Here is a 46,761-nt window from a genome sequence, read left to right as displayed (position 1 = left end):
ACTCGAACCCCCACACCTCGCGGCACATGGACCTGAACCATGCGCGTCTACCAATTCCGCCACGTGGGCTGCGCTGTAAAGCGAAGAACGTAATTATAGAGGGTATTCGCTGGCTGTCAATACTTTTCTTGATCTCCTAGGTGTTTTTTCGTTGTAATACGAAAGCTTGACCCCCTTCTTCCTCCGTATTGCGGTTAGGTAAATGGCAGCAACTCCGTTACACTAGGGGCTTCCATCGGTCCGGGCGATGCTTGCCCCGGCATTTATAACAATTGCGCGAAACGAAACTTTTGAGCCAATTTCCCTATTCCATTCCCAGCCGGGAAGAGATCCTCGGCATCCTGCGCACTTCGTCCGGCGCGCAAAACGCTGCCGCACTGGCAGCCGCGCTCGGCGTCAAGCCTGAAGAAATGGATGGCCTGACGCGCCGCCTCAACGCCATGGAGCGTGACGGCCAGATCAAGCCGGATCGCGCCGGTCATTACAAACTGACCCATTCACCCGACTTCATCCTGGGCCGCGTTTCCAGCCACCGTGATGGCTTCGGTTTCCTGCTGCCCGATGATGGCAGCGCTGACCTGTTCCTGCCCGAGAAGGAAATGCAGAAGGTCATGCACGGGGACCGCGTCCAGGCCCGCATCGTCGGCACCGACCGTCGCGGCCGTCCGGAAGGGACCATCGTCGAAGTGGTGGAGCGCGCCAACAGCCACGTGATCGGTCGTCTGCTCAACGAGAACGGCGTCTGGGTGGTCGCCCCCGAAGACAAGCGCATCGGCCATGACGTGCTGTTGGCCGGCTCGCCAGGCAAGGCCAAGGCCGGGCAGGTGGTCAGCGTCGAACTGACCGAGCACCCGTCACGCTATACCCAGCCGGTGGGCAAGATCGTCGAAATCCTCGGCGACATCGACGACCCCGGCATGGAAATCGAAATCGCCGTGCGCAAGTACGGCGTACCGCACGAATTCTCCGAAGCGGCCAAGAAGCTCTCGGCCAAGCTGCCCAGCGAAGTCAAGGCGGCCGACCTGAAGGATAGGGTCGATCTGCGTGATGTCCCGCTGGTCACCATCGACGGTGAAGATGCCCGCGACTTCGATGACGCGGTCTATTGCGAACCGGTCAAGATCGGTCGCACCAAGGGTTACCGCCTGATCGTGGCGATCGCCGACGTCAGCCACTACGTCAAGCCCAACGATGCCCTGGATACCGATGCGCTGGAGCGCAGCACTTCGGTCTATTTCCCGCGCCGGGTCATCCCGATGCTGCCGGAAAAGCTCTCCAACGGCCTGTGCTCGCTGAACCCCGATGTCGATCGCCTGACCCTGGTCTGCGACGCCGTGATCACCGCCAAGGGCGAGATCAAGGCCTATCAGTTCTATCCCGCCGTGATCCACTCGGCGGCCCGCCTGACCTACACCGAAGTGGCCTCGATCCTGGGCAATACCAAGGGTCCGGAGGCGGCGCGCCGGATCGGTCTGGTGCCGCACCTGACGCACCTCTACGAAGTCTTCCAGGCGCTGCTGACGGCGCGCCAGGCGCGTGGCGCCATCGACTTCGAGACCACCGAGACCTACATCGTCTGCAATGCCGCCGGCAAGATCGAGAAGATCCTGCCGCGCACCCGCAACGATGCGCACCGCCTGATCGAAGAGTGCATGCTGGCGGCCAACGTCTGCGCGGCCGACCTGTTGAAGCGTCACGATCATCCGGCGCTGTACCGTATCCACGCCGGCCCGACCAAGGAAAAGCTGACCCAGCTGCGGACCTTCCTCAAGCAGGTAGGCCTCACCCTGGGTGGGGGCGACACCCCCAGCGCGTCCGACTATGCGGAACTGATGCCCAAGGTCAAGGCGCGTCCGGATGCGGTCCTGATCCAGACCATGCTGCTGCGCTCCATGCAGCAGGCGGTCTACAGCCCCGACAACATCGGTCACTTCGGCCTGTCCTACGAGTCCTACGCGCACTTCACCAGCCCGATCCGTCGCTATCCCGACCTGCTGACCCATCGTGCCATCAAGGCCGTGCTGCAGGGCAAGCGCTACGAGCCCAAGGGCATCGACAGCAGCGCGCTCAATACCTCGATCTCGCCGGCCGCCCGCAAGGCGCAGGCACTGCAGCGCGCCACCGACAAGGCCGCCGGCAAGAAGCCGCGCGGCGAAAGCGCCCTGGCGATCTGGGAAGCGCTGGGCCTGCACTGTTCGGCCAATGAACGTCGCGCCGACGAGGCCTCACGTGACGTGGAAGCATGGCTGAAGTGCTACTTCATCCGCGACAAGCTGGGCGAGGAATTCACCGGCACCATCGCCGGCGTGGCCACCTTCGGTATCTTCGTGCAGCTCGATGCGCTCTATATCGAAGGCCTGGTGCACGTCACCGAATTGGGGGCCGACTACTTCCAGTACGACGAAGCGCGCCACGAACTGCGCGGCGAACGCACCGGCATCCGCTACCAGCTGACCGATCGTGTGACCGTGCAGGTCAGCCGGGTCGACCTGGATGCACGCAAGATCGATCTGTCGCTGGTCAACGAACCGGGCATCCGCACCCTGATCAAGAATGAAGCCAAGCGCGCCGAAAGCGCCGCGCGCGGCAAGTCAGGGTCGGCCAGGAATGCGGCCGGGAGCGGCGCCGGCGGTGACGCCGGTCAACCGGCACCCCGCGCCAAGAAGGGCGCCGCGCCCAAGCCGGCCGCCGTGGCCGCCAAGGGCAAGGGGGCCAAGGGTGGCGCCCAGGCCAAGACCGGCGCCAGCCACGCCCGCGCCGGCGAAGCCGACCGCAAGCGCGCCGCCGCCAAGGGTTTCAACAAGGGCGGCAAGAAGAAGCGATGAGCATGTCCCCGGCCGCCAGCTGCCCAGGCAGCCTGCGACCGGGTTTGATGGAATGATTTGACCGCAAGACGAAAGACACAAGCAGGATTTATGAAGAGCAAAATGATTTTCGGCTTCCATGCCGTGACCTCCCGCATCCGCCACGAGGCTTCCTCGGTGGACGAGATCTACGTGGATGCCGAGCGCCGCGACCGCCGCATGCTGGACATGCTGCATGCCGCCAAGGAAGCCAACGTGCGCATCATCCAGGCCGACGACCAGCGTCTGTCGGCCATGGTCGGTACGCGCCGTCACCAGGGCGTGGTCGCCAAGGCTGCCACACTGTCGCTGGCGCGCACCCTGGATGAACTGCTGGACGCCGTGGTCGGTCCGCCGCTGCTGCTGATCCTGGACGGCATCACCGATCCGCACAACCTGGGCGCCTGCCTGCGCGTGGCCGACGGTGCCGGCGCGCACGCCGTGATCGCCCCCAAGGATCGCGCCGTTGGCCTCAACGCCACGGCCATGAAGGTCTCCAGTGGCGCCTCCGATACCGTGCCCTACATCACCGTCACCAACCTGGCGCGCACCATGCGCGACCTGAAGGAGCGCGGCGTCTGGATCATCGGTACCTCCGACGACGCCGAGAAGGGGCTCTACGAGGGCGACTTCACCGGCCCCACCGCGCTGGTCATGGGTTCCGAAGGCGAGGGCATGCGTCGCCTGACCCGCGAGACCTGCGACGTGCTGGTCAACATCCCCATGTTCGGTTCGGTCGAGAGCCTGAACGTGTCGGTGGCATCGGGCGTGTGTCTGTACGAGGCGCGACGTCAGCGCTTGCCCAGGTAAGTCCGGTCATCCCCGCATGACAACATCGCCGGACTTTGTGTCCGGCGATTTTTTTTGTCGTTCCACCCCGCAGTTCGTTCAACGTTTCAGGAAACCATCATGTTCAGCCGACTCAGAGAAGACATCGCCAGCATCCGTGAGCGCGACCCCGCCGCACGCAATAGCTGGGAGGTGCTGACCTGTTATCCCGGCCTGCATGCGGTGATCCTGCACCGCTGGGCCAAGGCCTGCTGGCACGCCGACCTGAAGTGGCTGGGGCGCTTCATCTCGCAACTGGGGCGCACGCTGACCGGTATCGAGATCCATCCCGGCGCCACCATCGGTCGCCGTGTCTTCATCGACCACGGCATGGGCGTGGTCATCGGCGAGACCGCTGTGGTCGGTGACGATTCCACCATCTACCAGGGCGTGACCCTGGGCGGTACCTCGCTGTCCAAGGGCGCCAAGCGCCATCCCACCCTGGGACGCGGCGTCATCATCGGTGCCGGTGCCAAGGTCCTGGGCGGATTTACGGTGGGCGACGGCGCCAAGGTCGGCTCCAATGCGGTGGTGACCAAGGAAGTACCGGCCGGCGCCACGGCGGTCGGCAACCCGGCGCGCATCGTTGAGCGTAATCCAGGGCCGGTCGAGCGCGACCAGGCGACAGCCCGGCTGTTTGCGGCCTATGGCGTCATGCCCAATGGCGACGACCCGCTCTCCAAGGCGCTGCATGGCCTGATCAACCAGGTGGCGGCGCAGGAGCAGCAGCTCGAGGTGGTGCTGGCCGCCTTGAAGAGTGCGGGGATAGGGTGTCGACGACTGGAAGAAACAACGCACTTCGACGCCGCCCAGTTGAACCGGTTGGTGGATTGAATCGAAGTCGCAGTCCGCAGCCGGGATCATGTCGGCTGCGGTGGGAGGCTGGGCAGGGGAGCGGTGATTCAGGCGATCTCGTCGCCCTGGGCATCATGCCGGTGCAGCACGCCGTCGGCGCTCAGGCTGATCCAGCCACCGCGCGGCGTCTCGACGTCGTATTCCCAGTCCGGCAGGACGTAGCGCAGCCTGGGGGCCTCACCGTCCTCCAGGCGATGCAGGGCAGGGCGGTGGGTGTGGCCGTGGATGAGCACGTCGCTGCCGGTCTGCGCGAAGAGCGCGGCGATGGCATCGGCATTCACATCCATGATGGCCATTTCCTTGCTCTGGTTGGCGTCCTGGCTGTTCTTGCGGATGCCTTCGATGATGGCCTTGCGCTGCGCCAGCGGCATCGCCAGGAACTGCTGCTGGTAGGCCGGCTGCCGCACCTGGGCGCGGAAGGCCATGTAGGCCAGGTCGTCCGTACACTGGGCGTCGCCGTGCGCCAGCGCCAGGCGGCGACCGGCCAGGGTGACCACCGTCGGGTCGTCCAGCAGCGTCATCCCTGCGGCTTCCGCAAAGCCCTGGCCCACCAGGAAATCACGGTTGCCGGCCATCCAGAACAGCTGGACGCCTTGCGCCTGCACGGCCTTGAGGGCATCGGCGATCTGCCGGTTGTAGGGCGTGACCAGGTCATCGTCGCCGGCCCAGTATTCGAAGATGTCGCCCAGCAGGTAGAGCTGCTGCGTGCGCGTCGCCTGGTGCTGCAGGAAGGACAGGAAGGCCGCCGTGGTACGCGGCAGGGAAGCTTGCAGATGGAGATCGGAAACAAAAAGCGCAACCGTCGGTTGCGCTTTTTGCATGAACTGGAAATCAGTCATGGTCGGGGTGAAGAGGGTCTGGCTCAGACCACTTCGGCCTTCTCGATCACCACGTCTTCCGCCGGGACGTCGGCGAACATGCCGGAGCGGGTGGTCTTGACGCCCTTGATCTTGTCGACCACTTCAGTGCCTTCGACGACCTTGCCGAAGACGCAGTAGCCCCAACCGTCCTGGCCCGGGAAATCCAGGAAGCTGTTGTTCTTGACGTTGATGAAGAACTGCGCCGAGGCCGAGTGCGGGGCGGCGGTGCGGGCCATGGCCAGGGTGTAGGGCTCGTTCTTGAGGCCATTCTTGGCTTCGTTCTCGATGGGTTCTTTGGTTTCCTTCTGCTTCATGCCGGGTTCGAAGCCGCCGCCCTGGATCATGAAACCGTCGATGACGCGGTGGAAGATGGTGCCGTTGTAGTGACCTGCATTGACATAAGCCAGGAAGTTTTCAACGGTCTTCGGCGCTTTTTCCGCGTCCAGTTCGATTCGGATGTTGCCGTGGTTGGTGGTGAGCAGAACTGCCATGTTGAATCCTTTGCTTGAGGGTGAAAATAAAAAAAACGAGGCGGGCAACGCTGGCCCGCCTGGCATGCCGGTGCGGCTCAGACCTACTTGACGATGCTGGCCGATTCGATCACCACCGGAGTGGTCGGGACATCACCGCCGCCGGTGCGCACCTGCTTGATCTTGTCGACCACGTCGGTGCCGGCGATCACCTTGCCGAACACCGCATAACCCCAACCATCCTGGCCCGGATAGTCCAGGAAGCGGTTGTTGGCGACGTTGATGAAGAATTGCGCGGTGGCCGAGTGCGGTGCCGAGGTGCGCGCCATGGCGATAGTATAAACCTCGTTCTTCAAACCGTTATTGGCCTCGTTCTTGATGGGCGCGTCGGTGGGCTTTTCGCGCAGGTTCTGGTCCATGCCGCCGCCCTGGATCATGAAGCCGTTGATGACGCGGTGAAACACCGTGCCGTTGTACTGGCCCTTCTTGACGTACTTCAGGAAGTTGTCGACCGAGACCGGGGCTTTTTCCGGGCTCAGCTCGACGGTGATGTCGCCCATGCTGGTTTTCAGCAGCACGCGGGGCGCGTCAGCGGCCAGCACGGGGGAGGCCAGCGTAGCCGACAGGGACAGGGCTGCTGCCATGCGCAGCAGGTGACGACGAGAAATGATCATGCGTTGCCTTCGTAAATGATTTTCCATTGCGATCCTTCACGCACCCAGTACTGGCGCTTGCGGATCGCGTTCTTGCTCTTGCCGACGGCACTCTCCTGGGTGAAGGTGCTGACGATCATGTCTTCCGGTGTGCCGGGATAGCGGAACAGGCTGACATCGCGCAGTTTGACACTGGTATAGCGCGCGCCGTTCAGGCTCTTCTGCTGGCGGCCGAACCAGGTGCTCAGGTTTTCGCCCTGGGCCGAGCGGAATTCGGGGGAATAGTACGACAGGACCTTGTCGGCATCCGCATTTTCCAGCGACTGGCCCCAGTCTTCCAGCATGGCGCTGGCGGCGTCACGCTGCCTGGCCCATTCGCTCTTGTCCACGAACTGCACGTGCTGGCTGATCACCACCACCGTCCGGCCGACCTCGGCCGTGGAATACAGGCTCTGCAGGTCGGGATTGGCCAGCACCACGCAGCCGTCGGAGGACAGCGGCGGGCGACTGAAATTGTCCGAGGGCGTGCCGTGCAGCCAGATGCCATAGCCGCTGCGGCCATTGCGCTTATCCCATTCGTTGGGGTAGGACAGGGGCAGGGCGCCAGTGCCATAGAAATCGGGCAGCTTGGGGCCGGGGATGCGGTTGTTGACGTAGTACACGCCGATGGGGGTGCGCTGGTCGCCGGACTTGGTCTTGTTGGCGCCGAAGCGACCCTGGGAGACGTAGTAGTCGGTCAGGTATTTCAGTTCACCGCCCTGGTTCTCATAGACGTACAGGCGCGAGCGGGTGGTGTCGACCACCAGCACGTTCTTCTGGTCGTCGCCGACCTGCAGCACGGCCTTGGGAATGAGGTGTGGATCCGGCTTTTCCTGCAGCGAGCGGATGCGCACCATGGCCTCGTCGCGCAGTTCCTTGAGCTTGTCGGCCGGGCCGTCAGCCATGGCGCCGAAGTTGCGTACCGGTCGCGCATGCATCAGCAGCAGGTCGCCCCGTACCAGATGGCCCAGGCGGAAAGTGGGATAGGCCGCCACCAGGGCATCGGCCTTGACCTGGGCCTCGCGCAGGCGATTGGCGCCGAGATCCTTGTAGATATCGATCAGCAAGGCCTCCGGATCAGGCTTGGCCTCGGCCGCGCCGGCCGGACTGCTCTGCGGCGGAATGGAAGAAGAAGAGGCCACGCTGCCCATCGAAGGCAGAGCTGCCAGACACAACATCAGCAGGCGTCCCAGCATGCGCATGGAACGCCCTTGCAAAGCGCTAGCCACCAATTACCCTCCCGATCGTTCCTGTTTGATCAGCCATCGATTGCCCTGTTTGACGAATATCAGGGTCTTGCGGCTGTCCACCGTCAGCCGATCCGAATTATATATCTGGCGATAGCGCACGGTGGCGGTGTTGCCGCTGATGCTGACCGTGGCATTGCTGACCTTGACGCTGATGCGGCCCTTGTCCTCGATGCGGGCGCGGCGTTCTTCGGCCCATTCCTTGCGGGATGCGCCCTTGGGGGTGTCGAAGTCGCTGGCGTAGTGGCCCAGGTAGCCGCGCACATCCTTGTCGCTCCAGGATTTGGCCCAGCCGTTGAGGGCCGCCAGTACCGCTGACTTTTCCTGTTCGGCGCTGGCTTCCGCCTTGGCCTTGTCCTTGTCGGCGCGGGCCTTGTCGGCCTTTGCCTTCTCGGCGGCGGCCAGCTTGTCGGCACGCGCCTTCTCGGCGGCTGCCTGGGCGGCTTTTTCCTTCTCGGCGCGGGCGGCCTGTTCCTTGGCCAGCTTGTCGGCCTTGTCCTTTTCCTTCTGGGCCAGCAGTTCGGCCTGCTTCTGCTCGGCGGCAGCCTTGTCGGCGGCGGCCTTTTGTGCGCGGGCCTGCTCGGCGGCCAGTTGCTCGGAGCGTGCCTTGTCGGCGCGGGCCTTGTCGGCGCGGGCCTTGTCGGCAGCGGCCTTGTCCGCCTTTTCCTTGTCGGCCTGCGCCTTTTCCTTGTCGGCGGTGGCCTTGGCAATGGCAGTCTTTTCCGCTTCGGCCTTGTCGGCGGCGGCCTGCTGGGCTGCCTTTTCGGCCGCCAGAGCCTTGGCGCGCTGCTGCTGTTCGGCGGCGCTGGCGTCGGCCTTGGCCTTGGCGTCACGCTGGGCGCTGGCCGCGGAGGCCAGGCGCGGCACGGTGCCGCCGGTGGTATTGCCGTTCAGGGAGCGCAGCAGGGTCAGCTTGGGTTGCGGCACGTTGGCACCCGGGTCGATCTGCAGCGCCTTGTCATAGGCCTGGCTGGCCAGCTTGGCATAGACGTCGCCCAGGTTTTCCAGCGCCGTGGCATAGGTCGGGTTGGTGCGCATGGCCATGTCCAGCGCCGCACGGGCCTTGTCGTACTGGCCGTCAGCCGCGTACAGCACAGCCAGGTTGTTGTAGGGCTCGGGCAGGTCGGGGAAATCCTCGGTCAGCTTGCCGAACACCGCGATGGCCTCGGCAGAACGGTTTTGTTCTGCTAAGATCAGCCCCTTCGTGAAACGCAGTTGCGCATCGCGCGGGTGTTTCGCCAGTACGGCATCGGTCTTGGTCAGCGCTTCGGCATACTGTCCTGCCCGCATCAGCTTGTTGATGTCAGACATTTCACTGGCATGCGCGAGCCCGGCAGGCACCCCGAACAGGGCGGCCACCAGGCTGGACAACACTGCTGTCTTGTGGGCAGTCTTGCTGATCAAACCGCGCAAACCATGAATGGATGTCTGTTCTTGTGATTCTGGGGCCATGGTTTTATCGATGCTATACTCGAAGAAATTCGAAGAAAGCTGGCATTTTATAACAAACAAGTAAGACAAAAAGAGGTTTGGCTACCGTGACCCGTTCATGTTGCAACTGCTGTTAGAACAATGATCCCAGGCAGGGGCATGCCAGCGCCAGAACGCTTTCCGGCGCGGCCCCACGCAATCGCATGAATCCGGCGCCCCCTGCGGTAACGCCAATCCAAGAATTCCCATCCCATGAGCGAGCTCAAGATTTACAACACGCTAGCGCGTGATAAGCAGACCTTTTCCCCGATCGAACCCGGCAAGGTGCGCTTGTACGTGTGCGGCATGACCGTCTATGACTATTGCCATATCGGCCATGCACGGGTGCTGGTGGTGTTCGACATGGTGCAGCGCTGGCTGCGCGCCTCCGGTTACGACGTGACCTATGTGCGCAACATCACCGACATCGATGACAAGATCATCAAGCGCGCCCTGGAAAACGGCGAGACCATCAGCCAGCTGACTCGTCGCTTCATCGACGCCATGAACGAGGATGCCGGCGCCCTGGGCGTGCAGCGCCCCGATCACGAGCCGCGCGCCACCCAGTACGTGCCACAGATGCTGGACCTGATCGGCAAGCTGGAAAAGAACGGCCTGGCCTACAAGGCCAGCGATGGCGACGTCAATTACTCGGTGCGCGACTTCCCCGGCTACGGCAAGCTCTCCGGCAAGTCGCTGGACGATCTGCGCGCCGGCGAGCGCGTCGATGTCAACACCGGCAAGCGTGACCCGCTGGACTTCGTCCTCTGGAAGGCGGCCAAGCCGACCGAGCCCGACGAGGCCAAGTGGGATTCGCCCTGGGGCTGTGGCCGTCCGGGCTGGCACATCGAGTGCTCGGCCATGTCCAGCGACCTGCTGGGCGACCATTTCGACATCCACGGCGGCGGCCAGGACCTGCAGTTCCCCCACCACGAAAATGAAATCGCCCAGTCCGAAGGGGCGCACCAGCACACCTTCGTCAATTACTGGATGCATAACGGCTTCGTGCGCATCGACAACGAAAAGATGTCGAAGTCGCTCGGCAATTTCTTCACCATCCGTGACGTCCTGAAGCAATACGACCCGGAAGTGCTGCGCTTCTTCATCCTGCGCGCGCACTATCGCAGCCCGCTCAATTATTCGGATGCGCACCTGGACGACGCCCGCCAGGCCTTGACCCGTCTGTATACCGCCTTGAAGGATGTGCCCCCCGAGGCCGGCGGCCTGGTCGCCGACGAAGCCCACGCCCAGCGCTTCGCCGATGCCCTCAACGACGACTTCAACACCCCGGTGGCGATCTCGGTGCTGTTCGAGCTGGCCAACGAGGTCAATCGCAGCCGCTCGCCGGCGCAGGCGCGCCAGTTGAAGGCACTGGCCGGCATCCTGGGCCTGCTGCAGCGCGCGCCGGGCGAATACCTCAAGGGCGGTGTCAGCGCAGCCGGTGGCCTGGACGAAGCAGCCATCGCAGCCCTGATCGACGCCCGCAAGGCGGCCAAGGCCGGCAAGAACTTTGCCGAAGCCGACCGCATCCGTGCCGAGCTGACCGACGCCGGCATCATTCTGGAAGACAAACCGGGCGGCCTGACCGAATGGCGGAGAGCTTGATTTGAATACCAACCGAAAAGCCAGCGAGCTCGATCCCAGCCTGATCGTCCCGGCCTACTGGGAAGAGGCCAAGGCCGAGCTGATGAAGCGCGACCGCATCATGCGCAAGCTCATCCCGCAGTTCGGGGACCTGCAATTGACAGTGCGGGGCGACGCCTTCACCACGCTGGCACGTTCGGTGATCGGCCAGCAGATTTCGACCAAGGCCGCCAATGCGGTCTGGCAGCGCTTCCTGGAAGCCTGCCCGCGCTGCACGCCGGGCCAGGTGATCCGTACCGGCCCCGAGGCGCTCGCTGCCTGCGGCCTGTCCAAGCGCAAGGCCGAATATATTCTCGATCTGGCGGCCCACTTCAAGGCCAAGACGGTACATCCCGACAAATGGGCGGAGATGGAAGACGAAGCCGTCATTGCCGAGATGATCCAGATCCGCGGGATTGGCCGCTGGACAGCCGAGATGTTTTTGATATTTAATCTGCTGCGCCCGAACGTGCTGCCGCTGGATGACCTGGGATTGCTCAAGGGCATCAGCGTCAGTTATTTCTCGGGCGAGCCTGTCTCGCGCAGCGATGCGCGCGAAGTCGCCGCGAACTGGGAACCGTGGCGCACCGTGGCCACCTGGTATCTGTGGCGCAGCCTGGATCCGCTGCCATCCGATTATTGATCCAAGGGGAAGAGGGCGCGGAGGCCTCTGGTGTATACTCCGCTCCTCTCAAGATTTAAGGCAAACCGATCCATCCGGGACCATCGCGCCGCAACCCGCACCGGGGCGGCCTCCCGCCGATGATCGGACTTGTTGAAAAGGAACACAATGAGTAAATCGACAACGACTTTTCTGGGCTTCGAGCAGGCCATCGCCGAGCTGGATGCCAAGATCGAAGAGTTGCGTTTTGTGCAGGACGACTCGGCCGTCGACATCTCCGAAGAGATCGAACGCCTGGTCAAGAAAAGCCAGCAACTGACCAAGGACATCTACGCCAAGCTGACCCCCTGGCAGGTGTCGCAGATCGCGCGCCATCCGCAACGTCCCTACACCATGGACTACGTGCGCGAAATCTTCACCGACTTCCACGAACTGCACGGCGACCGCACCTTCGCTGACGACCAGTCCATCGTTGGCGGTCTGGCCCGTTTCAATGGCCAGGCCTGCATGGTGATCGGCCACCAGAAGGGGCGCGACACCAAGGAACGCGCCATGCGCAACTTCGGCATGCCCAAGCCCGAAGGCTATCGCAAGGCCATGCGCCTGATGAAGGTCGCCGAAAAGTTCGGCCTGCCCATCTTCACCTTCGTCGATACCCCCGGTGCCTTCCCCGGCATCGATGCCGAAGAGCGCGGCCAGTCCGAAGCCATCGGCCACAACCTGTATGTCATGGCCGAGCTGAAGGTGCCGCTGATCGCCACCATCATCGGTGAAGGTGGTTCCGGCGGCGCGCTGGCCATCGCCGTGGGCGACCAGGTGCTGATGCTGCAATATGCGACCTATTCGGTGATCTCGCCGGAAGGCTGCGCTTCCATCCTGTGGAAGACCGCCGACCGCGCTGCCGACGCCGCCGAGGCACTGGGCCTGACCGCCCATCGCCTCAAGGCCATCGGCCTGATCGACAAGATCGTCAACGAACCGCTGGGCGGCGCCCATCGCGACCCCAAGCAGATGGCCGGCCTGCTCAAGCGTGCCCTGTCGGATTCGCTGCGCCAGTTTCAGGGCATGAAGACCAAGGACCTGCTGGCCGCCCGTCACGAAAAGCTGATGGCCTACGGCAAGTTCAAGGAATTGAATTCGGCGGAATAATTTCCCCACCGTTTCCGCTTCCCACGTTCAGGCGCCAGCGATTGCTTCGCTGGCGTTTGTCTTTTCAGCCGCCGCGTTTCCCATGTCCGATCATCCTTCCGCCTCCCACGACAAGACCCTGGCCAGCCTGATGCAGGCCCTGCAGGCCACGCTGGCGCTGGCCGGCTTCGACGCCCGTCGCGACACCCTGGCCGTGGCCTACAGCGCAGGGCTGGATTCCACCGTGCTGCTGGAGGTGGCCGCGCATTGGGCGCAGCAGGCGGGTGGCAGGCTGGTGGCCTTGCACGTCCATCATGGGCTCAGCCTCCATGCGGACGCCTGGCTGGCGCATGCACAGGGCTTTTGCGACGTGCGCGGTCTGGCCTTCCAGGCCGAGCGGGTACAACTGCAGCAGGTTGCCGACAGCGGCGTGGAAGAGGCGGCGCGCCTGGCGCGCTATGCCGCTCTGGGGCGCCTGTGTCGCCAGCAGGGCGCGCGCCTGCTGCTGACCGCGCATCACCTCGACGACCAGGCCGAAACCGTGCTGCTGCAACTGCTGCGCGGCAGCGGCCTGGCCGGTCTGTCCGGCATGGATCGCTGCAATGCTGCGCCAGCCTTGCTGGGCGATGCGGATACCCAGATGGCGCGGCCGTTGCTGGGGGTGACGCGCGCGCAACTGGAGAGCGTCGCGCAGGCGCTGTCGCTGACCTGGATCGAGGATGAATCCAACCGTGATCCGCGCTACGCCCGCAATGCCTTGCGTCATCAGGTGATGCCGGCGCTGGGGCAGGTCTTTCCCGGCTACCAGCAGCGACTGGCGCGGGCTGCGGGCCATGCCCAGGGCGCGCAGGAATTGCTGCGTGAAGTGGCTCAGGCCGACCTGGAGCAATGTCGGCAGGACGATCACTTGCGCATGCCGGCGCTGCGCCAGTTGAGCGAGCAGCGCTTCCTCAATCTGATGCGCCACTGGTTTGCGCTGCGCGGCATGCGCATGCCCTCGGCGGCCTGGATGCAGGAGATGCGCAGTCAACTGCTGCAGGCCGACGTCGAGGCGCAACTGTGTGTCTCGCATCCCGATGGCGAGGTGCACCGCTATCGCGACCGCGTCTTCCTGGCCCCGCGCCGCAGGCCGCCGGAAGAGGGCGAATCCCTGCAATTGCGCTGGCAAGGCCAGGCCCAGGTGCATGTGCCGGCCTTCTACGGCACGCTGCATTTCGAGCCTGTTTCAGGTACCGAGGTTGACGCCGGTGGCCGGGGCGGCTTTGATCCGGCCTGGCTGCAGTCGCAATCCCTGCTGGTCTGCGGTCGCAGCGGTGGCGAGCGTGTCAGGCTGGCACACAACCGGCCGGCGCGCAGTCTCAAGCAGCAATACCAGAGCGCCGATGTCCCTGCCTGGGAGCGACCTTACCTGCCGCTGGTGTGGGCCGGCGACACCTTGCTCCTGGCCGCCGGCATCGGCATGGACTGCAGTCGTTTCGTCACGCAGGGCGAACGTATCACCTTGCGCTGGCAGCCTGACTGAATTCTTGGCTCCAATGATCTAAACAATATAAAAAAATACCGCACCCTGGCCTTTGGCGAGGGTGCGGCATCCCTGTCATCCCTGACATGGGTGGGCGTGGCTGAAGATCAACCGCGCCCGGTCCTGCTCCTTGCGGACGGCTTACTTCTTGGCGCCGTCGGTGGCCGGCTTTGCTTGCTCGCCGGTGGCTTCCTTCTTGTCAGTCTTGGCTTCGGCCTTCTTCTCCGACTTCTTGTGCTTGACGTGATGCTTGGCCTTGGGCGCAGCCTCGGTCTTGGCGGCTTCGGTCTTGGCCGGGGCGGCGGCCGGTGCTGCTGCGGCGCCGGTCTGGGCGAACACGGGCAGGGTCAGGGCCGACAACAGGGAGGCAACGATGATGGTCTTGGTGTTCATGATGGTGTCCTTTCAAGGAGACGAAAATCGGTTCGGATGGGGTGTGTCAGTGTTCGGTCGTACGGTGTACTGCAGGATTACTTGGTCTTGGCAGCAGCTGGTGCGGCGGCCGGTGCAGCCTCGGCTGCGGGCTTGGCTTCGCTGCCGGCGGCCTTCTTTTCGGCCTTCTTGTGCTTGGCGTGATGTTCGGACTTGGTCTTGGCCTTGGTCGTCGCCTCGGTCTTGCCTGCTTCCGCCTTGGCCGGTGCGGCCGTGGTCGCGGCTGGCGCGACAGTGGCAGGTGCGGTGGCGCCGGTCTGGGCAAACACCGGCAGGGCCAGCGCGGTCAGCAGGGAAGCGACGATGACGGATTGGGTTTTCATGGCAATTTCCTTTAGAAAGTGGTTGTTACGCTCGGCGCTTGATTTTGCGTAATCGCTTCATCATTTCCTTGCGCCTTGCTTCCTATAACGAGCCGCCGACGTGCAGGACGACGTCAAAGTGTTTCAATTCATCGTGGATTTGTAAGCAATCGTTGCGGCTTTGCTTATAATGAGCATCTTCACTTTTTGCCTCACCGAGCGCCTCATGGACTACCAGACCTGGTTCACTTTCTTCGCCGCTGCATGCGTCATCGCCATCTCGCCCGGTTCGGGCGCGGTCCTGTCCATGAGCCACGGTCTCAATTACGGCGTGCGCCGCACCAGCGCCACCATCCTCGGGCTGGAGATCGCGCTGGTGGTGATCCTGGTCATCGCCGGGGCTGGCGTCGGTTCGCTGCTGGTGGCCTCCGAAACCGCCTTCAACGTCATCAAGGTGGCCGGTGCGCTGTATCTGATCTATCTCGGTTTTTCGCAATGGCGCGCGCCGGTGCCGACCGAGCAGCAGGGCGAAGCGCTGGACGCGGCCAATGCCGCCGCCCGCGCCAATCGTGGCCAGCTCTGGTGGCAACGTTGCATGACCGGTTTCCTGACCAATGCCACCAATCCCAAGGGCATCGTCTTCATGGTGGCCGTGCTGCCGCAGTTCATCGACCACCAGCGTCCGCTGTGGCTGCAACTGCTGGTGCTGGCGGTGACCATGGTGGTGGTGGACCTGGTGGTGATGCATGGCTACGCGTTCGCGGCCAGCCGCCTGCAGCGCTTCTTCCGCAGCCAGAAGGCGATCAAGGCGCAGAACCGTTTCTTCGGCGGCGTGCTGATGCTGGTGGGCGCGGGACTGTTCTTCTTCAAGCGCACCCAGCACTGAATCACGGGCGCAGGCCCACGCGCCCAACAAAAAACCCGCAAGTCACAAACTTGCGGGTTTTTTTCATCCGGGCAGGCCGGTGAGGCCGATGGAATGGCCTGCGCCTGCCTTTTCCTTCACTTCAGCTTCATTTGTCCTTTTTCAAACACGACGACATGAAGGCCTTGCGCTCGTCGCCCTTCTTGCCGGCGGCGTCGGCGTTGCACTGCTTCATCTTGTCCTGCTGGGTGGCCGGCTTGGGCTGTTCCTTCTTCAGGCAGGACGACATGAAGGCCTTGCGGTCGTCCCCTTTCTTGCCGGCAGCGGTGGCGTCCGCATTACATTGCTTCATCTTGTTCTGCTGGGCGTTTTCCGCCATGGCGGGACTTGCCACCAGCAGCGGGGCGGCCAGTGCGAAAGAGGTGATGGCGATGAGCAATTTTTTCATTGAATACTCCCTGGGCAGTGTGGATTCGTCTGTCTGAAAATTCAGACGGGAGCATTACAGCATGAAAGTTTGCGACTGCCTAGCGTACGCAGTTCAGGTCACCCTCCTGGCAACCGGCCAGGGCCTTGAGCTCATCGGCGCGCTGCCGGGTCTTGTCGGCCAGGCAGGTCTGCAGGGCCAGCGTGGCCGCCGAGCCGCCGGCGCTGGCGGAGCTCTCGAACCGGCAGGACAGGTCGCGGTATTTCAGCCAGGCCAGTTGCACTTCGCGCAGCTGGTTCTGCTGGGCCTTGCTCAGCTTCTCGCGATAGGCCAGATAGGTGGCATTGAGGTCGCTGTCGTTCTGGGTCAGGGTCTGCGAGGCGCAGGCATTCATTTCGGCCTGGGTGGCGGCCTTGCTGCAATCGGCGGCGTAGCTGGCGCCGGCGCACAGGAACAGCAAGGCGCCCAGCAGGGGCAGGGGGGCTTTCATCGTCAGGAAACTCCGTCATGGTTACCGGATGCTCGGGATAGAATTGCATTTTGCCTGTCTTAGAAGACAGTGCGGGGTCACGGTTCTCCCAGGCGTGCAACGAAATTGCAACAAGCCGTATCCGACCCTGCCGACAAAGGAGAAACACATGGGATTGAGCTGGTTGTCTGCCATCAAGTTGATTCCCTGGGGCGATGTGGTCCAGGCCACCCCGGGCATCGTCAAGGGCGCACGTGACCTGTGGTCGCGCACCCGCAAGGCCAAGTCGGCGGTGGAGGCGCAGGAGGCCATGCCGGCGGCCAGCGATGCCGAACTGTTCGCCCAGCGCATCCGGCAGCTGGAGGCCGAACAGCTGGAAGCCAGCCAGTTGATCAACACCCTGGCCGAGCAGAATGCGCAACTGGTCGCCACCATGGACCGCATGCGCTCGCGCCTGCGCATGTTGACCGCCGGTTGCGTGCTGCTGGCCGTGGGGCTGGTGGCGCTCTGGTTGCGTTGAGCCTGCAGGCGGCGTGGAATCGGTATTGCCGCGATGGTGCAGGTATGGCCTGCGCATTTTCTGCTTCCTTTCTTGTTTCTTTTTTATTCCTGGCGACTGAATGTTCCAACAAGCATTGCGCATGACCCTGCGCGACTGGCGTACCGGTGAACTCCGCTTCCTGCTGATCGCCCTGATCGTGGCGGTGGCGGCCCTGTCGTCGGTGGGTTTCTTCGTCGACCGCATGCGCGCCGGCATGGCCCGCGACGCCCACCAGCTGCTGGGGGCCGACCTGCTGGTGGCCGCCGACCAGCCGCTGCCGCCGCAATGGGTGCAGCAGGCCAGCCAGCAGGGGCTGCTGCAGGCCCAGACCCAGGTCTTTCCCAGCATGGCGCTGGCGGGCGAGGGCGATGCGGCACGTTCGGTACTCTCTTCCATCAAGGCCGTCACGCCGGGCTATCCGCTGCGCGGCCAGCTCAGGCTGCGCGCCGCCGATGGTAGCGACCGGCCGGCCGAAGGCATTCCACAGCCGGGGACGGTGTGGGTGGACCCGCAGATCCTGTCGCAACTGGACGTGAAGCTGGGCGATACCATCAAGCTGGGCGACTTGCCCCTGAAGATCGCCGCCATCATCTCGGTGGAACCGGACCGCGGCAGCGCCTTCGTCAACTTCGCCCCCCGCGTGATGCTGGGCCAAGCCGATCTGGCCGCCACCCATCTGGTGCAGCTCGGCTCACGGGTGACCTACCGGCTGCTGATCGCCGGCCCGGCCGGGGAGGTCCAGCGCTACCAGAAGCAGATCGAGCGCCAGATCGACGCCGAGAAGCTGCGCGGCGTGCGCCTGGAGTCATTGGAAAACGGTCGTCCCGAGATGCGCGCCACGCTGGACCGGGCCGAACAGTTCCTCTCGCTGGTGGGCCTGCTCTCGGCCATGCTGGCGGCGCTGGCGGTGGCCATGGCGGCGCGCCGCTTCATGCTGCGCCATCTGGATGCCTGCGCCATGCTGCGTTGTTTCGGCATGACCCAGGCGCAGGTGACGCGGCTGTATCTGACCGAATTCATCGTCATCGGCCTGGCCGCCAGCGTGATTGGCATGCTGGTCGGCTTTGCCGCGCATTTTGCGCTGCTGCAGTGGCTGGGCAGCTTCATGCCGACCGCCTTGCCGGCGCCGGGCTGGGCACCGGCGGTGCAGGGCGTGGCCACTGGCCTGCTGTTGCTGCTCGGCTTTGCGCTGCCGCCCATCCTGCAGTTGCGCAATGTGCCGCATAACCGGGTGATCCGGCGCGACCAGGGCGCACCGCAGGCGATGACGGTGCTCACCTATGTGTTGGGGACGCTGGTGTTTTCGGGCTTGCTGCTGTGGCAGGCCGGCGACCTCAAGCTGGGCTTGCTGACCATTGCCGGCTTCCTCGGCGGCTTCGGCCTGTTCGCGCTGGTGGCCTGGCTTTGCCTGCGGGCGCTACGCTCCATGCGCGGCCTGGTGGATCGCCAGAGCTGGCGCTTTGCCATCGATGGCCTGCAGCGTCGACCGGCAGCCGCCGTGATGCAGGTGGTGGCGCTCGGGCTGGGCCTGATGGCGCTGCTGCTGCTGACCGTCATCCGTGGCGACCTGGTAGGTGCCTGGCGCCAGGCCACCCCGGCGGATGCGCCCAATCGTTTCATCATCAACATCCAGCCCGACCAGCGCCAGGCGGTGCAGCAGGTGCTGCAGCAGGGCGGGGTGAAGGACGCTGCCCTGTATCCGATGATTCGGGGCCGTCTGGTGCAGATCAACGGGCGCCCGGTGAACCCGGCGGATTATCAGGAAGATCGCGCCAAGCGCCTGGTCGACCGTGAATTCAACCTCTCCACCATGGCCGAGATCCCGCCCGGCAACGGCATCGTCGCTGGCCGCTGGTACGACGATCGCCAGCCGGAAGCCTCGGTGGAGCGCGGCCTGGCGCAGACCCTGGGCATCCAGTTGGGTGATCGCCTGCAATTCGACATCGCCGGCCAGTTGGTGGAGGCGCCGGTGACCAGCCTGCGCAAGCTGGAGTGGGGTTCCTTGCGGGTCAATTTCTTCGTGATCCTGAACCCGACCCTGATGCGCGATACCCCCCAGAGCTGGATCACGGCGGTGCATCTGGACCCGCAGCAGGAAGCCCTGGGCAATCGCCTGACGCGCGACTTCCCCAATCTCACCGTGGTCGATATCGGCAGCGTGCTGCGCCAGATCCAGGAGGTGGTGGGGCAGGTGATTTCGGCGGTGGAGTTCCTGTTCCTCTTCACGCTCTGCTCGGGCGTGCTGGTGCTGTATGCGGCCCTGGCCGGTTCGCAGGACGAGCGGGTGCGCGAGGCCGGCCTGTTGCGCGCCCTGGGCGCCACGCGCCAGGAGCTGTCGCGGGCGCAGCGCATCGAAGTGCTGCTGGTGGGTTCGCTGGCCGGACTGCTGGCGGCCAGCGGTGCGGCTGGCATCGGCTGGGCACTGGCGCATTACGTCTTCAATTTCGACTGGAGCTTCAGCCCGCTGGTGTGGGTGGCCGGCATGGGCTTGGGCGCTGCCTGCTCGGCGTTGGGCGGCTGGGCTGGACTGCATCACGTGCTGCGTCGTCCGCCCCTGCAGACCTTGCGCGAAGCCTGAGCCGAGGCAGGTCAAACGCCCTGCAGATCGCAGCCGGCCGGCCCGACGATGGCAGGGCGGCTGCGGTATCATGGCGGTCTTATGCAAATCGAAGATCCCAACCAACCCACCACGTTCGAACTCATCGGCGGCGCTGAAAAACTGCGCGAGATGGTCGACCGTTTCTACGACCTGATGGACCTGGAGCCGGAGTTCGCCGGCATTCGCGCGCTGCATCCGCCTTCGCTGGAGGGCTCGCGCGAGAAGACCTACATGTTCCTCTCCGGCTGGACCGGCGGTCCCAGCCTGTACATGGAAAAGTTCGGCCATCCGCGCCTGCGCGCACGTCACCTGCCTTTCCCCATCGGCATCTCCGAGCGCGACCAGTGGCTGCGCTGCATGACCTGGGCCATGCAGGACGTGGGCCTGCCCGACGAGCTGATGAAACGCCTGCTGACGGCGCTCTATCAGACCGCCGACTGGATGCGCAACAAGCCCGAGTAATTGCATTCCATGAACACATTCGAAATGATCCTGGCCGGCCTGGTGGTGGTCGGCATCGTCTTGCAGGTACTGGTGCTGCTGCTGCTGCTGCGTGGTGGCTCGCGCGACGACCCGGGGGCTGCCATCGAGGACATGCTGCTGCAACTGCAGCAGGAGCTGCAACGCCACCAGCAGGACACCGGCGAGCGCATCGAGCGCGAATTGCGCAGCCAGGTCCAGGCCAGCGCCCAGAGCACGCGCCAGGAGCTGGGCAGCAACTTCGCCCAATTGCAGCAGACGCTGGCCACGCAGATGTCCAGCGTGGCCGGCCTGCAGAACCAGCAGATCGACGGCTTCGCACGGCAACTGGTGAAACTGAACGAAACCAACGCCCAGCAACTGGACAGCATGCGCCAGTCCATGACGCTGCAGGCACAGGTCAACCGCGAAGAGCAGGCGGTTTCGCTCAAGCGCTTCGGCGATACCCTGAACCAGCAACTGTCGGCACTGACCGAATCCAATGCCCAACGCATGGGCGAAGTGCGGGCCACGCTGGAAGCCCGCATCAAGGATCTGCAGAACGACAACGCGCTCAAGCTGGAAGAGATGCGCAAGACCGTGGACGAGAAGCTGCACGCCACGCTGGAGCAGCGCCTGGGTGAATCCTTCAAGCTGGTCTCGGACCGCCTGGACAAGGTGCATCAGGGCCTGGGCGAGATGCAGCAGCTGGCCACCGGCGTGGGCGATCTCAAGCGCGTGCTGACCAACGTCAAGACCCGTGGCACCTGGGGTGAAGTGCAGCTGGAAATCCTGCTGGAACAGATGCTCACGCCCGAGCAGTACGCCAAGAACGTCGAGACCGTGCGCGGCACCGGCGAGCGCGTGGAATTCGCCATCCGCCTGCCGGGAGCGAAGGAAGAGGGCGAGCCGGTGTGGATGCCCATCGACGCCAAATTCCCCAAGGAACAGTACGAACGCCTGGTCGATGCGGCCGAGCGTGCCGACGCCGATGGCGTGGCCAGCGCCGGCAAGGAGCTGGAGCGCGCCGTGCGCAACGAGGCCAAGACCATCGCCGAGAAATACCTCTCGCCCCCGCTGACGACCGATTTCGCGATCCTGTTCCTGCCCACCGAAGGCCTGTATGCCGAGGTGATGCGCCGACCGGGCCTGTCCGACGATCTGCAGCGTACCTGCCGGGTGACCATCGCCGGGCCGTCGACGCTGTCGGCACTGTTGAACAGCCTGCAGATGGGCTTCCGCACGCTGGCGCTGGAGAAGCGGTCCTCCGAAGTGTGGCAGGTGCTGGGCGCGGTCAAGACCGAGTTCGGCAAGTTCGGCGAAGTGCTGGCCTCGACCAAGGCGGCGCTGGAACGCGCTGCCCGCAATATCGATCAGGCCGAGACCCGTACGCGCCAGATGAACCGCAAGCTCAAGTCGGTGGAGGCGCTGCCGGCGGAAAGTGCGCAGAAGCTGCTGGGGACGGCAGAGCTGGACCTGGGCGATACGGACGATGCGGTCTGAGCGGCTGATGCTTCGGCCAGAAAACGAAAAAGCGCGGCCAAGGCCGTAATGCCGTTCAGTTAAGCTTGTTACCAGCCCGAAAACCTGCTCAGACTTTGCTTGCGCCACCGCTGACCGTTCGTCCTGAGTAGCGGCGTAGCCGCGTATCGAAGGCCCGCCACAAGCTGAGCAGCGCCTTCGATACGGCCCTAAAGGGCCTACTCAGTCCGAACGGTTTCAAATGGCTTGAAGAGAACCAAGCAAAATCGCCGCGCCAAAGTCAGCTGGCGCGGCGATTTTTTCTTAACTGAACGTTATTACGGCCTTGGCCGCGCTTTTTTCATGCCGGGGCGGTTTCAGACCAGCCCGTCGAACAGCACCACCGAGACCTCTTCGCCGGCAGCCACGTCGCCGCGCTCATGCTCCAGTTCGAGGATGCAGTTGGCGTCCGACATCGAGCGCAGGATGCCCGAGCCCTGCATGCCGGTCAGGCGCACGCTCCAGCGGCCATCGGCGTCGGGTGCCAGGATGCCGCGCTGGTATTCGGTGCGACCGGCTTTCTTGCGAATGGGTGTGGCGGTCGTCACCCGCAGGCGTGGCAAGGGCCGGGACTCGGCACCGGCCAGCCGCAGCAGGGCGTCGCGCACGAAGAAGGAAAAACTGACGGTCACCGCCACCGGGTTGCCGGGCAGGCCGAACAGGTAGGCATCGCGCCCACGCGAGCTGATGCGGCCAAAGGCCAGTGGCCGGCCGGGACGCATGGCGATCTTCCAGAACGTCATTTCACCCAGGCTGGCCATGATCTGCCTGGTGTAGTCGGCGGCACCCACCGACACGCCACCGGAGGTGATGACGGCGTCGGCCTCTTCACAGGCACTGCGAAAGGCTGCCTCCAGCGCCACCGGATCGTCCGGCACCACGCCCATGTCCAGCACCTCGCAACCCAGGCGGGTCAGCATGCCGTGCAGGGTGTAGCGGTTGGAGTCATAGACGCAGCCAGCGTCCAGCGGCTCGCCCACCGAGCGCAGTTCGTCGCCGGTGGAGAAGAAGGCCACGCGCAGGCGGCGCTGCACCGGAACCTCGGCGATGCCCAGCGAGGCCAGCAGGCCGATGTCGGAGGGCCGCAGGATACGCCCGCTCGGCAGCGCCACGCTGCCTTGCATCAGGTCTTCGCCGCGTAGGCGGCGGTTGTCGCCGGGCCGTACGCGCCCGGCCGGCAGGGTTACGCCCTGGTCGTCGGCGTCGGTGGTCAGTTCCTGCGGGATGACGGTGTCGCATCCGTCCGGCATGGGGGCGCCGGTCATGATGCGCACGCACTGGCCGCGTTGCACGCTGCCCTCGAAGCGCTGCCCGGCATGGACCGGGCCGACGATCTGCAGGCGCTGCGCCTGGCCGTCGGCGATGTCTTCGCCGCGCAGGGCGTAGCCATCCATGGCCGAGTTGTCATGGGCCGGCACATCGATGCGGGAGATGATGTCCTGCGCCAGCACCCGCGAGAGCGCGCTGCGGATGGCCAGCTTTTCCACCGTCTCGATGGGGGTGATGAAGTCCTGGATCACGGCCTGGGCACGGGCCACGGTCATGGCGTGAGGGTCATAGCCGCTGATGCAGCTGACGATGTCGTTCAGGGAAGGATGGGTCATTGTTCTTCTTCGAGCCGTTGCAACTCCGGCGCGGTGTTGATGTTGCTGAAGGCGTGTTCTTCGGGGAATTCCACTTCCACGCAATGGAGGGTGGCGAACCAGCGGTCCATCTTGCGTTCACCCGTGGCCAGGAAGGCGTCCAGGGTGTCGCGGGTGCTCCTGGAGAGCAGGGCGCAGACCGGATGGCGTTGCCGGCCCTGCGCGCCGGTGGTGACGGCGATGGCGGCCTCGGCGCCAGCCTCGGCAACGGCATCGGCCAGGTGCGCCACCAGGTCATAGGGGATCAGCGGTGCATCGCAGGGGGCGCAGGCCAGCCAGGGGGTGGTGCAGTGGGCCAGACCACTCTGCAGGCCCGCCAGCGGGCCGGGGAAGCCGGCTTGCAAATCGCTCCAGACCGGATAGCCGAAGCTGGCGTAATGCAGTTGCGAGCGGTTGGCATTGACGGCCAGGGTGCCGACCTGCGGCGCCAGCCGCTCCAGCACGTGCTGGACCAGGGGCTTGCCATGCAGCGGTTGCAGGCCCTTGTCCACCCCGCCCATGCGCGTGCCGCGGCCGCCGGCCAGTACCAAGCCGGTGATGTGGCTGGCGCTCAGGGTGTTGGCGGTGGAGGAGGCCATGGCGGGTGAGGACTGGGGGCAGGGCGGCGGGAGGCGGAACTGAATGTCTAGCCGCCGATATAGGACATCTCGACCTTGCGTGCCGGTGCGGCTTGCATGGCGCTGCGCAATTCGGAATAGCGGTCGCCCCGTTGGCCCCACAATGCGGCGATGGCGCCGGCCATCTCGGCGTCGCTGGCTCCATTGCGCAGGAGGCTGCGCAGATCGTGGCCTTCGCTGGCGAACAGGCAGGTGTAGACCTTGCCCTCGGTAGAGAGCCGGGCGCGCGAGCAATCCTGGCAGAAGGCCTGGGTCACGCTGGAGATGACACCGATCTCGCCGCTGCCATCGACATAGCGCCAGCGCTCGGCGGTCTCGCCGGTGTAGTTGGGGTCGGCCACCTGGAGCGGCATCTCGGCCGAGATGCGCCGCACCACTTCGCTGGAGGGCAGTACCTCGTCCATGCGCCAGCCGTTCGAACTGCCCACGTCCATGTATTCGATGAAGCGCAGGATGGCCGGCGTCCCCTTGAAGTGGCGCGCCATAGGCAGGATCTGGTCGTCGTTGACGCCTTTCTTGACCACCATGTTGATCTTGACCGGACCCAGGCCGGCGGCGTGGGCGGCATCAATGCCTTCCAGCACGCGTGCCACCGGGAAGTCGACATCGTTCATGCGGCGGAAGCTCTCGTCATCCAGCGAATCCAGCGAGACCGTCACGCGCCGCAGGCCGGCAGCCTTGAGCGCCTGCGCCTTCTGCTTGAGCAGGGTGCCATTGGTGGTCAGGGTGAGATCCACCGGCTCGCCATCGGGCGTGCGCAAGGCGGCCAGCATGGCGATCAGGGTCTCGATGTTCTTGCGCAGCAGCGGTTCGCCGCCGGTAAGGCGGATCTTGCGCACGCCATGCGCCACGAACTGGGCGGCCACGCGGGTCAGCTCTTCGAAGGTCAGCAGGTCGGAGTGCGGCAGAAACTGGTATTGCTTGTCGAAGACATCCTTGGGCATGCAGTAGACGCAGCGAAAATTGCAGCGGTCGGTGACCGAGATGCGCAGGTCGTGCAGGGGGCGGCCCAGGGAATCGGTCAGCCAGCCGGTCGGCACCACCGCCACGGGCGCAATCACGCCTGCCGTACTGGCCGACGGCGCTTGCCGGTGATCGAGGATGGGAATGACGCGCTTGTTCATACGGGCTGGCAAAAATGGGTGTGTAAAGATAGCACGGCTAGCGCTGCGACGTTGCGGTCGGTTCATGCATATTCAGTATGCCGCAAGTGCAGGTATTGAGCGCAATGCCGCGCCGGATCTGGACTTGGGATATCCGCAGCTGGACCGCAGCGCTGCGCGGCCGGCACTGTATCGCTGCCAGGGCGGGCCAACTGTCACCAGATAGGGGACAAGCGGCGGATGACAAGAGGCGCGAGAGCGATAGTTGCCGGGCTGCGGCGACAGACTGGCCAGGAAAATTGGCGAAAACAGCAGGCCGGCGTACAGGCAGGCGAGCAGGCAAGAGCGCGGACAAGAAAAAAGGGAGCCGAAGCTCCCTTTTTCCTGGTGATCACCGGTGCGCTTGCACCCTGGCGATCAGCGACGCGTTTCCACCTGGACCAGCGGTTCGCTGGACTGCGGCGGCAGCGGCTTGCGCTCGCGCGGTACACGCGGTGCCGGCACGAAGGCGGCGGCCGCTTCCTGCGCTGCACGCAGCTTGACCGGATCGGTCGTGGCCAGCGTCAGGCCGGCTTGCGACAGCATCTGCTGCAGCGACTCCGGCTGGGCGCCATTGCCGGCATGTGCTGCAGGTGCGGCAGGTGCCGCAGTTGCTGCAGGTGCAGCAGCAACAGGTGCAGCCACTTCCACAGGAGCCGGGGCCGGATTGGCTTCGACCGCATCCAGCAGGCTGATCTGCTGCGGCAGGCTGGCTGCCGGCGCGGCTTGCTGCACGACCTCGACCTGGACCGGTGCTTCCGATGCCGCCGGGGCGGCGACAGGGGCTTGCACTGGCGCCGGGGCAGGTTCAAAGCTCGGTGCCGGGGCGAAGCTGGCGTCGATGGACGGCGCCGGCGGTTCGATGGCCTGCTGTTGCGAGAACACGGCTTCGGTCGCTTCGGCAGCGGCGGCAGCCACGGCTTCCACCGAGTTCACGCCGCTTTCCACGGCGACGGCTTCGGTATGGAGGGCAGCAGGCGCGGACACGTCGGCTGCTTCAGCAGCTTGCGCCGGAACCGGCGAGGCTGCGAAGGAAGCCTGGGCCACGGCGGCCTGGGCGACTTCCACCGGTGCTGCGGGGGCTGCAGGGGCTGCTGCGGTCACGGCTTCGCCGTTTTCGCTGCGTTCACCGGCTTCGCCAGCTTCAGCCGCATCGGCATCGGCGTTTTCGATCAGGTTGCCGTTCTCGTCACGTTCGCGACGATGACGGTTGCGACCGCCACGACGACGGCGACGGCGCGGTTCGGTGCCGCCTTCGGCGTTTTCCGAGGCTTCGACGCCTTCGCCACCTTCGCCACGTTCAACTTGCGCCAGATCCAGTTGCGCAGCCTGCTCGTCATTGGACAGGGCTACGGCACCAGCGGCCACGGCCACGCCGGCGGTTGCAGCGCCGGCTGCCAGAGCGGCTTCCAGCGGCAGACCTTCCTCGCTGCGGGCTTCCTTGCGGTCGCCACGGGGGGCGCGAGGTTCACGCGGTTGACGCGGTTCGCGGGGTTCACGACCTTCGCGACCTTCACGCGGTTCGCGTGGCTCACGGGGCTCGTTGCGACGGGCTTCCTTGGGCTCCTGGCCTTCACGGACCTGGCCTTCACGGCCCTCGCGACCTTCACGCGGCTCACGGCCTTCGCGTGGTTCACGCGCTTCCTTGGGCTCGCGCGGGCCACGCGGCGGACGCGCCTGCTTGGCATCGGCCAGTTCTCCCGCCTTTAACTCGACGGCAGCGGCGCCACGGGCATTGCGCTGTTCGCCATTGGCGTTGCGTTCGCCACGTTCGGCACGATCACCACGGTCGCTGCGGTCATTGCGATTGCGGCCACGACCGTTGCGGTCGCCGCCACGGCCATTGCGGTCGCCTTCACGCTTGGCGGGGGCCTTGGCTTCGACTGGGGCCGGTGCTTCCACCGGGGCCACGGGCTTCTTGCGGAAGAAGGCGAAGATCTTGCCCAGCAGGCCCGATTCCGGTGCCAGGGTCGGCGGCGGTACGGGGGCAGCCACTGGTTCCGGAGCCTTGCGTTCGACGATGGGGGCCGGCTGGTCGGGGGTGATGCCCTTGACCACGGCTTCCTGGCGCGGACGCACTTCTTCCTTCTGGCGCTTGCTGTAGCCGATGTCGGTATCGGCCTGCTCGGCCATGTTGTAGCTGGCTTGGGCGTCGTCCAGGCGCGGATCGTCGTGCTTGATCCGTTCCATCTTGTAGTGCGGGGTTTCCAGGTGCTTGTTGGGGATCATGATGACCGTGACGCGATGGCGCGTCTCGATCTTCAGGATTTCACCGCGCTTCTCGTTCAACAGGAAGGCGGCGACGTCCACCGGCGCCTGCACATGGATGGCGGCCGAGTTTTCCTTCATCGCCTCTTCCTGGATGATGCGCAGCACCTGCAGGGCGGAGGATTCGGTATCGCGGATGTGGCCGGTGCCGTTGCAGCGCGGGCAGGTCACGTGGCTGCCTTCGGACAGCGACGGGCGCAGGCGCTGGCGCGACAGTTCCATGAGGCCAAAGCGGGAGATTTTGCCCATCTGGACGCGGGCACGGTCGTGGTGCAGGGCGTCTTTCAGGCGACCTTCGACTTCGCGCTGGTTCTTGGAATTCTCCATGTCGATGAAGTCGATCACGATCAGGCCACCCAGGTCGCGCAGGCGCAACTGGCGGGCCACTTCATCAGCCGCTTCGAGGTTGGTGTTGAAGGCGGTGGTCTCGATGTCGCTGCCACGGGTGGCACGCGCCGAGTTCACGTCCACCGACACCAGGGCTTCGGTGTGGTCGATCACGATGGCGCCGCCGGACGGCAGCGGGACCGTACGCGAGTAGGCGGTCTCGATCTGGTGTTCGATCTGGAAGCGGGAGAACAGCGGTACGTCGTCGCGGTAGCGCTTGACGCGGTGGACCATGTCCGGCATCACGTGGGCCATGAACTGCTGGGCCTGGTCGTGGATGTCGTCGGTGTCGATCAGGATTTCGCCGATGTCGGGCTGGAAGTAGTCGCGGATGGCGCGGATGACCAGTGACGATTCCTGGTAGATCAGGAAGGCGCCCGAGGCGGACTGGCCGGCGCCTTCGATGGCGCGCCACAGTTGCATCAGGTAGTTCAGGTCCCACTGCAGTTCATCGACGTTGCGGCCGATGCCGGCGGTGCGGGCGATGACGGACATGCCGTTGGGCAGGTCCAGCTTGTCCATGGTTTCGCGCAGTTCCTGGCGGTCTTCGCCTTCGACGCGGCGGGAGACGCCACCACCACGCGGGTTGTTGGGCATCAGGACCAGGTAGCGGCCGGCCAGCGAGATGAAGGAGGTCAGGGCCGCGCCCTTGTTGCCGCGCTCTTCCTTTTCGACCTGGACGATGATTTCCTGGCCTTCGCGCAGCGCTTCCTTGATGCTGGCGTTACGGACGTCGATGCCTTCCTTGAAGTAGGACCGGGCCACTTCCTTGAAGGGCAGGAAGCCGTGGCGTTCCTCGCCGTAGTTGACGAAGCAGGCTTCCAGCGAGGGCTCGATGCGGGTGATCACGCCCTTGTAGATGTTGGACTTGCGCTGCTCGCGTCCGGTGGTTTCGATGTCGATGTCGATCAGCTTCTGACCGTCAACGATCGCTACGCGCAGTTCTTCCTGCTGCGTTGCGTTGAACAACATACGTTTCATGTTTTCACTCCGGGATCCGAAGATCCTTCAAATGGCCCGTCCGTATGTGGTAGCGGGCCAAAAGTACAGGGGATGTACGCGAGAACGAAGTGATTGGGGAGGGAATTGCCTTGATTGTGTGAGTGCGCCTTAGCGGGCGCTCCAGCACAAGGGGGCGCGGATGCAGTGGACCGGGACGCCGGGCAGCACCGTATCCGCGCCGCGCGCTCCGCCATAGGCGGTCGCGCAGGCAACTGCGGACGGTAAGCTGGTCTGTGGAGCCAAACGTAACATAGTGAGGTTGGCGACGGCGATCGGGTTCTACTGCATCAACCGGCAAGCTTCGCGATGGCCCGGCCCGAATTGCGGCATGGCCCGAGCGATGCGCTGCAAGGGGGCGGGCTGATGAGCCTGCCATGCTTGCGCTGCTGGTCGCCGGGGGGCTGTGCACTGCTGTCCTGGGTCGGGTCACCGGATGCGAGTCTTGCCAGACTTTTATCCTGATGATCCAAACAAATCTGTTCCACTTCCAAGTGCGCTGTCCGATTGCAACTGCGGTGCAAACTGGACTCGCAAAGGGAAGGTGCGTACTCGTTTCGAGGCCTTTACGTGGACCAGGCAAGCGACATGATCGGCTGTATTGTCAACCGTTGCAGCGCTTTTATTGCGTCTGCGATGCCGCGCGTCGTGGTTTTCGGGGCCCCCTTCGTCAATTTTGCAAATGAGCGAGGCTGACGAAGACTCCTCTTGTGTAGAATGTTCCTTTTTTATTCTACTAACGCCGTTTTTTGATCGGCGTCAATCGATTATATATTCAAAATGAAGGACTTAGCGAGATTTTCTAGGGGGGCTTCTGAAAGCGCCGACGCGGCGCCGGCCTCCCGGAACGCAACAGCCTCGCAGAGCGTCCCTCAGGTGCAGTTGCTGACCATTTCCGACGAAGAGGCGGGCCAGCGGATTGACAATTTCCTGCTGCGGGTTTGCAAAGGCGTTCCCAAGAGCCATATCTATCGTGTCCTGCGTTCGGGCGAGGTGCGCGTCAACAAGGGCCGTATCGACCAGACCTATCGCCTGGTCGAGGGCGATGTCGTGCGCGTGCCGCCAATACGAGTTGCAGAGAAGCAAGAAACTGTAGTCCCGGGTGCGGAATTCCGCATCCTGCTGGAAGACAGCCACATGCTGGTCATCGACAAGCCGGCCGGTGTGGCCGTGCATGGCGGGTCCGGCGTGAGCTACGGGGTCATCGAGCAGTTGCGGGCGGCACGGCCCCAGGCCAAGTTCCTGGAGCTGGTGCACCGGCTGGACCGCGACACCTCGGGCGTGCTGCTGATCGCCAAGAAGCGTTCGGCGCTGACCAACCTGCATGAACAGATGCGCGAGGGCCAGACCGACAAGCGCTACCTGACCCTGGTCCAGGGCGACTGGAAGAATGCCCGCCAGCACGTGAAGTTGCCGCTGTTCAAGTACAGCACGCCTGACGGCGAGCGCCGGGTGCGGGTGCAGGCCGATGGCCAGCCGTCCCATACGGTGTTCTCGCTCTTGCGTCGCTTCGGTGAATTTGCCCTGCTGGAAGCTGAACTGAAGACCGGTCGCACCCATCAGATCCGGGTGCACCTGTCTTCCAGCGGTTTTCCCATCGTCGGCGACGACAAGTACGGCGACTTCCCCTTGAACAAGGCGCTGCAGAAGGCCGATGGCAAGCGTATCGCTTTCAAGCGCATGTTCCTGCATGCCTGGCGCATCAGCTTCCTGCATCCGGAAACCGGCCAGACCGTCACCCTGAAGGCCGGCCTGCCCGATGAATGCGCAAAATTCCTGCGCAGCCTGGAAGGCGGGGCCGAGGGCGATCTCCTGCCCTACAACATGCTGGCTGGCGCGGAGGACTGAAGGACAGTGCACGTAGTCGGCCGGGATATGATACTTTCTGCCCGGCATTAACAAAATCGCATGTTTCGCTGCTGCCTTGTCGCGCTGGCAAGCCGGCGGCGGACATGCCCGCAGAAAGAGCATCAGACATGGCAAGAAAGCAATTCGACCTGATCGTCTTCGACTGGGATGGCACCCTGATGGACAGCACGTCCACCATCGTGCGCTGCATCCAGGCCGCAGCGCGTGACCTGGGCCTGCCGATTCCTGACAAGAGCGCAGCCTCCTATGTCATCGGCCTGGGCCTGCAGGACGCGATGCAGGCCGCCATTCCCGATGTCGACCCCAAGTACTATCCGCGCATCGTGGAGCGTTACCGCCACCATTACCTGGGCCAGGACAAGGACCTCACGCTCTTCGAGGGCGTGCCCGAAATGCTGACCGACCTGTCGCAGCAGGGCTATTTCCTGGCAGTGGCCACCGGCAAGAGCCGGGTCGGGCTGAACCGGGCCATGAACACCACCGGCCTGCTGTCCATGTTCGACGCCACCCGCTGCGCCGACGAGACCTTCTCCAAGCCGCATCCGGCCATGTTGCAGGAGCTGACCCGCGAGCTGGGCCAGGACATGCACCGCACCCTGATGATCGGCGACACCACCCACGACCTGCAGATGGCCATCAACGCCGGCGCCGCAGGCGTGGCGGTGGAGTTCGGCGCGCATCCGCCGCAGCAGTTGCAGACGCTCTCGCCGCTGTATTCGGCGCGCTCCATCCGCGAGCTGCACCAGTGGCTCAACGAGCAGGCCTGAGGACGGTTCCGTGAACGCTTCCGGCGACATCCTCATCTGCGCCTCCGGCGATCTGGCCGAAGGCGGCCTGGGCAAGCGCTTCCCGGTGCAGGTGCATGGCGACGAGACCACCGGTTTCGTGGTGCGCTACGGCGGGGTGGTCTATGGCTACCTGAACCGCTGCGCCCATGTCCCCATCGAACTGGACTGGGCCGAGGGCGAGTTCTTCGAATCCAGCGGTCTGTATCTCATGTGTGCAACACATGGCGCCGTTTACGCGCCCGATACCGGAAAATGCGAGGGCGGTCCTTGTACCGGCGCCCACTTGCGTAAGATCATGGCGGTGGAACGCGATGGCCAGGTCTACTGGCGTCCGGACGACATCGTCAAGCCCGTCGAGGCATGAGCTTCGGGGAAACCGGCGCAGGCTGCTGCGCTGCTTAGAGTGAGCCTATGAGCAACAACGAATCTGAAAACCAGCAAGACAAGCCGCCAGTCCCTCCACAAACGCCGCCATCGCCACCATCGCCCTCCATCCCCGCCAGCGTGCGCGAGGACAAGAAGAGCGGCTGGGAGCGCGACGTACTGGAAAAACTGGCCCTGTTCGCCGTCAAGGAACAGCGCGCCCGGCGCCGCTGGGGCATCTTCTTCCGCATCGCCATCCTGGTGGTGATCGTGCTGGGGGCCTGGCTGGCCTTCACCTATAACAAGACCGAGAGCGAGCCGCTGGGCACCCATACCGCCTTGGTCGAGATCAAGGGCGCCATCGATTCCGAAGGGCAGGGCTCGGCAGGGGTGGTGATCCCGGCGCTGGACAAGGCCTTTGCCGCCTCCGACTCGGTCGGCGTGATCCTCAAGATCAACAGCCCCGGCGGCAGCCCGGTACAGGCCGGCATGATCAATGACGAGATCACCCGCCTGCGCAAGGCCTATCCCAAGAAGCCGATCTACGTGGTGGTGGAGGAAGTGTGCGCCTCCGGCGGCTATTACATCGCCGCGGCGGCCGACAAGATCTACGTCAACAAGGCCAGCCTGATCGGTTCGGTGGGCGTGCTCATGGACGGCTTCGGCTTCACCGGTCTGATGGACAAGCTGGGCGTGGAACGCCGCCTGCTGACCGCGGGCGAGAACAAGAGCTTCCTCGACCCCTTCAGCCCGCAAAGCCCGAAGCAGCGTGAATACGCGCAATCGATGCTGCAGGAGATCCACCAGCAGTTCATCGAGGTGGTGCGCCAGGGTCGTGGCGCGCGCCTGAAGGAAACGCCGGATACCTTCTCTGGGCTGGTATGGACCGGTTCTAAGGCGATCGAGCTGGGTCTGGCCGATGGCTATGGCACGGTCGATAGCGTGGCCCGTGACGTACTCAAGGCCGAGGATGTGGTGGATTACACCCAGACCGAAAACCTCTCCGAACGGGTGCTCAAGAAATTCGGCGTGGCCTTCGGTGCAGGCTTTGCCAAGACGCTGATGTCGACGCCGCTTTCCACCCTGCGCTGACGCCTGGGGACGGAGCATGCAAAAAGGCCGGTTGTGTATCACAACCGGCCTTAGTCATTGGGGCGCCGCGTCTCTCGCGTTGGGGCGACGCTATTCGGCCAGCAGCAGGAAGACGGTCGGTTTCTTGTGGAAGTCCGGTGCCTTGCCGGCAGCCAGGGCGGCCTTCCACTGCGCGGCCGTCTGCGTGCGTACCGACTCGCTGGACAGCGACAGGTCGGTGGCCACGCAGATCAGCGTGCCGGGCTGGCAGGATTGCACCAGCGCCTCCAGCATGGCGGTGTTGCGATAGGGCGTTTCGATCAGCAGCTGGGTCTGCTTTTCCTTGCGGGCGCGATCTTCCAGCTGGCGGATGCGCTTGGCGCGCGCCTCGGCATCGGTAGGCAGGTAGCCGTTGAAGGCGAAGCTCTGGCCATTGAGACCACTGGCCATGACCGCCAGCAGCAAGGAAGAGGGGCCCACCAGCGGGCGCACCTGGATGCCATGCTGGTGCGCCAGCCGGACCAGGTTGGCGCCGGGGTCGGCCACCGCCGGCACGCCTGCTTCCGAGATCAGGCCACCATCACGGCCTTCCAGCAGGGGAGCCAGCAGCGAGGGCAGGGCGGCCGGCGGTGTGTTGACGTTGAGCTCGGCGATCTGGATTTCCTGGATGGGCTTGGCCAGGGCTTGGCTGCTTCCCAGGAGTTTCAGGAAGGCGCGCGTGGTCTTGGCGTTCTCGGCGACGAAATAATCCAGGCGTGCTGCGATGGCCTGCACCTGGCGCGGGATGATGCTTTCCAGCGGATGCGTCACGCTGGCGTCGGCGGGAGGCTCGGTGGGGCCCAGTGTGTTGGGAACCAGGTAAAGAATGCCGGGCATGGAAGGGAAATGGGATAAATTGTATAAAATAATATGTGCGACGCAGCATGGCAGCGCCGAGCCGCCATTCTACAGGGTGCCGGCTGTCATCAAAGTGTAATGCGCGCCGATTATCTTGTCGGGATGGAGACAAGGTGAGGTTTAAATTATTTAGCAATTGGCTTCTAGTGCGATTGCGAAAGGACATGCATGTTTGCTGCGGTAGATCTCGGTTCCAACAGTTTTCGCTTGCATATCGGCAAGTACGAGGACGACGGCATACGCGTCATCAAGAGCGCGCGCGACCCCATCCGCCTGGCGGCGGGCATCGACAAGAGCGGCAACCTGACCCAGCAGGCCTGTCAGAGCGCCATCGATTCGCTCACCCGCTTTCGCGCCATCCTGCGTGACTATCCGCTGACCGCGGTGCGGGTGGTGGCCACCAATACCTTGCGCGTGGCCAAGAACGCAGCCGACCTGCTGCCGGAACTGGAGCGGGCCATCGGTTATCCGGTGGAGATCATTTCCGGTGAGGAAGAGGGCCGCCTGATCTACATGGGCGTGGCCGGCGTGCTGGCCGATGCCGGTGAAGAACGCATGGTCATCGACATCGGCGGCGGTTCCACCGAGGTCATCCGTGGCCTGGGCGAGCATATCCGTCACGTCGAATCCTTCGGCATCGGCACCGTCAATCAAAGCCTGGCCTTCTTCCCCGATGGTGCCATCACCACGGCGGCCTTCGAACGCGCCATCATCTCGGCCCGCTCGCATGTCGAAGATGCGGTACACCTGTTCAGCTTCGACCCGGCCGAGGTGAATGTCTATGGCTCTTCCGGCACCATGCGCGCCATTGCTGACACCATCCGTCGCAACGGCATGGGCGATGGCCGCGTGAGCCTGCCCAGCCTGGCCGACCTGATGCAGCGCCTGATCGATTTCGGCCATGTCAGCCAGATCGCGCTGGACGGCATGAAACCCGACCGTGCCGGTGTGATCATGGGCGGCCTGGCGGTGTTGATCGGCTTCATGCAGGAATTCCGCATCGAGGTCATCACCCCGGTGGAAGCCGGCCTGCGCATGGGCGTGATGTGGGACCTGCAACTGCGCGCCACCAAGGCCGACCGCCGCGATCGTTCGGTCGAAGAGTTTGCCCGCCGCTTCCACGTCGATGCCGCCCGCGCCCATGGCGTGGCCGATACCGCGCGAGGTTTCTTCGATCTGCTGAAGCCGGCCACCGACTCCTACGCCCGCTATCTCTACTGGAGCGCCTTGCTGCACGAGACCGGGCTGGTGGTGTCGCCCACCGGTTACCACAAGCATTCGGCCTACATGATCGCCAATGCCGACCTGCCGGGCTTTACCACTCGCGAGCAGCGTCTGATGAGTACCCTGATCCTCGGTCAGAAGGGCAACCTGAAGAAGATCAGCGAGATGCTGGCAGACGTCGATTTCGCCAAGGCAGTGCTGGCACTGCGGCTGGCGGTGATGTTCCGCCACGCGCACATCACGCTGGACCTGGACAAGGTAAGGGTCAAGCTCAAGAGCCGCATCGACCTCGAGATCCGTCGCGACTACATCAAGGAGCATCCCAGCATTTCCTTCTGGTTCCAGAAGGAGCAGGAGTGGTGGGCCGGCATCGGCGTCGATTTCGCCGTCAAGGTGATCTGAGCGCGCTTCGTCCGCCTTCGCTGTCTTTGTCGCTTTCTCTGCTTTCGCTGCATTTACAGCACGTCATCACGCCCTTGCCACATCAGTCGGCAAGGGCGTTTTTACGTTCACTGCATGGCTTTTCGATATGTCCTTTAGAAGATGATAATGCTTCTTATTTGTGATATATTCGCCTGCGCTTTACCTCTCACCTCTCGCGTATGCACACGCACACGCACACGCATACCCATAACGAGGCAGCCATCAGGCCGCCCGCTGCGACAGCCAAGTCCATCCTGGAGCCCGCTCCCCGGACCGCCTTCCGCGCCAAAAGAAAACGCCGTTTCGCCACGGCGGTCGTTCACTCTTTTTGAAAAGGATGGTCCATGTTCTCCCGTCAATTCGCCGTCGGCGCCGTACTGGCTGCCATTGCCGCCTCCAGCTTCGCGCAGGAAAAAGTCCTGAACCTGTACTCGGCACGCCACTACCAGACCGACGAAGCGCTCTACGCCGACTTCACCAAGGCCACCGGCATCAAGATCAACCGCGTTGATGGCGATGATGCCGGCATCCTGGCACGCCTCAAGAGCGAGGGTGCTTCCAGTCCCGCCGACGTGATCCTGCTGGTGGATGCGGCGCGCCTGTGGAAGGCCCAGAGTGATGGCCTGTTCCAGCCGGTCAAGTCCAGGCTGCTGGACGAACGCATCCCCGCCAACCTGCACAGCAAGGAAGGCAGCGACGGCACCCAGTGGTTCGGTTTTTCCACCCGCGCTCGCGTGATCGTCTACAACAAGACCAGCGTCAAGCCGGAAGACGTGGACACCTACGAAGCCCTGGGCGACCCGAAGAACAAGGGCAAGCTCTGCACCCGCAGCGGCTCGCACCCCTACAACGTCTCGCTGTTCGGCGCGCTGCTGGAGCATGATGGTGCGGCCAAGACCGAAGCCATCTTGAAGGGCATGGTCGCCAACCAGGCGCGCCAGCCGGTGGGTGGCGATACCGACCAGATCAAGGCCGTGGGTTCGGGCGAATGTGGCGTGGCCATTTCCAACTCCTACTATGTGGCCCGCCTGCTGCGTTCCACCAAGCCGGAAGACGTGGCCCTGATGGAAAAGGTCGGCATCGTCTGGCCCAACCAGAAGAGCTATGGCGCGCACGTCAACATCGCCGGTGGTGGCGTGGCCAAGCATGCCCCGCACAAGGCCGAAGCCGTGCAGTTCCTGGAATACCTGGCCAGCGATGCGGCCCAGCGCTACTTCGCCGAAGGCAATAACGAATGGCCGGCCGTCAAGAGCGTGAAGACCGAGAACCCGGCGCTGGTCAAGATGGGTCCGTTCAAGGCTGAAGTGATCAACATCGGCGCCGTCGGTGCCAACCAGCAGAAGGTGTTGCAGATGCTGGATCGCGTCGGTTACAAGTAATCCGGATGTCTGGCCCGGCCCGCAGCATTGCTGCGGGCCGGTTTTTTTTTACGCCGCCTCAGCGGGACGGATCGCGGAAGGGATTGCGCTCGTTGAGCTCGTTGATATAACCATCGATGCCGCCGACTTCGCGGGCCAGGAAGTGCTCCACGGCATCGTAGAACCCCGGATGCGCCAGCCAGTGTGCCGACCAGGTCTTCTGCGGCAGGAAGCCGCGTGCCATCTTGTGCTCGCCCTGGGCGCCGCCTTCGAACCAGCGGATCTTTTCGGCGATGCAGAATTCCAGCGGCTGGTAGTAGGCGGTCTCGAAGTGCAGGCAGGGGACGTGTTCCAGCGCGCCCCAGTAGCGACCGTAGAGGGTGTCGCCGTCATGCACGGTGAGCGAGGAGGCGATGGGCTGGCCATCACGCAGGGCCAGGGTCAGCAGCAGGTGCTCTGGCATGGTGGCGCCGATGCGGCGGAAGAAATCCAGGTTCAGGTAGGGCGTCGAATAATGCGCCGCATAGGTATGGCGATAGCAGCGGTTGAAGAATCGCCAGTGGGCCTCGGTGATCTCGCTGCCCCGCAGCCAGGTGAATTGCACGCCCTGTTCGGCCACCTTGCGCCGCTCGGCCAGGATGTTCTTGCGCTTCTTGCGATCCAGGGTATCGACGAACTCGGCAAAGCTGCCATAGCCTTCGTTGTGCCAGTGGAACTGCACGCCGCTGCGCAGCAGGAAACCGGCATCGGCCAGCTGTTCCGCCTGCTCCGGGGGCGGGTAGAGGATGTGGGTGGACGAGTGTTCGCCCTCCTGCTGCAGCGCCTGCAAGGCGGCCAGCAGGCCGGCGCGGGCCGTCTCATCGACTGCCATCAGCCGCGCCCCGCGCACCGGCGTGAAGGGGATGGCGGCCAGCAGCTTGGGATAGTATTCGACGCCGTGGCGCTGGTAGGCCTCGGCCCAGGCCCAGTCGAAGACATATTCACCATAGGAGTGGAACTTGCGATACAGGGGCAAGGCCGCCACCAGGGCTTGGTCCTGCCACAGCGTCAGGTAATGCGGCTCCCAGCCGGTGTCGGCACTGGCCGCGCCGCTCTCGTGCAGCGCATGCAGGAAAGCGTAGCTGAGGAAGGGGTTGCCTTCGGCCTGGGTGGCCACCAGTGCGTCCCAGCGGCCGGGGCCGATCTCGGCCAGAGAAGAAACGATTCGCGTGCGATAATCCATGGACTGCGAGTGACCTGCATAAGAAGGCGCGGCCCACGGCCCCGCTCGAACAGGCATTCTACGCAAAACCGACAGAACGCGTCGCCATCGCGGCGACCCGCACAGAGCAAGAAAGTCCGCACGATATGACTAGCCCATTCTTCAATCTCTATAGCCACGGTTTCGCCCGCGTCGCCGTGGCGGTGCCGGACTGCAAGGTGGCCGATCCGGTCTACAATGCCCAGCGCACCATCGCCCTGGCCGAGCAGGCCGCCGCCGGTGGCGCGGTGCTGGTGGCCTTCCCCGAACTGGGGCTGTCGGCCTATAGCTGCGAAGACCTGTTCCAGCAGCGTGCCTTGCTGGACGCCGCGCAGGATGCCCTGCAGAGCGTGCTGGAAGCCTCCTTGCGCATCCCGGCTGCCCTGGTCGTGGGCATGCCGCTGAAGGTCGAACACCAGCTCTATAACTGCGCCGTGGTGGTCAGCGCCGGCCGCATCATGGGTGTGGTCCCCAAGAGCTACCTGCCCAACTACAGCGAATTCTACGAAGCGCGCCAGTTCAGCAGCGCCGATTGCGCCGTCACCCGCCGCACCCGTCTGCTGGGCCAGGATGTGGATTTCGGCAGTCACTTACTGTTCGAGATCAGCAATATCCCCGACCTGCGCTTCCATGTCGAAATCTGCGAAGACGTCTGGGTGCCGATCCCGCCGTCCTCCTTTGCGGCCCTGGCCGGCGCCACCGTGCTGGTGAACCTGTCGGCGTCCAATATCGTGGTCGGCAAGTCCGGTTACCGTCACCAGCTGGTGTCGCAGCAATCGGCGCGCTGCCTGGCGGCCTACCTGTATTCCTCGGCCGGCGATGGTGAATCGACCACCGACCTGGCCTGGGACGGCCAGGCGCTGATCTGCGAGAACGGCGAATTGTTGGCCGAGTCCGAGCGCTTCACCCAGGGTGGCCACGTCATCTATGCCGATGTGGACCTGGAGCGTCTCTCGCGCGAGCGTTTCCACCAGACCACCTTCGGCCAGTCGGTGCGCCGCCATGCGGACGAAGTGCGCCGCTTCGAGGTGGTGTCGTTCGATGTCCAGCTGCCGCAGGACCGCCCGCTGCCGCTGCAACGCCGCGTGGCGCGTTTCCCCTATGTGCCGGCCAACGCGGAGCAGCGCGAACTGCGCTGCCGCGAGGTCTACAACATCCAGGTCATGGCGCTGGTGCAGCGCCTGTCTTCGTCGGGCCTGAAGAAGGTGGTCATCGGCGTTTCCGGCGGCCTGGATTCCACCCATGCCCTGCTGGTCTGCGCCAAGGCAATGGACAAGCTGGGCCTGCCGCGCACCAACATCCTGGCCTATACCATGCCCGGTTTCGCCACCAGCAGTCGTACCCTGGTGCAGGCGCATCAGTTGATGACGCAGGTCGGTTGCTCGGCGCAGGAAATCGATATCCGCCCCAGCTGCGAACAGATGTTGAAGGATCTCGGCCATCCCTATTCGCGGGGCGAGCCGGTCTACGACATCACCTTCGAGAACGTGCAGGCCGGGGAGCGTACCAATCACCTGTTCCGCCTGGCCAACCACCATGGCGCCATCGTCATCGGCACCGGCGACCTGTCGGAACTGGCGCTGGGCTGGTGCACCTATGGCGTGGGCGACCACATGTCGCACTACAACGTCAACGCCAGCGTGCCCAAGACCCTCATCACCCATCTGGTGCGCTGGGTGGCCGAGTCCGGCTCGCTGGAACTGAAGCAGCCGGAAGTGCTGATCCACATCCTGGAAACCGAGATCAGCCCGGAACTGGTGCCGGGCGCCTCCGATGGCGAGCCCGGTCAGCGCACCCAGGACTTCATCGGTCCCTACGAGTTGCAGGACTTCAACCTCTACTACATCCTGCGCTACGGCTTCACGCCGGCCAAGGTGGCCTTCCTGGCGCACAGCGCCTGGCATGACCGCGATGCCGGTCATTGGCCGGACGGCCTGCATGGCGCCCACAACCAGTACAGCTTGCCGCAGATCAAGAAAAACCTGGGCATCTTCGTCTATCGCTTCTTCAAGACCAGCCAGTTCAAGCGTTCCTGCGTACCCAATGCGCCCAAGGTCGGTACCGGCGGCTCGCTCTCGCCGCGGGGTGACTGGCGCGCCCCCAGCGATGGCGAGGCCACCGTGTGGCTGCAGGATCTGGAGCGGATTCCGGATCTGGAGGGCTGAAACCGGCTTTTTGAGGGCTCGCTTGCGCAGGGTGGTTGAAAGCTAGGCGGGCCTGATTGACAATGTACGAGTGGGCAGGGGGCCACGTCCCTGTCCCTAAAAGAACAACATCGCAGTACCCGCTATTCAACAGATCGCAACCGATCGTTTCTTTACGACATACCAAGAGAGGAATTGCCATGAAACAAGTGACCGCCATCATCAAACCGTTCAAGCTGGACGAGGTGCGTGAATCCCTCGCCGAAGTCGGCGTCACGGGCCTGACGGTCACCGAAGTGAAGGGCTTCGGTCGTCAGAAGGGGCATACCGAGCTGTATCGCGGCGCCGAATACGTGGTCGATTTCCTGCCCAAGGTCAAGATCGAGGTGGTGGTCGATGACAAGGTGGTGGAGCAGGCGGTGGATGCCATCATCAAGGCTGCCCGCACCGGCAAGATCGGCGATGGCAAGATCTTCGTGCAGGAAGTGGAGCAGGTGATCCGTATCCGTACCGGTGAAACCGGTCCCGATGCCGTCTGAGCAGGTTCCGCTCTCCCCGAAACCGGCCGCTGGCCGGTTTTTTTACGTCCATTGCAGCCGGAAAGCTGTTGCAGTCTGTTGCGCCGTGGCGTGACGGATTGCGCCAGTCTGACACAGCGTGACAGCGCCACACCGGTGGCACAGGCCGCTGGGCCGCCTGGGACGGGCCTCTGCCGGCTGGCATGCGATTTGCCCCTCAGGAGGTCGAACGCCCGCCGCGGCCATCGATGCGTGCGGGATTTCAACCATCACCATAACGGAGACGACATGAACCTGGCAGACATCAGCAAACTCGGCGTACGCGACCCTTTCAAGCAACGTTACGACAACTTCATCGGCGGCAAATTCGTCCCGCCGGTGAAGGGGGAATACTTCGAGAACATCAGCCCGGTGATCGGACGCGCCTTCTGTGAAGTGGCCCGTTCCAGTGCCGAGGACGTGGAGCTGGCGCTGGACGCCGCGCATGCCGCCAAGAAGAGCTGGGGCAAGACCTCGCCCACCGATCGTGCCAACATGCTGTTGAAGATCGCCGACCGCATGGAAGCCAACCTGGAGCTGCTGGCCACCGCCGAGACCCTGGACAATGGCAAGCCCATCCGCGAGACCATGGCTGCCGACATCCCGCTGGCCATCGACCATTTCCGCTACTTCGCCGCCGCCGTGCGCACCCAGGAAGGCAGCATCGGCACCATCGACAACGACACCTATGCCTATCACTTCCATGAGCCGCTGGGCGTGGTGGGCCAGATCATTCCCTGGAATTTCCCCATCCTGATGGCGGTGTGGAAGCTGGCCCCGGCGCTGGCTGCCGGCAATTGCGTGGTGTTGAAGCCGGCCGAACAGACGCCGGCCTCCATCATGGTGCTGATCGAACTGATCGCCGACCTGATCCCGCCGGGCGTGGTCAACATCGTGCAGGGCTTCGGCGTGGAAGCCGGCAAGCCGCTGGCCTCCAACAAGCGCATCGCCAAGATCGCCTTCACCGGCGAGACCACCACCGGTCGCCTGATCATGCAATACGCCTCGCAGAACCTGATCCCGGTGACCCTGGAGCTGGGCGGCAAGTCGCCCAATATCTTCTTCGCCGACGTGCTGGACAAGGACGACGACTTCTTCGACAAGGCCCTGGAAGGCTTCGCCATGTTCGCGCTGAACCAGGGTGAGGTCTGCACCTGCCCCTCGCGCGTGCTGGTGCAGGAATCGATCTACGAGCGCTTCATCGAGCGCGCCTTGAAGCGCGTGGCTGCCATCAAGCAGGGCAACCCGCTGGACAAGAGCACCATGATCGGCGCGCAAGCCTCGCAGGAGCAGCTGGAAAAGATCCTCTCCTACATCGACATCGGCAAGCAGGAAGGCGCCAAGGTGCTGGCCGGTGGCGGCCGTGAAGAACTGGGCGGCGACCTGGCCTCGGGTTACTACGTCAAGCCGACCGTCTTCCAGGGCAACAACAAGATGCGTATCTTCCAGGAAGAAATCTTCGGCCCCGTGGTCTCGGTGACCACCTTCAAGGACGAGGAAGAAGCCCTGGCCATCGCCAACGACACCCTCTACGGCCTGGGTGCAGGCCTATGGACCCGCGATGGCACCCGTGCCTTCCGCATGGGCCGCGAGATCCAGGCCGGGCGCGTGTGGACCAACTGCTATCACCTGTATCCGGCGCATGCGGCCTTCGGTGGCTACAAGCAATCCGGCATCGGTCGTGAAAACCACAAGATGATGCTGGACCACTACCAGCAGACCAAGAACCTGCTGGTCAGCTACAGCCCCAAGGCGCTGGGCTTCTTCTGATCGGGTTTCTATCCTTCGTTTGTCTCCTTGGCTCCTTGCAGCAAGGCAGCTTGGGCGCCGGTCCGTTCTCCCACGGCCGGCGCCTTTTTTATGTGGACTTTCCAGGAGCATGCCGATGAGCGCCTTACCCCGGGTTACCGCCACCGACGCCACGGTGGCACTGCTGCGCCAGTTGAAGACACGCCATGGCGCCTTGATCTTTTTCCAGTCCGGCGGCTGCTGTGATGGCAGCGCGCCAATGTGCTACCCCGAAGGAGACTTCACCTTGGGCGACACCGATGTGTACCTGGGGGAGATCGATGGCGTGCCGTTCTACATCGGCGCCGACCAGTTCGAGTACTGGAAGCACACGCAGCTGATCATTGACGTGGTCAATGGCAACGGTGGCATGTTCTCGCTGGAGAATGGCAGCGGCAAGCGCTTCCTGACGCGCTCGCGGCTGTTTTCCGATGAAGAATATGACGCTCTGGAACCGCTCAGTGCCCGCGTGACTTGAAGCGCCGGTACAGCGTATTGCGCGACACCCCGAGCGCCTTGGCGGCGGCGCTGACATTGCCGTCATGCGTGCGCAATGCGCGTTCGATGGCGGCCCATTCCGTGTCCTGAATGGAAAGTGGCGGAGAGGGTGGTTCATCGTCAACGCTGGCCAGCGGGGCGCTGGCCGCCGCGTCTTCGAGGAAGTCGTCCGGCAGGTGCCGCAGGCTGATGGCGGCTTCGCCCTCGGCCATGGCCAGCGCGGTGCGGACCAGGTTGGACAATTGCCGCAGGTTGCCCGGCCAGCGGCTGGCCTGCAGCAGCGCCAGGGCCTGGGCATCGAAGCGCGGCGCCTGCGGGCCGCCTTCTTCCTGCAGGATGCGCTCGATCAGGCAATCCAGATCGCTGCGTTCGCGCAGGGCGGGCAGCTTGACCTGCAAGCCATTGATGCGGTAGTACAGGTCTTCGCGGAAGGCATGGCGCGCTGCCATCTCGCGCAGCGGCTGGTTGGTGGCGCATACCAGTGCGAACTCCACCGGGATCACACGCTGGCTGCCCAGCGGCGTGACGGCGCGCTCCTGCAGCACCCGCAACAAACGACCCTGCAGTGACAATGGCATGTCGCCGATTTCATCAAGGAACAGCGTGCCACCCTGGGCTTGCGCGATCTTGCCGATGGCACCCTTGCGGCGCGCGCCGGTGAAGGCGCCGTCTTCATAGCCGAACAGTTCGGCTTCGATCAGGTTTTCCGGAATGGCCGAGCAGTTGACCGCCACGAAGGGCGCCGCCATCCCCTGGCTTTGCGCCCTACGCGAACAGGCGCTGGCGCGGTGGATGGCCTGCGCCAGCCACTCCTTGCCGGTGCCGGTCTCGCCGGTGATCAAGACCGGGATGGCGCGGTCGATCACACGGCGCAGCTTGCCGATGATGTCGCTCATGCGGGCGTCGCCGGTCTCCAGCGCCTGCAGATCGGGCAGGTCAGCGGGTCCGCGCACGGCCGGTGCGTGGCAGACCGGCGCCAACGCGGGTGCAGACGCTGCTGCCGCTGCTGCCGCCGTTCCGAGTTCTGGCGCCTCGATGACTGCTTCACGGGCGTTCTGGAAATGCTGGTCGCGCAGCCGTAATTCGGCGCGACCGTGGATGCGGATGCCATTGTGCAGGCACAGCTCCAGCAGGCCGGGCGCGGCCTTGCGGTGCTGCTCGAACAACAGCGACAACGGCACCCCGAACAGCGAGGTGAAGGTATGCGACTGCAGTGCCGCCAGCGTCAGGCCCAGCTGGAACTGGGCACTGCGGTTGGCCGCCAGGAAACGTCCGCCCGGCGTGAAGCTGACGATGCCCTCCACCAGCGTGCCCACGAATTCGGCGCGGCTGTGGAAGTGCAGGGTGATGCAATCGGGAAAGCTACCCGCCAGCAGGTGGTTTTCTATCATCTGCGCCGACATGCGCACCAGGGCCATGGTGTGCTTGTGGAAGCTGCCGCATTCGCCCGACACGTCCAGCACTCCCAGCACCTTGCCGCGATGGTCGAAGATGGGGGCCGCCGAGCAGGTCAGGAAGCGGTTGGCATCCAGGTAGTGCTGCTGGGCGTGGACCGTGGTCGGTTTCTGTTCGAACAGGGCCGTACCGATGGCATTGGTGCCGCGCAACTGCTCCGACCAGCGCCCGCCGGGACCGAGCGCCACGCGGTCTGCCTTGGCCAGGAAGTCGCGGTCGCCCAGGGTATGGATGATGGTGCCTTCGGCGTCCGACAGGATCACCATGCTGTGGGTATTGCGAATCTGATCGTAGAGGGTTTCCATCACCGGCCGGGCATGGCCGGACAGGGATTGGCTGGCCTCCAGCGTCTGCGCCAGGTCGGCACGCGAGAGCTGTTCCAGATCGGGCCGCTGGCCGCGGGTGATGCCATAGGAAGAACTGCGCTGGTGCGAGCGCGCAATGGCCTGCAGGTCCGGCTCGCCGTCGGCCGTGGCCTGCACCAGGGGCGCTGCGCCCAGCAATGCACCGGCGCCTGGCCGGTTTGCCTGGTATTGCATCCTTGTCTCCTTGGACCTTAGCGGTCCTTATGCCCTGTCGTCGCGGCCGCCCGGTGTTCTATTTCTTATCTTTCGGGAAGCCTGGGGTGAACAAGCATACCTGATTAATCCGGCAGCCGGCTAAATTGAAACAGGGTTTGCAGGCGGCCGGAAGTGTGGGCAAAATACTGTTCATATATACAGTATTGTTCAGCTAAATCAGCTAGCTATGGCTTCCTTCCCCAAATTCCCGCAGGGCATCGCCCGGCCGTTTCCTGACCAGCCGGAGCCATCGCCCTCGGATGACGACGATGCGACCATCACACCGGCTACCTTCATCCATCGCCAACAGGTGGCCCAAAAGGGTCGGGGTGCGGTCACCAACCTGCGCGGGCGCTACGAATCGGTGAACCGCGAGGAGTTCGATGATGGCTGGCAGCCTCTGCAATTTTCCGGTGATGGTCCACCGACCGGTGAAGAGGCCGCTGGCGCGGAACAGACCGATACCACCGATGCCGGCGAACAGGACGAGGAACCGCTGCGCCTGAAGACCATCGTCACGGAAGAGACGGCCAAGTCCATCATCAGCCGCAATGCCTCGCCCGACTTGCCGTTCTCGCTGTCCCTGAATCCTTACCGCGGCTGCGAGCACGGCTGCATCTACTGTTTTGCCCGACCCTCGCACAGCTACCTGGGCCTCTCGCCGGGCCTGGATTTCGAAAGCCGGCTGGTGGCCAAGGCCAATGCCCCGGAGCTATTGCTGCGCGAGCTGGCCCGGCCGTCCTACCAGCCAGACACCATCACGGTGGGCATCAATACCGACGCCTACCAGCCCATCGAGCGCGAGCGCCAGTTGACCCGCCGCATCCTGCAGATCCTGCACGATTGCGAAAACCCGGTGGCCCTGATCACCAAGTCGTCCCTGATCGAGCGTGACATCGACCTGCTGGCGGCGATGGCAGCCAAGCGCCAGGCCATTGCCGCCGTCACCATCACCACGCTGGACCCGGCCATCGCTCGCACCCTGGAACCCCGGGCGGCCAGTCCGGCGCGGCGCCTGCGGGTGATCCGTACGCTCGCCGAGGCAGGTATTCCAGTGAGCGTATCGATTGCGCCGGTGATTCCCTTCGTCACCGAGCCGGATCTGGAGCGGGTCATGGAAGCGGCCGTGGAAGCCGGTGCCGGCCAGGCCGGCTATATCGTGCTGCGCCTGCCATGGGAAGTCAGCCCCTTGTTCAGGCAGTGGTTGCAGGCGCATTTCCCGGACCGGGCGGCACGGGTGATGAACCGCATCCAGGACATGCGCGGTGGCAAGGACTACGACGCCGATTTCGCCACCCGCATGCGCGGCACCGGTGTCTGGGCCGAGCTCCTGCAGCAGCGCTTCGACAAGGCCAGCCGCCGGCTGGGCATCGACCATCGCAACCGCGCCTTCGCCACGCTGGATGCCAGCCGTTTCCGGCGGCCGCTGCTGGTGCCGCCGGCCCGGGGCGGGCAGGGCAAGCGGAACAAGGATGATCAGCTTGATCTGTTCTGAACTGAAGTCTTGGGGAGGGGCTTGGCTGGTACACTGCGCGCTTTGATCGAATCAGGCTTTTTTGCATGCATACCCTGGAACAATTGCGTAGTGGCGAGTTGGCTGGCGTGACGCGGCTTTCACTGTCTTGCGGCCTGCGTGAATTCCCGCCGGAGATTTTCACCCTGGCCGATACGCTGGAAATCCTCGATCTGAGCGGG

The 46,761-nt window shown here is 64.2% G+C and carries 39 protein-coding genes and 1 pseudogene; 24 read left to right on the top strand and 16 right to left on the bottom strand.

What is annotated here, in order from left to right; all coding sequences use genetic code 11:
* The first annotated feature begins 290 nt into the window (after nt 1-290).
* From rnr to cysE, 3 genes are all read left to right on the top strand, one after another.
* Nucleotides 291-2,825: a ribonuclease R gene (gene rnr / locus HWE04_RS22710; RefSeq protein WP_241813770.1), complete on the top strand. Its 2,535-nt coding sequence runs from the start codon at nt 291-293 to the stop codon at nt 2,823-2,825.
* 90 nt (nt 2,826-2,915) lie between these two features.
* On the top strand, nt 2,916-3,653 hold the full coding sequence (gene rlmB, locus HWE04_RS22705) for a 23S rRNA (guanosine(2251)-2'-O)-methyltransferase RlmB (protein WP_077238518.1): 738 nt from the start codon (nt 2,916-2,918) through the stop codon (nt 3,651-3,653).
* A gap of 99 nt (nt 3,654-3,752) precedes the next feature.
* Nucleotides 3,753-4,505, top strand: a complete 753-nt coding sequence (cysE, locus tag HWE04_RS22700) for a serine O-acetyltransferase (RefSeq protein WP_006463567.1) — start codon at nt 3,753-3,755, stop codon at nt 4,503-4,505.
* 68 nt (nt 4,506-4,573) lie between these two features.
* Here the strand turns inward: cysE and HWE04_RS22695 are convergent, their stop codons facing one another.
* The 5 genes from HWE04_RS22695 to HWE04_RS22675 all read right to left on the bottom strand — a co-directional run bounded on the left by HWE04_RS22695 (nt 4,574) and on the right by HWE04_RS22675 (nt 9,247).
* Nucleotides 4,574-5,365 carry a UDP-2,3-diacylglucosamine diphosphatase gene (locus HWE04_RS22695; protein ID WP_241813769.1) on the bottom strand — a complete coding sequence of 264 codons (792 nt, stop codon included), beginning with the start codon at nt 5,363-5,365 and terminating at the stop codon, nt 4,574-4,576.
* A gap of 23 nt (nt 5,366-5,388) precedes the next feature.
* Nucleotides 5,389-5,877, bottom strand: a complete 489-nt coding sequence (locus HWE04_RS22690; protein WP_006463565.1) for a peptidylprolyl isomerase — start codon at nt 5,875-5,877, stop codon at nt 5,389-5,391.
* Nucleotides 5,878-5,960: 83 nt separating this feature from the next.
* Nucleotides 5,961-6,530: a peptidylprolyl isomerase gene (locus HWE04_RS22685; protein ID WP_241813768.1), complete on the bottom strand. Its 570-nt coding sequence runs from the start codon at nt 6,528-6,530 to the stop codon at nt 5,961-5,963.
* Nucleotides 6,527-7,744, bottom strand: a complete 1,218-nt coding sequence (locus HWE04_RS22680) for a L,D-transpeptidase family protein (protein ID WP_241813771.1) — start codon at nt 7,742-7,744, stop codon at nt 6,527-6,529. Before HWE04_RS22680 ends, HWE04_RS22685 begins: the two co-directional genes overlap by 4 nt.
* 36 nt (nt 7,745-7,780) lie before the next feature.
* On the bottom strand, nt 7,781-9,247 hold the full coding sequence (locus HWE04_RS22675) for a YybH family protein (protein WP_342222446.1): 1,467 nt from the start codon (nt 9,245-9,247) through the stop codon (nt 7,781-7,783).
* 231 nt (nt 9,248-9,478) lie between these two features.
* Between HWE04_RS22675 and cysS the strand changes: the two genes are divergently transcribed.
* From cysS to tilS, 4 genes are all read left to right on the top strand, one after another.
* Nucleotides 9,479-10,870, top strand: coding sequence for a cysteine--tRNA ligase (gene cysS, locus HWE04_RS22670; RefSeq protein WP_241813766.1), 1,392 nt, complete (start codon nt 9,479-9,481; stop codon nt 10,868-10,870).
* Nucleotide 10,871: 1 nt separating this feature from the next.
* On the top strand, nt 10,872-11,531 hold the full coding sequence (locus tag HWE04_RS22665) for a DNA-3-methyladenine glycosylase family protein (protein WP_006463560.1): 660 nt from the start codon (nt 10,872-10,874) through the stop codon (nt 11,529-11,531).
* A 147-nt stretch (nt 11,532-11,678) separates the two neighbouring features.
* Complete coding sequence (locus tag HWE04_RS22660; RefSeq protein WP_006463559.1) at nt 11,679-12,659, top strand: acetyl-CoA carboxylase carboxyltransferase subunit alpha; 981 nt, start codon at nt 11,679-11,681, stop codon at nt 12,657-12,659.
* An 82-nt stretch (nt 12,660-12,741) separates the two neighbouring features.
* Complete coding sequence (tilS, locus tag HWE04_RS22655) at nt 12,742-14,160, top strand: tRNA lysidine(34) synthetase TilS (RefSeq protein WP_241813765.1); 1,419 nt, start codon at nt 12,742-12,744, stop codon at nt 14,158-14,160.
* A gap of 141 nt (nt 14,161-14,301) precedes the next feature.
* Here tilS and HWE04_RS22650 read toward each other — a convergent pair whose 3' ends face one another.
* Entirely contained in the window at nt 14,302-14,553 is a 252-nt protein-coding gene (locus tag HWE04_RS22650) for a hypothetical protein (protein WP_006463557.1), read from the bottom strand.
* A 77-nt stretch (nt 14,554-14,630) separates the two neighbouring features.
* Complete coding sequence (locus tag HWE04_RS22645) at nt 14,631-14,915, bottom strand: hypothetical protein (protein WP_241813764.1); 285 nt, start codon at nt 14,913-14,915, stop codon at nt 14,631-14,633.
* Between the two features lie 205 nt (nt 14,916-15,120).
* On the opposite strand from HWE04_RS22645, the gene HWE04_RS22640 reads away from it, so the two are divergent.
* The gene (locus HWE04_RS22640; protein ID WP_006463555.1) at nt 15,121-15,780 is read left to right on the top strand and encodes a LysE family transporter; all 660 of its coding nucleotides are present in this window, start codon (nt 15,121-15,123) and stop codon (nt 15,778-15,780) included.
* A 127-nt stretch (nt 15,781-15,907) separates the two neighbouring features.
* Here the strand turns inward: HWE04_RS22640 and HWE04_RS22635 are convergent, their stop codons facing one another.
* Nucleotides 15,908-16,207 carry a PsiF family protein gene (locus HWE04_RS22635; protein WP_006463554.1) on the bottom strand — a complete coding sequence of 100 codons (300 nt, stop codon included), beginning with the start codon at nt 16,205-16,207 and terminating at the stop codon, nt 15,908-15,910.
* 79 nt (nt 16,208-16,286) lie between these two features.
* The gene (locus HWE04_RS22630) at nt 16,287-16,676 is read right to left on the bottom strand and encodes a lysozyme inhibitor LprI family protein (RefSeq protein WP_102664592.1); all 390 of its coding nucleotides are present in this window, start codon (nt 16,674-16,676) and stop codon (nt 16,287-16,289) included.
* 148 nt (nt 16,677-16,824) lie between these two features.
* Between HWE04_RS22630 and HWE04_RS22625 the strand changes: the two genes are divergently transcribed.
* The 4 genes from HWE04_RS22625 to rmuC all read left to right on the top strand — a co-directional run bounded on the left by HWE04_RS22625 (nt 16,825) and on the right by rmuC (nt 21,757).
* Nucleotides 16,825-17,175 carry a hypothetical protein gene (locus tag HWE04_RS22625; RefSeq protein WP_077238524.1) on the top strand — a complete coding sequence of 117 codons (351 nt, stop codon included), beginning with the start codon at nt 16,825-16,827 and terminating at the stop codon, nt 17,173-17,175.
* Nucleotides 17,176-17,275: 100 nt separating this feature from the next.
* Nucleotides 17,276-19,774 (top strand): ABC transporter permease, encoded by a 2,499-nt coding sequence (locus tag HWE04_RS22620; protein WP_241813763.1) that lies wholly within the window; start codon nt 17,276-17,278, stop codon nt 19,772-19,774.
* Nucleotides 19,775-19,855: 81 nt separating this feature from the next.
* Nucleotides 19,856-20,257, top strand: coding sequence for a group II truncated hemoglobin (locus HWE04_RS22615; RefSeq protein ID WP_006463550.1), 402 nt, complete (start codon nt 19,856-19,858; stop codon nt 20,255-20,257).
* A gap of 9 nt (nt 20,258-20,266) precedes the next feature.
* Complete coding sequence (rmuC, locus tag HWE04_RS22610) at nt 20,267-21,757, top strand: DNA recombination protein RmuC (protein WP_241813762.1); 1,491 nt, start codon at nt 20,267-20,269, stop codon at nt 21,755-21,757.
* Nucleotides 21,758-22,092: 335 nt separating this feature from the next.
* On the opposite strand, the gene moeA is transcribed toward rmuC, so the two are convergent.
* The 4 genes from moeA to HWE04_RS22590 form a co-directional block, all read right to left on the bottom strand.
* Nucleotides 22,093-23,379, bottom strand: a complete 1,287-nt coding sequence (moeA, locus tag HWE04_RS22605; RefSeq protein WP_241813761.1) for a molybdopterin molybdotransferase MoeA — start codon at nt 23,377-23,379, stop codon at nt 22,093-22,095.
* Nucleotides 23,376-23,996, bottom strand: coding sequence for a molybdenum cofactor guanylyltransferase MobA (gene mobA, locus HWE04_RS22600; protein WP_241813760.1), 621 nt, complete (start codon nt 23,994-23,996; stop codon nt 23,376-23,378). The genes moeA and mobA overlap by 4 nt, the downstream gene beginning before the upstream one ends.
* A gap of 47 nt (nt 23,997-24,043) precedes the next feature.
* The gene (gene moaA / locus HWE04_RS22595) at nt 24,044-25,159 is read right to left on the bottom strand and encodes a GTP 3',8-cyclase MoaA (RefSeq protein ID WP_241813759.1); all 1,116 of its coding nucleotides are present in this window, start codon (nt 25,157-25,159) and stop codon (nt 24,044-24,046) included.
* A 396-nt stretch (nt 25,160-25,555) separates the two neighbouring features.
* Entirely contained in the window at nt 25,556-28,813 is a 3,258-nt protein-coding gene (locus tag HWE04_RS22590; protein WP_241813758.1) for an Rne/Rng family ribonuclease, read from the bottom strand.
* 798 nt (nt 28,814-29,611) lie between these two features.
* On the opposite strand from HWE04_RS22590, the gene HWE04_RS22585 reads away from it, so the two are divergent.
* The 4 genes from HWE04_RS22585 to HWE04_RS22570 all read left to right on the top strand — a co-directional run bounded on the left by HWE04_RS22585 (nt 29,612) and on the right by HWE04_RS22570 (nt 32,943).
* Nucleotides 29,612-30,679 carry an RluA family pseudouridine synthase gene (locus tag HWE04_RS22585; protein ID WP_039875417.1) on the top strand — a complete coding sequence of 356 codons (1,068 nt, stop codon included), beginning with the start codon at nt 29,612-29,614 and terminating at the stop codon, nt 30,677-30,679.
* A gap of 128 nt (nt 30,680-30,807) precedes the next feature.
* Complete coding sequence (locus tag HWE04_RS22580; RefSeq protein WP_006463543.1) at nt 30,808-31,467, top strand: HAD-IIIA family hydrolase; 660 nt, start codon at nt 30,808-30,810, stop codon at nt 31,465-31,467.
* Between the two features lie 10 nt (nt 31,468-31,477).
* Nucleotides 31,478-31,852, top strand: a complete 375-nt coding sequence (locus tag HWE04_RS22575; RefSeq protein WP_077238532.1) for a Rieske (2Fe-2S) protein — start codon at nt 31,478-31,480, stop codon at nt 31,850-31,852.
* A 47-nt stretch (nt 31,853-31,899) separates the two neighbouring features.
* On the top strand, nt 31,900-32,943 hold the full coding sequence (locus tag HWE04_RS22570; protein ID WP_006463541.1) for a S49 family peptidase: 1,044 nt from the start codon (nt 31,900-31,902) through the stop codon (nt 32,941-32,943).
* A gap of 90 nt (nt 32,944-33,033) precedes the next feature.
* Here HWE04_RS22570 and HWE04_RS22565 read toward each other — a convergent pair whose 3' ends face one another.
* Nucleotides 33,034-33,798, bottom strand: a complete 765-nt coding sequence (locus HWE04_RS22565) for an SAM-dependent methyltransferase (protein WP_077238534.1) — start codon at nt 33,796-33,798, stop codon at nt 33,034-33,036.
* Between the two features lie 189 nt (nt 33,799-33,987).
* Between HWE04_RS22565 and HWE04_RS22560 the strand changes: the two genes are divergently transcribed.
* Together HWE04_RS22560 and HWE04_RS22555 are read left to right on the top strand one after the other, a co-directional pair.
* Nucleotides 33,988-35,445 carry a Ppx/GppA phosphatase family protein gene (locus HWE04_RS22560; RefSeq protein WP_006463539.1) on the top strand — a complete coding sequence of 486 codons (1,458 nt, stop codon included), beginning with the start codon at nt 33,988-33,990 and terminating at the stop codon, nt 35,443-35,445.
* A 365-nt stretch (nt 35,446-35,810) separates the two neighbouring features.
* On the top strand, nt 35,811-36,845 hold the full coding sequence (locus HWE04_RS22555; protein ID WP_077238536.1) for an extracellular solute-binding protein: 1,035 nt from the start codon (nt 35,811-35,813) through the stop codon (nt 36,843-36,845).
* A 58-nt stretch (nt 36,846-36,903) separates the two neighbouring features.
* On the opposite strand, the gene HWE04_RS22550 is transcribed toward HWE04_RS22555, so the two are convergent.
* Nucleotides 36,904-38,046, bottom strand: a complete 1,143-nt coding sequence (locus tag HWE04_RS22550; RefSeq protein ID WP_241813757.1) for a GNAT family N-acetyltransferase — start codon at nt 38,044-38,046, stop codon at nt 36,904-36,906.
* A 125-nt stretch (nt 38,047-38,171) separates the two neighbouring features.
* Here HWE04_RS22550 and HWE04_RS22545 point away from each other — a divergent pair, with 125 nt between their 5' ends.
* From HWE04_RS22545 to HWE04_RS22530, 4 genes are all read left to right on the top strand, one after another.
* On the top strand, nt 38,172-40,229 hold the full coding sequence (locus HWE04_RS22545; RefSeq protein WP_241813756.1) for an NAD(+) synthase: 2,058 nt from the start codon (nt 38,172-38,174) through the stop codon (nt 40,227-40,229).
* A gap of 179 nt (nt 40,230-40,408) precedes the next feature.
* Nucleotides 40,409-40,747, top strand: coding sequence for a P-II family nitrogen regulator (locus HWE04_RS22540; protein ID WP_006463535.1), 339 nt, complete (start codon nt 40,409-40,411; stop codon nt 40,745-40,747).
* 267 nt (nt 40,748-41,014) lie between these two features.
* Complete coding sequence (gene adh, locus HWE04_RS22535; protein ID WP_241813755.1) at nt 41,015-42,535, top strand: aldehyde dehydrogenase; 1,521 nt, start codon at nt 41,015-41,017, stop codon at nt 42,533-42,535.
* Between the two features lie 115 nt (nt 42,536-42,650).
* Nucleotides 42,651-43,031 carry a DUF779 domain-containing protein gene (locus tag HWE04_RS22530; protein ID WP_006463533.1) on the top strand — a complete coding sequence of 127 codons (381 nt, stop codon included), beginning with the start codon at nt 42,651-42,653 and terminating at the stop codon, nt 43,029-43,031.
* Here the strand turns inward: HWE04_RS22530 and HWE04_RS22525 are convergent.
* A complete protein-coding gene (locus HWE04_RS22525) occupies nt 43,012-45,045 on the bottom strand; it encodes a sigma-54-dependent Fis family transcriptional regulator (RefSeq protein ID WP_241813754.1) in 2,034 nt (677 codons plus the stop codon). The genes HWE04_RS22530 and HWE04_RS22525 overlap by 20 nt on opposite strands.
* Nucleotides 45,046-45,253: 208 nt before the next feature.
* On the opposite strand from HWE04_RS22525, the gene HWE04_RS22520 reads away from it, so the two are divergent.
* Together HWE04_RS22520 and HWE04_RS22515 are read left to right on the top strand one after the other, a co-directional pair.
* Nucleotides 45,254-46,561: a PA0069 family radical SAM protein gene (locus HWE04_RS22520; RefSeq protein WP_241813753.1), complete on the top strand. Its 1,308-nt coding sequence runs from the start codon at nt 45,254-45,256 to the stop codon at nt 46,559-46,561.
* Between the two features lie 65 nt (nt 46,562-46,626).
* Nucleotides 46,627-46,761: pseudogene (locus HWE04_RS22515) on the top strand (protein kinase); the annotation flags it as partial.

This window comes from Herbaspirillum sp. C7C2 (assembly GCF_022627865.1).
GTDB lineage: Bacteria > Pseudomonadota > Gammaproteobacteria > Burkholderiales > Burkholderiaceae_D > Herbaspirillum > Herbaspirillum frisingense.
This window is presented reverse-complemented; position numbering and strand designations above follow the sequence as displayed.

Coding starts and splice junctions, on each gene's coding strand:
- rlmB (WP_077238518.1), top strand. CDS start 2,916: ATGAAGAGCAAAATGATTTTCGGCTTCCATGCCGTGACCTCCCGCATC.
- HWE04_RS22685 (WP_241813768.1), bottom strand. CDS start 6,530: ATGATCATTTCTCGTCGTCACCTGCTGCGCATGGCAGCAGCCCTGTCC.
- HWE04_RS22540 (WP_006463535.1), top strand. CDS start 40,409: ATGAAACAAGTGACCGCCATCATCAAACCGTTCAAGCTGGACGAGGTG.
- rmuC (WP_241813762.1), top strand. CDS start 20,267: ATGAACACATTCGAAATGATCCTGGCCGGCCTGGTGGTGGTCGGCATC.
- mobA (WP_241813760.1), bottom strand. CDS start 23,996: ATGGCCTCCTCCACCGCCAACACCCTGAGCGCCAGCCACATCACCGGC.
- HWE04_RS22555 (WP_077238536.1), top strand. CDS start 35,811: ATGTTCTCCCGTCAATTCGCCGTCGGCGCCGTACTGGCTGCCATTGCC.
- HWE04_RS22525 (WP_241813754.1), bottom strand. CDS start 45,045: ATGCAATACCAGGCAAACCGGCCAGGCGCCGGTGCATTGCTGGGCGCA.
- moeA (WP_241813761.1), bottom strand. CDS start 23,379: ATGACCCATCCTTCCCTGAACGACATCGTCAGCTGCATCAGCGGCTAT.
- HWE04_RS22625 (WP_077238524.1), top strand. CDS start 16,825: ATGGGATTGAGCTGGTTGTCTGCCATCAAGTTGATTCCCTGGGGCGAT.
- HWE04_RS22565 (WP_077238534.1), bottom strand. CDS start 33,798: ATGCCCGGCATTCTTTACCTGGTTCCCAACACACTGGGCCCCACCGAG.
- cysE (WP_006463567.1), top strand. CDS start 3,753: ATGTTCAGCCGACTCAGAGAAGACATCGCCAGCATCCGTGAGCGCGAC.
- HWE04_RS22620 (WP_241813763.1), top strand. CDS start 17,276: ATGTTCCAACAAGCATTGCGCATGACCCTGCGCGACTGGCGTACCGGT.
- moaA (WP_241813759.1), bottom strand. CDS start 25,159: ATGAACAAGCGCGTCATTCCCATCCTCGATCACCGGCAAGCGCCGTCG.
- HWE04_RS22580 (WP_006463543.1), top strand. CDS start 30,808: ATGGCAAGAAAGCAATTCGACCTGATCGTCTTCGACTGGGATGGCACC.
- HWE04_RS22675 (WP_342222446.1), bottom strand. CDS start 9,247: ATGGCCCCAGAATCACAAGAACAGACATCCATTCATGGTTTGCGCGGT.
- cysS (WP_241813766.1), top strand. CDS start 9,479: ATGAGCGAGCTCAAGATTTACAACACGCTAGCGCGTGATAAGCAGACC.
- HWE04_RS22545 (WP_241813756.1), top strand. CDS start 38,172: ATGACTAGCCCATTCTTCAATCTCTATAGCCACGGTTTCGCCCGCGTC.
- HWE04_RS22660 (WP_006463559.1), top strand. CDS start 11,679: ATGAGTAAATCGACAACGACTTTTCTGGGCTTCGAGCAGGCCATCGCC.
- adh (WP_241813755.1), top strand. CDS start 41,015: ATGAACCTGGCAGACATCAGCAAACTCGGCGTACGCGACCCTTTCAAG.
- HWE04_RS22530 (WP_006463533.1), top strand. CDS start 42,651: ATGAGCGCCTTACCCCGGGTTACCGCCACCGACGCCACGGTGGCACTG.
- HWE04_RS22695 (WP_241813769.1), bottom strand. CDS start 5,365: ATGACTGATTTCCAGTTCATGCAAAAAGCGCAACCGACGGTTGCGCTT.
- HWE04_RS22570 (WP_006463541.1), top strand. CDS start 31,900: ATGAGCAACAACGAATCTGAAAACCAGCAAGACAAGCCGCCAGTCCCT.
- HWE04_RS22635 (WP_006463554.1), bottom strand. CDS start 16,207: ATGAAAAAATTGCTCATCGCCATCACCTCTTTCGCACTGGCCGCCCCG.
- HWE04_RS22690 (WP_006463565.1), bottom strand. CDS start 5,877: ATGGCAGTTCTGCTCACCACCAACCACGGCAACATCCGAATCGAACTG.
- HWE04_RS22520 (WP_241813753.1), top strand. CDS start 45,254: ATGGCTTCCTTCCCCAAATTCCCGCAGGGCATCGCCCGGCCGTTTCCT.
- HWE04_RS22560 (WP_006463539.1), top strand. CDS start 33,988: ATGTTTGCTGCGGTAGATCTCGGTTCCAACAGTTTTCGCTTGCATATC.
- HWE04_RS22585 (WP_039875417.1), top strand. CDS start 29,612: ATGAAGGACTTAGCGAGATTTTCTAGGGGGGCTTCTGAAAGCGCCGAC.
- tilS (WP_241813765.1), top strand. CDS start 12,742: ATGTCCGATCATCCTTCCGCCTCCCACGACAAGACCCTGGCCAGCCTG.
- HWE04_RS22640 (WP_006463555.1), top strand. CDS start 15,121: ATGGACTACCAGACCTGGTTCACTTTCTTCGCCGCTGCATGCGTCATC.
- HWE04_RS22550 (WP_241813757.1), bottom strand. CDS start 38,046: ATGGATTATCGCACGCGAATCGTTTCTTCTCTGGCCGAGATCGGCCCC.
- HWE04_RS22590 (WP_241813758.1), bottom strand. CDS start 28,813: ATGAAACGTATGTTGTTCAACGCAACGCAGCAGGAAGAACTGCGCGTA.
- HWE04_RS22645 (WP_241813764.1), bottom strand. CDS start 14,915: ATGAAAACCCAATCCGTCATCGTCGCTTCCCTGCTGACCGCGCTGGCC.
- HWE04_RS22650 (WP_006463557.1), bottom strand. CDS start 14,553: ATGAACACCAAGACCATCATCGTTGCCTCCCTGTTGTCGGCCCTGACC.
- HWE04_RS22680 (WP_241813771.1), bottom strand. CDS start 7,744: ATGCTGGGACGCCTGCTGATGTTGTGTCTGGCAGCTCTGCCTTCGATG.
- HWE04_RS22630 (WP_102664592.1), bottom strand. CDS start 16,676: ATGAAAGCCCCCCTGCCCCTGCTGGGCGCCTTGCTGTTCCTGTGCGCC.
- HWE04_RS22615 (WP_006463550.1), top strand. CDS start 19,856: ATGCAAATCGAAGATCCCAACCAACCCACCACGTTCGAACTCATCGGC.